The following is a 57671-nucleotide window of genomic DNA, read 5'->3' as shown; positions in this document are numbered from 1 at the left end:
GTTTAAGATTGAAGGTAGACTGAAGGATGTGAACTACGTGAAGAACGTGGTGGCTGCCTATAGCCAGAAACTTGATGAGATAGTGGCTTCCAGCAATGGCAAATACATCAGAGCATCCATGGGTGAAACGGCTTACAATTTCCAGCCAAATCTGAAGAAAACCTTCAACCGTGGATATACCAATTATTTTCTCAATGGCCGACAGCCCGACATCGCATCTTTTGATACACCTAAGGCAATGGGTGAGTTTGTGGGCAAGGTGAAGGAGATTCGTGGCACCCAGTCGTTCAATGTTGCCACTGTTGCCAGCTTTGCCAATGGCGATGGCCTCTGCTTCATCAATGACGAAGGCGAATTGGAGGGCTTCCGTGTGAATCGAGTGGAGGGCAACCGCCTCTTCCCGCTTCGCATGCCAGAGAACCTGCGTCCGGGCATGGCACTGTATCGCAACAACGACCAGGCTTTCGAGAATATTCTTGCCAGGAAGACTGCCAGCCGCAAGATTCCTGTAATCTTGGATGTGCAAGGCATCTATGAGAATCCTTCTGTGGACCAGCCTTCAGGTATCCTGGTTACAGCCAAGGCAATGATGACTACTCCATATCTCAAGTCTACAGATCTTTCTTCGGTTGCTGCCATTACCCGAGAATTGGGCGAGGTGTTCTATGAGATGCCTTTGGAGGAGGCGAAGCGCCCTCAGGGTGATAACATCAGAATGCAGCTCAGCAAGTTGGGTACTACGCGCTATGAGTGCAAGGGTGTTTCCCTGCAAGGCATTGAGGACTATTTCGTTCCCAACAGCGTGCTTTCTGCCATCCGCCGTGAATTGGTAGAGAAGATGAATGAAAAGATAGAAGAGATAGTAGATGCTCCTTTGCAGAATGGATTCATGGAAGAACTGATGAGTTCGCCTTACCTGCTTGATCTTCCTGGTGAGGTGGAGATGAAACCTGAGGAGTTTGTATGGCAGCCAGCTTATGGCAAGTGGAAGTATCTCTATAATGTGGCAAACTATGCTGCGGTGGATTTTTATCGCATTCACGGTTTAGACCCAGTGACACAGGCATTTGAGCTGGGTGTGAAACGACCTTTGGAATGGGATTCGAAAAATGAGGAAGAATATCAGGCTGCAGTGAAGACCGACCGTATGAAGTTCGAGGCGATGAAGGCTGCTGGTGTCAACAAGAAGGTGATTACCGATGCCAAGGGCGAGTCGCTCCTGATGCAGTGTCGCCATTGCATCCGCTATTCCTTGGGCTACTGTGTAAAGCGAGGCGGCAAGAAGCCTCAGTGGAAGGAACCGCTCTATCTGGAGTTGGGTGACGGCAGAAGATTCCGACTGGAATTCAACTGCACCGAATGCCAGATGAATGTATATAGCATTTAACGGACTAGGAAGATATGTTGAAGAGAAAAACGACGATATGGCAGGTTATGTTGCTGGGCATCCTACTGATGCTCAGCAGCTGCTACCATCGCCATAACTCTCATCAGCAACATGCGGCGATGGTGGAGTATAGCGACAGACAGCTCGACTCCATTTCGTTCTCTACTACCCATCATTATACCAACAAGTATAATTTCCTGGTGTTCAAGGATTCCCTTGAGTTGATGCGCCAGCAGCCTGAGGAGTATATCAGCGGCTTGAAGGTGGATACATTTGCCGTGAAGAAGAACCATCTGCTGGTGGTTACGGATATCCGGATGGTTCCGCAGGATAGCATCGACTCAGTGTGGGTGCAACTTGCCACGGAAAATAATGACTTTGGATGGGTAAGGGAATCTAAACTGCTGCGTAGGGTAGTACCAGACGACCCGATTTCTGAGTTCATCATGACCTTCAGTAATGTGCATCTGCTCATCTTCCTGGTAGTAATCGTAGTTATTACGATGGCTTACCTGGTGCGCAAGGTGTTCCACAGCAATGGCAAGATAGTTCATTTCAACGACATAGACTCTCCTTATCCGGTGACGCTGGTGCTCCTGGTGAGTATCTCGGCAGCCTTCTATGGTTGGATTCAGAGTTTTGAGCCCGAGATGTGGCGACATTTCTATTTCCATCCGTCGCTCAATCCTTTTGCCGTTCCTCATCTGCTGGGTGTATTCCTGGCTTTGGTTTGGGCGGTATTGATTGTAGCTTTGGCTTGTGTGGATGAGGTGTATCATCGCCTTACTTTTGGTGAGGGTTTGCTTTATCTGGGAGGACTGGCTGGAGTGTGTGCTCTCGATTACATCATCTTCAGTGTATTGTCCTTATATTATATAGGATATGTCTTGCTCATTGCCTATATTTATTTTGCCATCAAGGCTTATCGCCGGAAATAATGCGATGGTGTGGTTTGAAGGAAGAAGATAAAATAAATCCCAGCCGGAATGATTCGGCTGGGATTTATTCATTGTATATATCGTTTAGATAAAACTGATATCCTTGTTTTATTCTGTCTGGTCGTATCCATCAGAAATCTTCTTGCCCAATGCCAGGGCAGCAACAACTTCTGCTCCCATCTGTTGGAGTTTCTCTGCAAAACGGGTTATGCTGCCACCAGAAGCGATGATGTCGTCGAAGAGGAGAACTTTCTTGCCCCGGAAGAACGACTCGTCGATGTGGAGTGTATCCACCTCGTCGCCATCCTCATCCGCCGTAGATGAAAAACTGAAGGCAGGATAGGCATTCTCCATACCCGTTTGGGTGCAGACCTGCTCACTGAATAGCTTGAAGCGGCGCTCTGTATGCTGGCGCAGCGATGCAGGAATACATGCGAAGGTAAGAGAAGACGCTGTTTCTCCGAACGACTTCTTTATGAAGTCGGTCACCAGGTCGATGGCTTTGCCAACGGCTTGCTGATGGTCGATTTCGGTAGTTAGTTCCGAATTACCTTTGAAGTTGACAATAAGGTCACGCTTTTCCCATTCTTCTGCAGAAAGCTCGAAGGTACCAAAGGCACTGAAGGCTGCATAATCAACCAGCCACTTGTAGTGGATGCCATTGTTAAGACATGGCCATGATGCGATTTTTGTGTTAATTTCTTCCATAGACCAAGATGAATAATATATTTGAAATTCAATTAATGGGTACAAAAATAGAAATATTTTTTTTATTAAGAGAATGTTTTTGGGATTTTTTCATGTTTTCACGATATTTTGGTGGTTTTTGCTTTGTGTTTAACAAATTTTCTATTAACTTTGCAGCCGAAAAGAATAATATTTGGTGCCTTTCCAGCGTCGGTTGGATGGCAAATTACAAAAAAAAGATTTAAACACAATGACGAGAAAAACAAAAATGCACGAGTTTCGCGACTACATCATCATTGCTCTTGCCATGATAGAAGGTAGTATCGGACTCAACATCTTCCTGATTCCGAACCATATCACGATGGGTGGAGTGGGAGGTATTTCCTCTATTGTCTGTTGGGGCTTCGGTATACCGGCCTCTGTCACTTATTTGGTACTCAACGTGTTTCTGCTGCTCATCGCTTTCCGTATTCTGGGGTGGAAATTCTGTGCCAAGACCATCTATGGCGTGGCTATCTTTGCGGCGGCTACGCGATTCATTGAGACGCACACCGTGGGTATGACCCCGCTGCTGCACGACCAGCCTTTCATGGCTACAGTAATCGGTTCCTTCTTCATGGGCAGCAGTGCCGGATTGGGATTGGGATGCAATGGATCGACGGGAGGTAGCGATACGGTGGCTGCCATGATCAATAAGTATTATAACATCTCTTTGGGACATGCCATCATGGTGTGCGATTTGCTTATTATCACCAGTTCCTATCTGGTGCTCCGTTCGTGGGAGATGGTGATTTATGGCTACGTCTGCCTCTTCGTGATGTCTATCACTGTAGATCATGTGGTAAATGCCTTGCGCCGTTCGGTTCAGTTCTTTATCATTTCTGATAAATACCTGGAGTTGAGTGCTGCTATCAATACGGCTGCCGACCGTGGCTGTACGGTGATGGATGGTCATGGTTGCTATAGCGGAAAGGATGTTCACATGCTCTTCGTGCTGGCAAGACAGCGTGAGTCGCAGAAGATATTTCGTCTGATAGATGAGATTGACCCTACTGCCTTTGTGAGCCAGAGTTCAGTAATCGGTGTCTATGGTGAGGGCTTTGACAGATTTAAGGTAAGCAAGAAGAAAACTTCTCTGCCTAAGATATAGAACTTTCTTCGAAACGAATGTTCTATTCAGCTACGCCGGACTTCCATTCGCCATTGGCGGATGCAAGTCCGGCGTCGTCGTATGTATATCCGCCATTGGCGGATAGAACTTTTATCTTAGGGATTAATCCTTTTTGATCTCGATTAATCCTAATTCATATTTCGGTTAATCCTTATAATCCACCTTGATGACAATCACTCTGATGTCCTGATTGTCGGTATCGTTGGCAATCTTGGCGATATGCCAGTCGCCAGGGAAGAAGATGAAGAACTTGTCGGGGGTGCTGTCGTAGAAGCGGGCACGCGACTTGTCGTAATCGTAGTGGATAACGTCTGGGCGATACTTGCAATTAGGCTTGCTGGTAAGATGGTCGATGACGCCGAAACGCTCCACGCCCTTTACCACATACTGGAAGTCGATGTGGTGGTAATGGCTTTCGCTGCCGCGCTTCTCCAATGGGTCGTTCTTGCTGTCCTCAACGCTGATGGTGAGGTTGGAGCCTGGAATAGGGTGCTTGCCGCCAGGGATGGCGAGCAGGTCGGTCTTGGCGATGAAGTCGAAGAGTGCCTTCCATTGTTCCGGGTTCTTCTGATATTGCAGGTAGAAATCCACCAGGTTTACGCTGCTGTGGGCATCAGCCTTCTTGAAGCCGTTGCGCCACTTTCCTTTCTTGTACCATTTCTGTGCAGCCTTCACCAATTTCGGGTCGTTGCTGTAGTCTTGTGTATAGACTCCTTCTTGCTTTGCGTCCTTGCAGCATGCATCTGCATTCTTCTTGCAGCAGTTGCTTTCTGCCTTCTTGCATTGTGCACTTGCCGTGAAGGCTGGAGCCATGGCAAGTGCTGCCATGAGTGATAAGCTCATCAATCTCATTTTCTTCATTTTTCTGATAGTTTTGATTTGTCTGTATTCTGTGAAATTTCGCAAGTGGTTAGAGAAGCTAAGCCACTTGCGAAATCTGATTATCTTGTTGTTTCTATTTCTTTCTTTCCGTCTCCTTGATGAATCCATGACGGAAGGCATAAAGGAGTTCTTCGAGGTCTTCAATCTGCTTGCGAAGTTCATGCCCTATGTCGGTATCGGCTACAAGCATGCGGCGGTTTGACATCTCCACGATTTGGGTGGTACTCTTGATGTCGGTGCCACGCTTGATGGCGTCTTCGGCACTGGTGAATGGCTCGTGCTGAACCAGTTGGAAACCGCGTGAGTGATAAACCAGGGTATAGCCGGCAATGCCCGTCTCGTTGTGGTAGGCCTTGGAGAAACCGCCGTCGATGACCATCAGCTTACCATTTGCCTTGATAGGATTCTCGCCCTTCAGGGTGCGCACTGGCACGTGACCGTTGATGATGTGGCGGTTTTCGCCGCCAAGTCCGAAGGCATCCATGATGTGGTCTATCACCTCTTCGTTGTCGCGCAACTTGAAGTAGTAGCCTTTCTCCTCCTTATGGGTCTCCTTGTCGGCGATGAAATAGCGCTCGAAGGTAGCCATCTTGCTCTTGTCGAAGAGTGGACTGTCAGGGCCGCACCACAGATAGATGAAGTAGTCGATGGCGTATTCTTGCTCGTTAGGGTCGCTGTCTTGCTGGAAGGCGGTGCGAATCTGCATGCCTGTATGGTGCATCAGCTCCTTTCCGCTATATTTCTGTCCTGGATAGATTTCCACCTCTTTTAATGTGCCGTCTTCGTTGAGTGGGCAAGATGCGTGGAAGAGCAGGTTGTTGTTGAAGATGGCATACATGCAGCCATGCTGAAGCATCACGCGGATATGTTTGTGCAGTTTTTCGCAAACCTTGAAGGAGTGGTGCAGTTTCTGCATCAGCAGTTCTTCCTCCGGGCTCAGCCTGTTAGGCTGTTTCGGGTCGATAGTAGGGAAGTTGCAGGAAGTCATCTCATATTCCTTTCCGTCCACCATCACTGTTCCCTTCTCGAAGTTTACCTGTTCGAAGAGTCGGCGTCCCTCCATCTTCCATTCCGGGTGTTTCTGGAAGAGTTGACTTTCTATCTTAAACTGGATTACGGCGATGGCCTTGTGCATCAAGGAGGTGAGTCGCTGTGTCTTCTCGTCCATGGCAGCAGCACCGCCCGTCATCTTAGGCTTGAACTCCTCGCAAGGGTCGTCGCCGTAGGTGTCCATCGCAAAAGTGGCTAGCGGGATGAGGTTGATGCCGTATCCTTCTTCCAGGGTAGCCAAGTTGGCATAGCGCAGCGAGAGGCGGATAACGTTGCAGATGCAGGCATCGTTGCCGGCAGCAGCTCCCATCCAGAGCACGTCGTGGTTACCCCACTGCATGTCCCAGCTGTGATAGCGGCGCATCTTGTCGAGGATGATATGTGCGCCTGGACCACGGTCGTAGATGTCGCCCAAGATATGGAGCTGGTCGATGGCGAGTCGCTGGATGACGTTAGCGATGGCTACAATGAAGTCGTCGGCACGCCCAGTGCTGATGATGGTATCCACGATGACGTTGACGTAAGCCGCCTTGTCATGGTCTTCGGTATGCTCATGCAGGAGTTCCTGGATGATGTAGGAAAAATCACATGGCAACGACTTGCGCACCTTGGAACGGGTGTATTTGCTCGATACATCACGGCATACAGCCACCAGCTGGTGCAGGGTGATGTGATACCAGTCGTTAATGTCAGCTTCTCGCTGTTTCACCTGTTCCAGCATCTGTTCCGGATAATAGATGAGCGTGCAGAGCTCACGCTTATCCTGTTCGCGCAGTGTGTTGCCGAAGAGTTCGTTCACTTTGCGCTTGATGTTTCCTGATGCATTCTTCAATACGTGGAGGAAAGCCTCATACTCTCCGTGGATGTCGGCAAGGAAATGTTCCGTGCCCTTCGGGAGGTTGAGAATGGCTTGCAGGTTGATGATCTCCGTGCTCGCCTCAGCCACCGTAGGAAACGACTGGGCCAGGAGCTGCAAGTATCGCATGTCATGATTTATGTCATAATGTTTTGCTACCATAAAATCTTTTTTGCGTTTAGTTGATAATTATATTCGAGATATTTCAAGTGCAAAGTTACAGCTAATTCTTGAAAATAAAGAATTTGTCGAGATATTTTTTCGATTTTATTTTGTAGTTTCATATTTTTGCAGTACTTTTGCATCCGTAACTAGATTCTAGTTAATTAGAATATCAACTTTTCAATAAAGCTAACGATAATGAAACAGACAATTTTGGTAACAGGCGGTACAGGCTTCATCGGTAGCCATACCACAGTAGAGTTGCAGCAGGCTGGCTACAACGTAGTAATCGTAGATGACCTCTCTAACTCTAAGATCGAGGTACTCGACGGTATTGAGAAAATCACAGGCATTCGCCCTGCTTTCGAGCAGGTAGACTTGCGCGACAAGGCTGCAACGGAGGCCGTGTTCAAGAAGTATCCAGCTATCGAGGGTATCATCCACTTTGCTGCCAGCAAGGCTGTGGGCGAGAGCGTGCAGAAGCCTTTGCTCTACTACCGCAACAACTTGGTTTCGCTCATCAATCTGCTTGAGCTCATGCCACAGTATAATGTAAAGGGTATCATCTTCTCTTCTTCCTGCACCGTTTACGGTCAGCCAAAGCCGGAGAACCTGCCTGTTACTGAGGATGCTCCTCACCAGAAGGCTACTTCTCCATACGGTAACACCAAGGAAATTAACGAGCAGATCATTGCCGACTATATCCATAGTGGCGCTAATATCAAGAGTATTGTGTTGAGATACTTCAATCCAATCGGTGCCCATCCATCTGCAGAAATCGGTGAGTTGCCTAATGGTGTGCCAAACAACTTGATTCCTTACGTAACACAGACAGCCATGGGCATCCGCAAGGAGCTTACCATCTTCGGTAACGACTATGATACTCCTGACGGAACCTGCATCCGCGACTACATCTATGTAGTTGACCTTGCCAAGGCTCACGTTTGCGCTATGGCCCGTGTGCTCGACAAGGAGACTGAGCCAATTGAGTACTTCAACATTGGTACCGGTAAAGGTAACTCAACTCTCGAAATCGTAGAGACCTTCGAAAAGGCTACTGGCGTAAAGCTGAACTGGAAGTATGGTCCTCGTCGTGAGGGTGATATCGAGAAGATCTGGGGCGACTGCACCAAGGCTAACAAGGTGCTCGGCTGGAAGGCTGAGTCTAACCTTTCTGACGTGCTTGCATCTGCCTGGAAGTGGCAGGAGAAGCTCCGTGCTGACGGAATCATGTAAGTTATAGATTAAATATTCTTAAAAAGAAGGAACTTTCTGCCGAAAAAGGTGGTGGGTTCCTTCTTTTTTTATATCTTTGCAAAAAGTATTTTAACGAAATTTGCAACGATATGAAGAAAACTCTATTTACCATCATAACTGTTGCGGGTATGATGCTCGCAATGCCAGCAAATACCATGGCTGCCAATAGTGCCGTGGAGCTGATTGATTTGGATGTGCAGGACATCACGCTGACCTATGGTAACGGTGTGATGCACATTACCGGTGCCAACAACCAGGTGGTTACTATCTATAATCTGGCTGGCATCGCAGTGAAATCGTTTAGAGTGGATGGTGTTGACAAGCGCATCGGTCTTGCTTTGCCTGATGGCGTATATATTATTAAGGTGGGACCATCGTTTACTCGCAAGATTACTGTAAGACGATAGTTACAGCGTCTGTTGAAGGTGCTTTTCTGAGGCATCTTGGACGTACTCCCTTCAAATAGTGATATGTCAGTGAGACTCTTAAAGTTTATTCCTGCGTTGCTGTGTCTGGCTTTGCTATCATGCCAGGAGCATGAGCCGAATAGCAATGTAGGACTATCGTTAGAATACTACCAGGAAATGCGTAATCCGAACTATGCCATCAACTCGCAGGTGATTAGGGAGCTGATGGATAGCTTGATGCGCAATGATGGCGGCACAACCGTGGCTGACCAGCATACCAAGAGATATTACCGCAAAAAAGGGGGCTTCCTTTGGATTGACAGGCATGGTGTGGATCATCGTGCCGACACCTTGCTAGCTTATCTTCAGCGGGTGGGGGACATGGGGCTCAATCCGAAGCATTTCTTTGTGAAAAACATAGAGAATGACCTGCTTCGACTCCGTGAACTGCAATTGGGCGAGGGTATGGAGGATATTAACCATGTGCTTGCCAGATTGGAATACCGACTCACCAAGTCGTATCTGCGCTATGCAGGTGGACAGCGATTTGGCTATGTCAATCCTTCTTTTGTGCTCAATCGTCTCGACAGCATCGATCCCAATCCATACGATTCCATCAAGCGCCCCGTAAGGTATCGAGGACTCTATGATGTGAAGATCGATCATGCCAATGATCATTTCTATCTTCTTGCTTTACAGCAGATTGTAAAGAGTGGTAAAAGTGACGGTGCAGGGGATAATCAGAACGCTGCATCCAATTCCTTGACTGCTTTTCTGCATGATGTGCAACCCAAGTCTGCGTTTTATGAGCAGTTGGCTAAGAAGTTACAGACACCGGGATTGGACAAGGCGATGAGGATTAAGATTCTGGTGAATATGGAGCGTTGCCGCTGGCGACAGGCGGATAGTCCTGAAAAGCATCAGAAGTATGTGCTGGTCAACATCCCGTCTTACCATCTTTATGCCATCGATCATCAGGATACGCTGTCAATGCGGATAGGGTGTGGTTCCACCAAGACCAAAACCCCATTGCTTACCAGCTATTTCAAGCGGATGGACTTGAATCCGAAATGGTTTGTGCCTCGCAGTATCATACTCAAGGATATGGCGCATCATGCGGGAAACGTGGGCTATTTCAAGTCTCGAAATTACTTTATTTCCGATCGCTCTACGGGCAAGGAGGTAGATCCGGCTAGGGTTACGCGCAGTATGCTTGTTTCGGGTAAGTATGGTGTGGTGCAGCGGGGCGGAAAGGGCAATGCCTTGGGCAGAATTATCTTCCGGTTTGATAACAATTTCTCCGTCTATCTGCATGATACATCTAGCAGAAGCGTGTTTGAAAAGGAAAATCGTGGCGTGTCGCATGGCTGCGTGAGGGTGGAGAGGCCGTTTGAATTGGCTAAGTTCCTGCTGAAAGAAAAGAACCCTAAGCTCTTGCAGCGCATCGAATATTCCATGACAGCCGATTCGCTCAGCATCCGAAGCAAGGTGGTGGGCTCCGTGAAGGTGAATCCGCAGGTTCCGCTCTTCATCACCTATTATACCCTCTATCCGCTTGCTGGCGGAATGGCTAACTATCCGGATGTCTATGGATTCGACGAAGTAATATACAACTTGTTGAAGAAATATCTGTAGTAAATAACATAAAGTAAAACATCAATAAGGTCATATAAGATTATGGAACTCAGTGATAAAGAGATGATAGAAATGCTCCGGGAGCCACGCACCAGGCGAGAAGGATTCGCCGTCCTGGTGAAGCAGTATAGCGAGCCGCTATACTGGAAGGTGCGTCGTATCGTCTTGAATCATGAGGATGCCAATGATGTGCTGCAAAATGCCTTTCTCAAGGTTTGGAACAATCTGGATAGCTTCCAGGGTAAGTCGTCGCTTTCTACTTGGCTCCATCGCATAGCCATCAATGAAGCGCTCGACTTGATTCGACGGCACAAGGCTGCCCTTTCTTCCACCGTGAGTACTGAAGATGATCCTGGGGTAGCGGCACGACTGATGAGTGATGACTACTTTGATGGCGATGAGGCTCAGGCCCGGTTGCAGGAAGCTGTGGCCCGGTTGCCCGAAGTGCAGCGCACGGTGTTTACCTTGAAATATTTCGATGAGTTGAAATATTCAGAAATCAGTAAGATTCTCGATACCAGTGAGGGAGCACTCAAGGCATCTTATCATCTGGCAGTGAAGAAAATAACAGAATATTTGCATCTTTATGAATAGGTGGATTAAACCTTCGGGGAGCAATTTCGTCACAATAATATAAAGAATCTCTAAAAGATAAAGAAAGGGATATTGATATGATTCAAGAAGAGAAAAAAATAAATGATATTTTTGGCAAGGACAACCACTTTCAGGTGCCCGCTGGATATTTTGACCAGTTGACAGACCAGATTATGGCGCAGATTCCAGAAGAGAAGGTTGTTGGACTTGCTAGTCCTGCAGCATCCACTGCGATTCCTCGTAGAGCCATGAAGGTTTCTCTGTGGAAGCGAATGGGGATGGGCAAGATTGCTGCTGCCATTGCTGCTGTTGTCTTACTGGGAGGAGGAATGTTGATTGGCTTGCAGCATCAGGGAAAAAGAGATGCGCAGATGGCGCATGCCAGCCATGCCGCAGGAAACCAGTTGTACTATAACAGCGAAGATGCCAGCTTTGACCAGATGGCAGACTATGCCATGATGGATAGCCAGGATTTCTATGCCCAGCTTGTGGCTGAGAACTAGAATGTCTCATTAATGCAACTTAGAGTAGTAAATATTCAAAAAAGAAAGCAAGAAAATGATGAAACAACTCATAAAAAGCAAACTGATGGTATTTCTGTCGGTGATGATGATTGGTATGCTGAGCATGTCAAGCACAGATGGATTTGCCGGCAATCCGAAGAAGCAGCGCCCTCCGTTTGATCCGAAGCGCTTCGAGGCAGATTTGGAACAATACATCACCACCCATGCCGCACTCACCCCTAGGGAGGCAGCCAGGTTCTTCCCGGTTTATCGTCAGATGATGAGAAAGATGCGTTCGCATTTTGATGCGATGCGCCGCTTTCATTTTGTCAATCCGAAGGATGAACGGGCATGTGAAGAAGCTATCCGCCGCCAGGACGAACTTGATATTGAGATGAAACAGTTGCAGCAGGAATATCATTCCCGATTTCTGTATATCCTGCCAGCAAGCAAGGTGCTCCGCATCATCAAGGCTGAGGAGCAGTTCCATCGCCAGGCTTTCAGGAATGCCAGAAAATAAAATGAATGCCAGAAAATAAAAGGAATGTAAGTGGAAACTACTTACTTGAAAAAAATGAAATATAGCAGCTATGGGCTGGTTTCTAGCCCAGTTGCCCGTTAAAAAATCGCAAAGATGTTATTTCTGTAACATTTTTGCGATTTTATTTTGTTATTTCCTTTATTTATCGTAACTTTGCAAATTGGAAATAAATTATATAATATAATAAGGTATGTACAGAAGTAATACATGTGGAGAGTTACGCCTCTCTGATGCTGGCAAGGAAGTGACACTTGCCGGATGGGTACAGCGCTCAAGAAAAATGGGTGGTATGACATTCGTTGACTTGCGCGACCGTTATGGTATCACACAGTTGGTCTTCAATGAGGCTGACGATAAGGAATTGTGTGATGCAGCCAACAAGCTGGGCCGTGAGTATTGCATCCAGATCAAGGGTGTGGTAAGCGAACGCCAAAGCAAGAATCCTAAGATGGATACGGGCGATATCGAAATCCTGGTGAAGGAACTCAACGTGCTCTCTCAGAGCCAGACTCCTCCTTTCACCATCGAGGACAATACCGATGGTGGTGACGATATTCGCATGAAATATCGTTATCTCGACTTGCGCCGCCCTGCTGTGCGCAAGAACCTGGAGTTGCGCCACCGTATGTGTATCTTGATTCGCAACTTCCTCGATGCTCAGAACTTCATGGAGGTGGAGACTCCTATCCTCATCGGCAGTACTCCAGAGGGTGCCCGTGACTTCGTGGTTCCATCTCGTATGAACCCAGGTCAGTTCTACGCACTTCCTCAGAGTCCTCAGACTTTGAAGCAGCTGCTGATGGTAGCAGGTTTCGACCGTTACTTCCAGATTGCAAAGTGCTTCCGTGACGAGGACCTCCGTGCAGACCGTCAGCCTGAGTTTACTCAGATTGACTGCGAGATGAGTTTTGTGGATCAGGATGATGTAATCAACCTTTTCGAGGAGATGGCTCGCCACTTGTTCAAGGAGATTCGTGGCATAGAGCTTCCTAAGCTGGAGCAGATGACATGGCACGAGGCTATGCGCCGTTTCGGTAGCGATAAGCCGGACTTGCGTTTCGGTATGGAGTTCGTTGAGTTGAAGGATGCTTTCGCTGGCAAGGGTAACTTCTCTGTATTCGATGAGGCTAAGTATATCGGTGGTATCTGCGTTCCTGGTTGTGCAGACTATAGCCGTAAGCAGTTGAACGAGTTAACCGACTTCGTGAAGCGTCCACAGGTAGGTGCCAAGGGCTTGGTATATATCAAGTACAATGCTGACGGCACCGTGAAGAGTAGCATAGATAAGTTCTACTCTCCAGAGGAACTCGCAGAAATCAAGACGGTGATGGGTGCCAAGGATGGCGACCTCGTATTGATTTTGAGTGGTGACAACGCTAACAAGACACGTATTCAGCTTTGCTCTTTGCGTCTTGAGATGGGTGACCGTCTCGGCTTGCGCGACAAGAACGTGTTCAAGTGTCTTTGGATTGTTGACTTCCCTCTCTTCGAGTGGAGTGATGAGGAGCAGCGCCTGATGGCTACACACCATCCATTCACCATGCCAAATCCTGATGATATCCCATTGCTCGACGAGCATCCTGAGCAGGTTCGTGCCAAGGCATACGACTTCGTTTGCAATGGTATCGAAGTGGGTGGAGGTTCTCTCCGTATCCACGACACCCAGTTGCAGGAGAAGATGTTCGAAGTTCTCGGTTTCACTCCAGAGCGTGCTGAGGCTCAGTTCGGCTTCCTGATGAATGCCTTCAAGTATGGAGCACCACCTCACGCAGGTCTTGCTTTCGGTCTTGATCGTTTCGTAAGTATCATGGCAGGTCTCGACAGTATTCGTGACTGCATCGCATTCCCTAAGAATAACTCAGGTCGCGACGTGATGCTTGATGCCCCATCAGAGTTGGATCCAAAGCAGCTTGATGAGTTGGAAATTAAACTCGATTTGAAAGACTAAAGTGTTAACATAAGAGGAGTTGCAGTACTTAAAACTTGACTTAAGTCAAAAAAAACACTGCAACTTCTTGTTAATTAGCACTTTTCTACTAAAAAAGTCTCAAAATAGAAATATTTTATTTAATTTTGCAGAAGAAATAATTAAAGAAGTAAAGCATAAGCCAAACTTCGTTTAACCAATTATTTACTAAAGACATGGTAGAAAAGAAAGCAACAAAGACAGCTGCCAAGAAGACAGCAACAAAGAAAGCTACAACAGCTAAGACAGCGACAGCAGCTAAGAAGACTACAGCAACAGCTGCAGCACAGAAGGAAGTTATCTATTTGAACGCAGAAAACGCTGGTTTCCGCGCTGGTGATGTTTACCAGGCTTTGGCAGCAGCAGAAAATGCTCTTTCATTGGATGAGATTGCAAAGATGGCTAACATCTCTATTGAGGATACTATCCTTGGTATTGGATGGCTCTTCAAAGAGGGCAAGATTAAGTCAGAGGACAACAAGGTCGCTCTCGCTTAAATAACAGAATCTTAAAGAGTCGCAGTTTCTTAACCGGAAGGGTGGGAGGCTGCGGCTTTTTCTATCTTTTTGAATATCTGCCTTTTTATGTTGAGAGGTGGATATGATATTTTGCTTTTTTCTACTTTTATTGATTAAAATGAATCTTGAACAAGAAATACTGAGCGTTTTGGTACAGGCTGGCAGCAAAGGTCTCAAATTGGAGAAAATTGCCCGCCATGTTTATAATTCCGGTAACTCCATCTTTCATCCGCTGGATTATAAGATGGTGTATAATTTCGTGTCTCAGTATCTCATGAAAAATTCCAAGGATCCTCGTTCTCTCATAGAGAAAGGTAAGGAATATGGTGTTTATTGTATCAACTATCATAGTTCGGCAGTCAGGCAATTGATGCTTGACTTCTCTTCTGCTACTGCCTTACCGGAAGCTGGCGCTGAAGAACAGAAAGATAAAAAAGCGCAGGAAATTGATTTATTTGGAGATTTTTGATTTTTTTTCGTGTTTTTGATAGGGGGAAAATGGAGATGTATTCGTATTATGTATGATAGGTTTATGTTTGAAGCATAAAATAACACGTAACTTAATTAATAAACATAAAATACGAATAAAATGGCAAGAAGGTATTTATTAGGCTTTGATGTAGGCTCCAGTTCTGTAAAGGCTGCCCTCACTGATGTTGACAATGGTGAAATCGTAGCATCTGCATTCTATCCAGATCATGAAGCGCCTATTATGGCGGTGAAGACCGGTTGGGCAGAGCAGGATCCACAGATGTGGTGGAATAATGCCAAATTGGCTCTCAAGAAAATCATGGCAGAATGTGGCGCCAAGGGTGAGGATGTTCTCGCCATTGGTATCTCTTATCAGATGCATGGCTTGGTTTGTGTGGATAAGAACCAGCAGGTGTTGCGCCCTTCTATCATCTGGTGTGACTCTCGTGCCGTACCTTACGGCGAGAAGGCTTTCCATGATTTGGGTGAGGATCTCTGCTTGCGCAATTTGTTGAACTCTCCAGGTAACTTTACTGCATCTAAGCTGGCTTGGGTGAAAGAGAACGAGCCTGAGCTGTTTGATAAGATTGATAAGGTTATGTTGCCTGGTGACTATCTCGCCATGAAACTCTCTGGCGAGGTGAAGACAACTATCAGCGGTCTTTCTGAGGGTATGATGTGGGATTTCAAGGCAAAGAAGCCAGCCAAGTTCCTGCTCGATTATTTTGGCTTCGATGAGAGCATGATTGCAGACATCGTTCCTACCTTCTCTGTTCAGAGCGTAGTTTGCAAGGAGGCTGCCGAGGAACTCGGACTGAAGGAGGGTACTCCTATTTCTTATCGTGCTGGTGACCAGCCTAACAATGCTGTCAGCCTCAATGTATTCAATCCTGGTGAAATAGCAAGTACTGCCGGTACCTCAGGTGTGGTTTATGGTGTGCTTGGAGATGTGAACTATGATCCAAAGAGTCGTGTCAATACCTTTGCTCATGCTAACTATACCACAGACTTAGATCGTCTCGGCGTATTGCTTTGCGTGAATGGTACTGGTATCCTGAACGCTTGGGTACATCGCAACATAACTCCAGATGTAAGCTATGCTGATATGAACGATTTGGCTGCTGGTGTACCTATCGGTAGCGACGGTGTGAAGATTATTCCATTCGGCAATGGTGCCGAGCGTGTATTGGAGAATCGTGAGGTGGGTTGCTCTATTCGTGGTCTGAGCTTCAACAAGCACAACCGTGCACACATCGTCCGTGCAGCCCAGGAGGGCATCGTGTTCAGCTTCTGCTATGGCATGGAAATCATGCAGCAGATGGGTATGGATATCAAGAAGATTCATGCCGGTAAGGCAAACATGTTCCTCAGTCCATTGTTCCGTGATACCTTGGCTGGTGTAAGCGGTGCAACAATTGAGCTTTATGAGACTGACGGTAGTGCTGGTGCTGCCAAGGGTGCAGGTATCGGTGCTGGTATCTATAAGGATCACGATGAGGCTTTTGCATCTCTCAAGAAGTTGGCAGTGATTGAACCTGACGAGGCTAACCGCAAGGCATATCTTGAAGCTTATGCTGATTGGAAGGCTGAATTGGCTAAGCTATAAGAAAAAATAGCGAAAAAAGGATAATTATCATTCAAGATTAAGAAAATAAAGAAAGGATGGAAACTTTTCCATCCTTTTTTTCGTTTATCTCCTTTTTTTTTATTACTTTTGCCAAATATCTATAAAAAAATGAATATGGCTCATAAAAATAATCATTTAGTCATCATGGCTGGTGGAGTAGGCAGTAGATTCTGGCCTATGAGTACCGAGGAAAAGCCAAAGCAGTTTATCGATGTTCTAGGAACAGGTCGTTCACTTTTGCAGCTTACCTTCGACCGTTTCGAGGGCGTGTGTGCACCTGAGAATGTTTGGGTAGTTACAAATAAGAAATATGCAGCGCTGGTTCATGAGCAGTTGCCTGAAATTCCTGAAGGCAACATCTTGCAGGAACCATGCCGTAGAAATACAGCTCCTTGTATCGCTTACATCAGTTGGCGCATCAAGGAGAAGGATCCACAGGCTAATATTGTGGTTTCTCCTGCCGATCATATCGTGATGAATGGCAATGAATTCAGAAGGGTGATTGTTTCTGCCTTGAAGTTTACCAGTGAAACTGACAGTATCGTAACTTTGGGTATGAAGCCTACCCGTCCGGAGACAGGTTATGGCTACATTCAGGCAGATTTGCGTACGCCTTCTGCCCGCAATAAGGAAATCTATCGTGTTGATCAGTTCAGAGAGAAGCCTGATTTGGCTACTGCAACAGAGTATATCAAGGATAAGAGTTTCTTCTGGAATGCAGGTATCTTCGTGATGAGTGCGGCAACCATCGTCAATGCGTTCCGCGTTTATCAGCCTAGCATAGCGAAGATTTTCGAGAGCATGCGCAGCATCTATGGCACTGACAAGGAACAGGCTGAAATCGATCTTCGTTATCCTGAGTGTGAGAGTATCTCTATTGACTATGCCATCATGGAGAAGGCTGAGGAAATCTTCGTGATGCCTGCCGACTTCGGTTGGAGTGACCTCGGTACATGGGGTAGCCTCCTGGCACAGAGCCGCAAGGATTTGTATGGCAATGCTACCATCGGCGAGAACATCGTGATGATTGAGTCTAAGAATAATATTGTTCATACCTTGAACGAGAAGAAGGTGGTTATCCAGGGATTGGAAGGCTACATCGTAGCAGAGGAAGATGGCACCCTTCTTATCTGCAAGCTATCTGAAGAGCAGCGCATCAAGCAGTTCTCCGGTAGTGAAAAGTAATATAGGGAATATCAGATATAAAAAAGAATCTCTCCGTAGATGTTTGAACTTCTACGGAGAGATTCTTTTTTATTGTATATTTCTATTTGATGAAATAAAGGGTTTATTTTATTGTGTTTGAAAAGGATGCTTATTTCTTCTTGATTCCCTTGTATGCGATAAACGCAACGACTACTACGGCAAGCGCCAGAATGACATAACCAATCTCGTGGCTATACTGTACTGCCTGCTTGTAAACATCCTGAGTTGTCTTGTAATCAGTATATTCATAAATTCCCCAACCTATGGTTGCCAATACGGTGTTCCATACACCGGCACCGATAGTTGTGTAGAGCAGGAACTTGCCTACGTGCATTCCTGCCAGTCCGGCAGGGATACTGATAAGCTGGCGAACCGCTGGTACCAATCTGCCGAAAATGGTAGATGCAGCACCATGCTTGCGGAAAAACTCCTCTGCCACTTCCACCTTCTTGCGGTCGATGAGGCACATGTGGCCGATTCGGCTGTCAGCAAAACTGTAGATGATAGGGCGGCCAACCCATTTTGCCAAATAGTAGTTGATGAGGGCACCGAGGTCTGCACCGATGGTGGCAAACACGATGACGAGGATAAACGACATTCCACTGTTAGGATCCATTGCCTTCCAGGCAGCTGGTGGAACAACCACTTCTGATGGGAATGGTATGAATGAACTTTCGATAGCCATGAAAAGAGTAACCACCCAATAGTTCAAGTTATCCAGAATCCAAAGAAAAAGATCTGCTGTATTCATTATGTTTATTTATCTTATTATGTATAGTGAATGCTAGGAGCCGATAGCTTTAAATAGCTCCAAACTCCTAGCTTTTTATTTCATCACTTATTTGTTCTGCTTAGCCCAGGTATCCTTCAAGCCTACAGTCTTGTTGAATACAGGTTTCTCGTCTGTGGTATCGAGGTCTGCCATGAAGTAGCCGATACGCTGGAACTGGAGATATTCTCCTGGCTTCTTGGTTGCAGCATACTCCTCTACGTAGCACTCCTTGAAATCGTGATAGCTCTCAGGATTGAGCAGTTCGCGGAAGTCGCGATCATCTGCAGATGGGTTCTCGATGGCGAAGAGGCGATCGTACTCACGTACCTCTGCCTTTACGCAGTGGTCTGCAGATACCCAGTGCAGAGTACCCTTTACCTTGCGGTTGGCACCTTCCATTCCGCTCTTGCTGATTGGGTCGTACTCAGCCTGAATCTCTGTGATAACGCCATTCTCATCCTTGGTGCAACCTGTACACTTCACGATGTAAGCGTTCTTTAGGCGTACTTCCTTGCCTGGAGTCATACGGAAGAACTTCTTAGGAGCATCCTCCATGAAGTCGGCACGCTCAATCCAGAGATTCTTTGAGAATGTGATGGTATGTGTACCATCTGCCTCGTTCTCAGGGTTGTTGATTGCCTCCATCTCCTCGCTCTCACCCTCAGGATAGTTGGTGATGACAAGTTTCACTGGGTCGAGCACAGCGCTTACGCGGCAAGCCTTCTTGTTCAAGTCCTCACGAACAGAAGCTTCCAGAAGTGCCATGTCGTTGAGAGCATCAAACTTGGTGTAGCCAATGCTGTCGATGAACATGCGGATGCTCTCTGGTGAGTAACCACGGCGACGCATACCGCAAAGTGTAGGCATTCGTGGGTCGTCCCAACCATTTACCAAGTGCTCATCCACCAATGTGTGGAGCTTACGCTTACTCATCACAGTGTAGGTGAGGTTCAAGCGGTTGAACTCAATCTGGCGTGGGCGATTGTCGTTCAATACGTCATCGCTGCCGTCCATCTCTTTCAGGAAGTCAACAAACTTGTCGTAGAGTGGGCGGTGAGGCACAAACTCCAGTGTACAGATAGAGTGGGTTACACCCTCGAAGTAGTCGCTCTGTCCGTGTGCGAAGTCATACATCGGATATGCATGCCACTTGGTTCCTGTGCGGTGGTGTGGAGTCTGGATAATACGATACATGATAGGGTCGCGGAAGTGCATGTTAGGGTTAGCCATGTCGAGCTTGGCACGGAGTACCATGCTACCCTCAACAGCCTCAGGAGTATTCATCTTCTCAAAGAGAGCGAGGTTCTCCTCAACAGGGCGGTCGCGGTATGGGCTGGCAGTACCTGGAGTAGTAGGAGTACCCTTCTGTGCTGCGATTTCCTCAGCGGTCTGCTCGTCGATGTAAGCATTCCCCTTCTTGATCATCCAAATTGCAAAATCCCACAACTTCTCAAAATAGTCAGAAGCATAGTAAATGTTGCCCCACTTGAAGCCGAGCCACTGAATATCCTGGAGAATGTTTTCTACGTATTCGTTATTTTCCTTGCTAGGGTTGGTGTCGTCGAAACGGAGGTTGCAGACACCTTTGTATTTCTCGGCTACGCCGAAGTCCATGCAGATGGCTTTGGCATGACCGATGTGAAGGTAACCGTTAGGCTCTGGTGGAAAACGGGTCTGAATTCGACCTGCGTTCTTACCTTCCTTGAGGTCTTCCTCAACCAACTGTTCTACGAAAGAGATGCTCTTTGCTTTCTCTTCGATTTTGCTTTCTTCATTAATTGCCATATTCTATAGAATTATTTTATGATTTCAAAAACTGCTATTTTCCTCGTTTGATGGTGCAAAGATACAAATTTTCTGATAAGTACGGAAATTATCAGCCCTTAAATTTCATAGAAGGTATGGAAAAATGCAAAATATGTTTTTAAACATACAAAATGATTTGTTTGTTTCGATAAAAAGCAGTACCTTTGCAAACGTTATCCTGAATACAATCTTTTTACCTTAAAGAAACTAATACCTTATGAATAGAAGTGCCCCCACTGTGAAGTGGAGGCACTTTGTTTTTTTAGTATGAGGAGTGAATTACTTCTTTTCTGCAGCTGTCTTGCGGAATGTCTCGTTCTTTACAACCAACTTGCCCTCTGCGATGTCAAGTGTAGCCTGATCCTTTACGTCTGCATCGAGACCCTTACGGTCGAGAGTGATGTTAGCCTCAGTTCCCTGTGGCTTTACTTCCAGTTCCCACTTGTAATACTCTTTGTCGAGTTTTGTGGTCTTTGCAGTGAAGTCTGCATTGAGGGTAATCACACGCTCGCCGTCTGCACTCTTATAGTCGCCAGCTGCTGCTGCCTGGAATGCTGAGTCGGTTACTACTTCTTCTACTGGAGCTGCTGCCTCTGCTGGAGCTGCTGCCTTCTTCTCTGAGCATGCTGTAAATGCGAGCATACCCATGGCGAATGCCATCAAAGTTAATTTTTTCATTGTTTTCTTCTTTAATTATAGTTAATAATGAAGTTTAATTTCTTTCTATCTATATATATAATAATGTGTATGGAGCTATATGATGTAACACATCACTCCGCTTATCAGCAGCATGACGGCAAAACTGGCTATGCCTATTGTGATAGGTATATAGTCTTGTTTCAGTCTTTCCTCATGCTTGTAAAACTGGATGGTATAGCTCTTGAAGAAGAACTGATACACCAGGAATACGATAGTGGCCATGGTAAAGCCAATCATCATTCCCACAAGCAGGTCGCCTGGGTAATGTACTCCGAGATAGGTGCGGGAGTAACTGATTACTGTAGCCCATATCATAAGGAATATATTGAGCTTCCTGCTTCGTGCCAGATACATGGCAAAGAATGCTGCTCCCCATGAGTTGGCAGAATGGGAAGAAGGAAAACCGTATCTGCCGCCTCGGTAATCGTTTACCACATGAACCAATGGTGAGATGGGATTGTCTAAATTACTAGGACGTAGTCGTTCCACCATGGGCTTGAGTAAACCTGAAGCTGTCTGGTCACAGAGCAGAATCAGTAGTGCTACCGCCAGTATGGTGATGAGAGTCACCTTCCAGTGAAAGTTGCATATCATTACCCAAACGAACGTAGCATAAAAGGGAATCCAGATGAAGCGATGGCTCGCCATCATCATGAAATAGTCGAAAAACTCGCAGTGCATACCATTGAAGAACAGAAAGACCTGAGTGTCTATCTGCTCTAATTGATGTATGATTTCTAACATCTTATTCTATTTTATCTTTTTATTATTTGCTTGCCAGGTCATCATACAGCTTCTGTAAATATGCCTTGCCGCGTTTCAAGTTATAGCCTTTTTGCCCCTTGTCGTAAACCACCTTTTGCAACTTGTTGTCATAGATGATGGAGTTTTCTTCTGATACTACGCCAAAGAGATCTGGCTTGGTAAAGAAGGCGAACTTTGGGGTGGCATCGCTCATCATGTTCTTGCTGAACTTGAAGTCATTGTGATTTACCCCGAGTTGTGCAAGGAGAGTGGCGGCAATATCCTGCTGCGAACCGATGATGCCTACTTTCAGAGGACGGGAAATAGCGCCTCCTGCCAGGATGAGCGGTATCTGATAACGACTGCGGTCGGAATCATTGAGCCCTTCCTTGTATCCACCCACATGGTCGGGTACAAATACGATGAGTGTATTCTTCCAACGTGGCAGTTTCTTGTACTCTCTGACGATGGCACCCATCACGCTGTCTGTATAGGCGAAGGCGTTGAGACGTTTGTCTGCCAATCTGTGGTATGGAACCTCGAAAGGCTCATGGCTGCTTGAAGTCTGGAATACTCTGAGCATCGGATGTTTTGTGTTTTGCTGAGCTTTGATGTCTGCCATCAGTTTGTTGGCCACCAGATGGTCTGGTACGCCCCATTTGCTCATCCTGTCTGCCAGAGGAAAATCCTTGTCTGCTATGATGTTTTCGTATCCTTGTGAAGTAAGGAATGAACGCATGTTGCAGAAGTCTGCGTCGCCACCATAATAATAGGTGGTCTGATAGTGGCGTTGGTCTATCAGACTCTTGGCTATAGATGGCAACTGTGCTGTCTTGTGTGGATAGCGCATGATGCTTGCCGTAGGCTGAGCCGGATATCCGCTTAAGATCGAAACCAGACCTCGGTCGGTGCGATAGCTGTTGGCATAGAATCTGTTGAAGAGGATACTTTCCTGTGCAATGGAATCCAGGCAGACGGCTACATCCTTGTAAGTACCCATCGACGGCATGATATCGCTGGCGAAACTCTCCATGATGACGATAAGAATGTCGGGTGTACCTTTTTTGAAGGTTGCCTCGTTAAGGAGCGGATAAGTATTCTGATCGCTGGTGCTAATCATGCTCTCAAAGAGTTGGGTAGCTTCCTTGTCATCCATGAAGCGGTATTGGTCAGCAAAATCTTCCTGATGTGTGATTGACTCGAAGAAGCTGAACAGTGGGTTTACTGCAGCGTGGTTCAAAAATGCATTCGGGCTGAAGTATGCCTGTCCCGTATTCATGGTTGATACGGTGATGCCGCCACGGATAGGGATAAAGAGGAGTGTGGTGAGAAGCAGCAGGATAACGGAAGTGCGCACACGGTGACGGTCAAAGTCGCTGTATCCTCTTCTTCCGCCGCCGAATTCTCCGAATCCGTAGTTGCTGTATCTGCTGTGGTAGCTGCGCTTCTTTCCACGCATGCGGAGCAGGAACCAGATGGCAACGGTGAGGACTACCCAGAGCAAAAAGGTGAGTACCACTTGCCAGATGCTTACGCTAGCTATAGCGTCTGCTGGCGATGTGAGGAAATAGAAGAGGGGAGTACTATCCAGCGGGTACTTCCAATATGGATAAAGACTTGCGTTTACCAGAAAGCTGCATGTGATAATCAATGAAGTAATTACGAAGTAAACGTTCATGATAGGGCGTATCAGATCTTTCTTGAACCAGATGGCAGCAATAGACAGAATGCCTGGGATGACAGAAAGATAACCTGCCATCGAAAGGTCAAGAGGAAGTCCATGCCAGATAACAGCTGGCATGTCTGCGAAAATATTATCAATAGGTTGAGTTGCGGCTCCCTTCTCCAAAATGAGAAACAAGGGCTTCTGCAAAACAAACAAGACTACTAGCGTAGCATAAGTTTTAACAAACCATAGAATCTGCTTCATATAAATCGTTAATTTACTATTATAATAATGTATTCGTATGCAAAATTACTCATATTTTCTGAAATAAACAATTATTTCAATGTTTTTTTTTAAAAAAGTGGAAAAAAATTTGGTTGTTCGAGAATTTTGCCGTATCTTTGTTGTATTAATTTATTACGCGCTATGGCTAAGTATAATATTCAACCCAAAAAAGAGAAAACAGCAAGGTATCAGACTTTGTTGAGCGAGGAGACTAAAGACCGCCTCCGCGATGAGATTATCCGTCTGATTGTAACGGAGAGAAAATACAAGGATCCTGAGTATAACTCTAAGAAGTTGGCAGAGGATCTGAATACTAACTCTCGTTATATTTCAGCAGTGTGTGCCACTCGATTCCACAAGAATTATTCTGAGTTGGTCAATGATTATCGTGTTAATGATGCTATGTCACTTCTTACTGACAAGCGCTACGCTAAGATGAGTGTAGAGGACATCAGTGAGATGGCAGGATTCAGTACACGACAGAGCTTCTATGCTAATTTCTATAAGCGTATCGGTATTACACCACGTCAGTACCGACTTGACCACTTACAGACAAAATAGATTATCTGAAAGAAAAGAGGCTATGCTAATCAATTGTTGCATAGCCTCTTTTTGTGTTGTTTCCTTAGGAAGCTTTGTTGTTTCCTTAGGAAGTTTTGTTATTTTCTAAGGAAATGTTTCAAAACCTTGCTGGTTGTTTTTCTTGATATCTGGCGAATCGCCTTGTCTCTTATCTGACGTACACGCTCTCGCTTCAATTGCATGTCTTCTGCAATTTCTGCCAGGGTTTCGTGTGCTGTGCCGATTCCATAGAACTTGCTGATAACGGTTCTGTCTCTTTCGTCAAGTTCTTCAACACAACGCTCCAAGTCGTTAAGCATCTGCGTGAAAGCTGTATTGTCGTCTGCCATCTTCGCATCCTTGTTCACAAGGATGTCGAGCAGGGTGTATTGGTTGCCCACACTCAGCGGAGCATCAATGGATACTGCTTTGGCAGCATTGCGAGGTGCATACTTCTTCTGGTCTTTTGGCACTCTGTAAAGAGCCGATTGCTTGTCTATCGCCTGCTGCATCGCCTTGCGGATAAAAGGGGATGCATAGGCAACAAACTGGGAACCTCTGGTTTCGTCGAACTTCCGGGCGGCCATGATCATAGCCAATGTTCCCTCACTTACCAGGTCGTCGAATTCCACACCATTGCCACGATACTGGTTGGCTACCGACTTCACGTAGTTGAGATTCTCGCTTACTATTTTGTTGGTTTCTCTTTCTGTCATATTTCTTATGCGTTTTATCGATGATTGATAATCTGTCTCACACTCAAGCAGAGAGATTCCCCGGTATATAAGACCGGGGGATTCTCTACTGCAAAAATACAGAGAATTATCTAAAGAAACAAATTTTGGCTTCAAATAATGCTGTATTTTAACATTTAATCTGTATTGTTCACGTGCATTCTCTGTTATCTGCTTATTTGCAGAGTGCTGCATACGGACAGTAGATGCATCTCTTCTTGTCCTCCGTAGGCTTCAGTGGCACGGCTGGGTTGTAGATATCCGCAAGCAGCGAACGGAGATGTTCCGTGAATTCTGCTTCAAGTGGTGCCACATCAGAGAGCAATTCTTTTCCCAATTTCAGCGTTGGATCGTAATCTTCTGAACCGGCATTCTGAATGAATAGCAATCCCGGCGATACCGGTTCCTGTGCTGGATTGAATCTTCTGTCGTTCTTTATAATCAGCGAGTACAGGATAGCCTGCAGATAGTAGTCGCTATGTTTGTTCATTGCCTGTGGAGTGGTACCGAAGACTTCTTCGATATCCTTTGGGTGAGATGTTCTGGAGTGGCCTGTCTTATAGTCGATGACTCTGATGCGTTCGGCAAGATTTCCGCTGGCTGACGGATTTCCGCTGGCTGCCACGGAGTCGAGACGGTCGATGAAACCACCAATCCTAAACAGTTTCTGACCTCTTGCCGTTGCTACCCCCAAAGTGGTAGATACCACAATCTCCATACCGATGATGGTGAATGGTGCCTGGCGGCGGTCGATGGTGATGAGCTGGCGCAAATAGCTGGCTATCACCTCCTTGTTGATGAGCTGCAGACCATTGTATTTAGGGTGATAGTCTGAACTGCTCACCTTGAACAACTCTTCTCTGAAGGCCTGGTCCACCAATCTGTAAACCAGCGAAGTATCCTTTAACGCATGATCCAAGTTGTCTGCTGTGATGACGATAGGACGGATAAGTCGCTGCTTTCCCTGGTCATCCGTAGCAATGTCGTCTTTGCTGGCAAAAGTGTAGTAGAACAATTCCGCAGCTCTATGGAAGATGTTACCGAAGATTTTGTTGTCCACTTCGTCCTCATCAATCTCGTCAGGTTCCAGCAAACCTTTCACATATTTATAATAGAATTGCTTCTGGCATCTCTGATAGGTGTTGAGGAAGGTTGGCGTTATCATCTTGATGTTGTCGAGCACAGCCATCACTTCATCTGTCTTCTGGGCATCGCTATAGGCAGGACGCAGCGGTTTCTGTCCTGCTACCAGGGTCTTGCGCTTGATGGAATGCTGGCTTTCTACCATCATCTGCAGCATGAATCGGCTCATTTCTCCCGACTGTCCGTCTTCCGTGGCATTGTTGTAGGTGAGCGTAATGTCGTGAGCTCTCTGCAACATGCTGTGGAAATAGTAGGCAAAGATAGCCACCTTGTTCTCTACCGTGGTAAGTCCATACGCCTTGCGCAGCGTGTAAGGGATGAACGAAGAGTCGTTTACCCCCTTTGGCAGTTTACCCTCGTTGCAAGAGAGAACCAGGATATGGTCGAAGTCGAGGTTTCTGGTTTCGAGTACACCCATCACCTGTATTCCTTCTGCCGGTTCACCGTGGAACGGAATCGAGGTGGTTTGGATGAGTTGCTGAATCAGTCGTTCCAGCGTGATGATATCCACCTGTAAATCCCCTGCGATAATCAGGTCTTGCAGACGGTTCAGGAGTGTGTAGGTGCGATAGAGCGACTCGTGGAAGAGAGGGTCGTTCAAATCCTTGGCATGGGTTCCGATGGTGCGGAGCACGTCGAGCAGATAGGTGATGAGCTTTCTGTTATATTCATCCTGACTTGCTGTTGCTTCTTCCAGATTGCGGAATAGGAGAGTGAGTCCCTCGTCGCCATCCATGCTCAGGAAGTCTCTTGATGGATAGAAGCGCTTCTGTTCGTCCAGCTTTGCCAGCAACTTGGTATATTTCTCGCTGATATAGCGGGTGTAGGGATGGCGCAGGGCGATGAGTACATAGTGTAGGCGATAGGTGTCGCCTTGCTTGGGATGCCCGATTCCCTGCAGCTGGATGAGTTGCTGAATCAAGCTGTAGAAAGGTGTCTGCTGAAGAGGATAACCAATTGTGATATTGATACTTTCCACTTCTTGTGGAAGTGAATGTATAACGCTCTGCAGCAACGATTCGTCGCTTAATACAATGGCCACGTTGCGTCCCATTTTGTATCTGCCATTCTCTTTGAGCCATGAGTTGACATACCTGGCCTGTATATTCTCTGTTGGTGCAGAGATGTAGGTGATGTCCTTGTTCTTCGTCATGTTGTTGTAGATTTCCTGCTGCGGATAATCTGCCAGTTCGTTGGGATAGTATGGCAAGTATTGGCGGATGTAGTGACCCGCCTCGTTGTTGCCATCCATGTAGTATTGGTCGTAATCCCAATAGAAGGCAGCCTTGCCTTGCTTCTTGAGTCGGTCGAGCAGATTGAGTTCTACCACCTGCATCATGTTGAATCCCACAAAAAGATACTTCTTGTGTCTGAATTCAATGCTTTCGTTGCTCACCACGCTGCGATAGAGTGCACCTTCGTAGGCAAGTCCCTGCTCTGCCATTCGCTGGTTGAACTCGGTATAGATGTCGTAGAAATGACACCAGAGCTGCAGGAATCGTTTCTTGAGTTCTGAATTGTGGTCGTCAGTGAAGTTGCTGAAGAACTTTCTGATCATCTCCTTCTGGTAATCCGTGAGATAGGAAACATCATCCAGCTCATGGATATCGCTCAGGTTGGCGAAGAGTTGCTTGGCGTCCACCATGTTCTTGTCCACATCGTCGAAGTCGGCAAGCAGCAACTGTCCCCAACCATAGAAATGGTCCAGGGTCTCGTCGATGCCTGTACATTTCACGAAGGTCTTGTGCAAATCGCAGATAGATTTGATAGGGTCAGCAACCTTCAGGTCCGAGTGGCGTCGGAAGAGGTCGCTGATGGTGATATAGGTGGGAGTCCAGATAGGCTTATGTGCCAACTGTGCCAGGTAGCTGTTGAGGAATAGTGATGCTCGCTTGTTAGGGAACACCACTGCGATGTCGCTCATGTCGGTACCGTATTTTTCCAACATGTCTTTTGCTACTATCTTTAAGAATGCTTTCATATTGCTGATTTGCTATTTTATTTCACTTCTACTATTTTGTTGGGATATACATACCATAGGTAGCCTTTTACGTTCGGATGTCCCATGCCCGAAAGCAGGTCCATGTATCCCTTTACCTGGTCGTGATATTCCTGACGGGGTTTACCGAACTTGAAATCCACTACGATGGTCTCATTCTCGTCTTTCATCACGCGGTCTGGTCGGTGCACCTCCATCTTTCCCTTGTTCATGCTGATGATGGAACACTCGTTGAATATTTCCCAACGATCAGAGAACCAGTCGTTTACCTTGTCTGATTCCAGACGTTTTCGAATCATCTCTCTCACTTTCTCCTTAGAGATGTTTTCGTCGTAGAGCACGCCGTCCAGCTCCAACTGCTTGAGTGCGCCGTCGATGTCGTCGTGGGTTCTGATGGTAGAGAAGAGACTGTGCAGCACGGTACCCATCTTGATGTAATACTTCTGCTGCTCTTCCTCTTCATCTCCCACGATGAGGTCGCGACTCTTGTTACTCTGCTTGAATTCAGGCATCTTGGATGATACGATGATTTCTGTCTCCATCATTTCCGAAGGGAGCGTGAATACATTCGAGTTGAGCTTCATTTCCATGACCACCTTTTTCTTCGGTATATATGGCTCGCCATAGGTGAAGACGATGTCTGAGGTTTTGCTGTCGGTACCCAGTCCATGAATTTCTACCGGAACTTCCTTGTCTTCGGCTAATGGCGAAATGGACTCCTGTGCCTTTTTCAGTTTCTCTGCCACCTGGTCAAGCGACAGTTCGATGATGCTGGAGCGATAGTTCTGGGTGGCACGTTTGCCGAAGACATAGAGATTATGTCCGGCTCGGGTGAATGCCACGTAGAGCAGGTTGAGGTTGTCTACCATGTTTTGCAGATGCTCGTGATGATAGTCTGGTTCATAGATGCTCTGTTTCATCTGACCGGCACTGAAATCCACAGGTACGAGTGGCAACTCATTGTATGGTTCCTCCTGCGGCGTGCACCAGATGGTATTCGATTTCTCCAGCTGCCAGTCGCAGTAAGGCATGATTACGTGGTCGTACTCCAATCCTTTACTTTTGTGGATGGTCAGTAGTCTGATTCCGTCGGTACCGTCACAGTGGATACTCTTTCCGTGAAGATTGGCATCCCATTCCTGCAGGAAGGCTTCGATGTCGCTGCTGTTGTCTGCGAGGAAGGCATTCAGCTTGTCGTAGAATGCGCATACGTAGGCACTTTGGGCTTTCATGTCTTCTACTTCGCCCAGTCGGAACTCTGTGAAGAGTCGTTCGGTCAGGTCGAGCAGGGGAATCTCCAGATATTCCTGTCTGTTGCTGGTAAGCAGGTTCACCAGTTCTTCGCTGTCCAGATAGGTCAGGGCATACTTAAGCAGGGTGGCACGGGCGATGTCATCGTTGGGGTGCATCAGGTAATGAAGGGCGGTGACGAGTGTCTGCACTGCCTGCGAAGCATCGAGTCGGAATGCCTCATCCGAAACCATCTCGTAGTCGGAATGGTTCATGAAGTATTCTGCGATGTCCTGGATGGTCTGGTTGTTGCGCACCAGAATGGCGATTTTGTTGGTTGGCACACCGCGTGCCACCAGTTTGTCCACCGTCTCTAGACAGAGTTGCATCATTCTTTCGCCTTTTCCTTTGCCTGTGCTCTCGTCGGCAGTATCCTCGTCTTCCTGGGTCTTGAGCAGTTTGATTTCCACGTAGCCTTGTGCTCTTTTGTTTGCAGGCACTTTCTGCTCCACGTCAGCGTAGGCATTGAGCAACTGCTGTGCTTCTTCCGGCATGGCTTCCTTCAGGTTTTCGTATTCCTGCTTGGCTGCCTCAACGAAGAAGGCATTGTTGAAGTCGATGACGTTGCGGTCGGAACGGTAGTTGGTGTCGAGGGTTTCTATGTCGAGCTGTTTCTTCGGATTAATGAATTCCGACTCGATGTTGTTGAGCAATCTCCAGTCTCCTGAACGCCAGCGATAGATGCTCTGCTTCACGTCGCCTACTATCAGGTTGCCGGCATCCTCGCGGCTCATGGTTTCTTCCAGAAGCACCTTGAAGTTCTTCCATTGTATGGTACTGGTATCCTGGAATTCATCTATCATCACATGATTCAGTTGGGTACCTATCTTCTCGAAGATAAACGGTGAGTCGCTGTCCTGGATGAGTGAGTGCAGCAGCGTCTGGGTGTCGCTGAGCAGGAATCTGTTTGCCTCCTGGTTCATCGTTCTCACCTTCTTGTCGATACTGCCCAGCAGGCGCAACTGGTTGAGATGCTTCACGGTCAGGTCGGCGCTCTTATACATCTTGACCAATGTTGGTCGGTGCTGTTCTGAGAACTGGAGGATAGGATAGAGCACGGAAGATACCTGCTGATAGAGGTCGGTGTGATTCTTCACGTCCGCTTTCTTCACCCAGTTGTCCGGACTTTCCATGCACTTGGTGAAGGTCAGGTTCAACAGGTCATCATCGCTGTACTTTCCATTCTTGATTTTGTTGAAGTAGCTCCAGATGCCTCGAGTCTTTCCGCTCAGGTCATCAGCAGAATATCCGCCTTCTTCGAGTGCATCAAAGAAAGATGCGGCAATTTCGTCAAACTGCTCCTTGGCTTTCTTCTTGATGTTCTTCATCTTCTCCTTGAATCCCTCGAAGAATCCGTCTTCGGCCATACGCTCCGACAGTTTGTCGGCGTTTTCCTTATAATAGTCACGGAAGATATGCTCGCCAAACGACTTGATCTGGCCGATTACATTCCAGCCCTTGTCGTCTGCGATGTTTTCCTTGATGTATTCCATAATCCAGAAGAGCAGCTTGTCAGTGTCTTCCAGACTCTCGATGAGTTCATCCACAGCCTGTTGTTCCACCTGGTAGTCGTTGAGTCCGATGCGGAGGTTGGCAGTAAGATCCAATTCTCGTGCCAGGTTTCTCAATACACTCTGGAAGAAGGTATCGATGGTCTGCACATGAAAATAGTTGTAGTTGTGGATGAGCAGTCGGAGTGCCGCTTCTGCATTCTTTCTGATTTGTGATTCAGACAGATGTGGCAATGCCTCATGTATCTGGTTCAGATATTGGTCTGACTCCGGCAGATGATGGGCGATGCCATAGAGCTGTCCCAGGATACGCAGTTTCATCTCTTCCGTCGCCTTGTTGGTGAAGGTGACGGCTAGGATGGTGCGATAGGCATAGGGATTGTCTATTACCAGAGTCATGTATTCGCGAGCTAGAGTAAAGGTTTTACCTGAACCGGCACTCGCCTTATAAACAGTAAGTTGTGATTTCATATCTTGTTATCTTTTTATTTTTTTTATTCATAGGATGCGCTTCCTGTTTCTGATATAGCCTATGAGCGCTACCAGTTTCTGAACAGCTCGAAGCCGAATCGGCAACCTACACCGTCAAATTTCAGTTCCCTGAAGGCGGCAAAGAACCCCAGTGATACCAGGCGGGTGCTCAGTCCGTATCCCCATTCTGTATAAGGGGTAAGATGCTTCACTACCAGACCGCTGATGTAGAATCGCTCTTTCTCGAAATATCTTCCCACCAGCGGCAGCCATGCCGACAGGATGATAGGTGCCTCGTAGGTACAGTTGGCACGCAGATAGTAGTCGCTGGCGTTATACCATTGTGAGGAAAGCAGCTCAAAGTCTCCCGTCCATTCGTCGTTCCAGCCTCCAGGAATGTTGTTGTTGTGGAAGTTGGTGTAATCCACGAAGTCCCAGTGGGCTGTGCGCATGGTATAGAATCCTGTGCCGAAGCGCATGGAGTAGGAGCGGCGACGGGAAGCGTAGAGAATGGTCTGGGCATCAAACTCGGCTCTACCGTAGTCGATGTTGCCGCCCCATAGATTCTTGATTCCCTGTTCGTAGTCAAACTTCAGTATGACGCCTTTCTCGCCCTTGGGCCTCCATTCCAATCCGAAGGCTGGTGCCACAGATTTATATTTGTCGGGATAGCCTATCTTGTGATAGAACTCCGGTCTCACGGCAACACGGTTGTGTGAAACCATGCCCAGTTCGAAAGCCCATTTCGGGTTGAATCGCCAATGGTTGGTCAGGCGATAGTATTGGTCTTTAAACTCTGTATAGTCTGTTTTCCCGTCTTTGATGGCTGGAATCACGCTTGGTGAGAAGTCGCCGATGCTATCTTTCGATTCGATATATCCCAGCGCCTGTCTAGCCACTCGGTTGGTGTTGATTCTGTTTCCGTTACCCACCTGGAATTGCAGAAATCCCTCGTGCTTGGCATTGTAGTTGAATCTGGCAGGCACATTGAAGTAGAAGCGGTGCTGCTTGAAACTGTAACCGCCTTTTATACCCAGCGATATCTGCAGGTTCCTGTTGAAGGCATATTCGCCTCTCAGGTTAAACTTGTAAACCACTCCCTTTTTCTGTGAATATCCCATGTAGAGGGGATTAAAGATAGGGTCGATTCTGAAATATCCCTGGCTCTCTTTGCCGAATCCGCTGGATATGCGATTGAGCAGGTTGTCGCCCACCACATCCCACAATACATCCTTCACGAAGTCGGTCTTCTTTTCTTCTTCAGCTGCTTTTTCCTGTTTCTTTCTTCTTTCCATCTTATCGTAGTAATCACGATAAATCATCTCCTCATCCGTGTTGAGCTTGATAGGGCGGACTTTCGCCATCAGGGTAGTATCCTCTGCATTGTTGAGGCTGTCGCTTAATATTTTCGGCAGGTCGTAGATGGTGGTATATTTGCCCGTAATCTTGTTGCCCATAAACTGGAAGTTGGCTCTCAGGTCGCATTTCGCGGGTCCGAGCGTCTTGAATCCTTCCTTGCCCATTGTCAGCGAGATGTAGAATCGGGTCATGTCGTATTCGCCCTCGAAGTCGCAGAGGTATATCTGTCCGTTCTTGACGTGTACGATGGCTCGTGTTTCTACCAGTTGGGTATTCTTGATGCGCGGATAGGCATAAACCTGGGCCATGCCGTAAGGCAGGGGAGTGACGGAGTATCTGTAGTATCTCCTGTTGGTGCGGTGGAATGGCGACAGGATGTTTTCCTGGAAGAGCGTTTCTCCATATACGTTCGGGGTCATGTAGTTCAACACCGATGTCATCGTGTTTCTGCGATGAGGGATGGTGCTGAGGTTGAGCTGACGGCTGATGTGGGGAGAGCCTTTTTCATCCACCGTGATACGGTTGTAAAACTCGGTGATAAACTTTCTTCCGGCTCCATGCGAAATGGCATACATTGTAGGCACGAGCATGAGGGTGGCGTTGCGCTTGTTGGTGCGCATCTGGAACTTGGTATAGGCATAGCTTGTTCTGTTGCCTCTGCCCGTGGTATCAACTTGCTGGGCATAGCAGAATATGCGGCGCATCACCGAGTCGGTGAGAGCGTCGCTCTTATCGCATTTCTTAGCGCTTGCCGTAAGTGGCAGGCAGCATCCTGCGACAGTCAGGGCTATGATGTGAAGTAGATACCTGTTCATATAGATATAAAAAATCGGGTGAGGCTGATTGCCGCACCCGATTGCAAAGTTACTAATTTATATGTAAATGTCCAAACCTTTATCTGTTTTATTACATCTTTTTATCTTTAAATATGGGTTTTATCCCAGATATTTCATAAGAATGCCGATTTTTCCCGACTCTCTGAGCTTGGTGATGCTCTTTTCCCTGATCTGGCGTACGCGCTCACGGGTCAATCCCATCTTGTCGCCAATCTCCTCAAGTCCTTTCTCGGTCTCATCGATACCGAAGCAGGCACAAACTATCTTGCGCTCTCTTTCCTTGAGGCATTTGCTCAGAACCTGCTTCAGCTCCTGTGCCATACTCTCGTGGTCCACATGCTTGTCGGTTCGGCTGTCATCGCCGCTTGACATCACGTCGGCCATCGAGTTATCGTCGTCCTCGCCGAATGGGGCATCGATGCTCACGTGGTGTCCGCTTGCCATGATGCTCTGCGTAATCTTGTCTTCATCCACTCCGGTTCTGTCAGAAATCTCCTGAACGCTAGGGCGTCGCTGGTTTTCCTGTTCGAACTTGTTGATTTCCTGGTTCACCTTGTTGAGCGAACCCACCTGGTTCAAAGGCAGTCTCACGATTCTGCTCTGCTCGGCTATAGCCTGTAGGATACTCTGGCGAATCCACCATACTGCATACGAGATGAACTTGAAGCCTCGGGTCTCGTCAAAGCGCTCTGCTGCCTTGATGAGGCCGATGTTGCCTTCGTCTATCAGGTCGGTGAGGGTAAGCCCCTGGTGCTGATATTGCTTGGCTACAGACACAACAAATCGCAGGTTGGCTTCTACCAACTTGTTCTTGGCTCTCTCTCCGGCTCTGCCACCCTTGCGGATAATCTGCGCCAGTTCTATCTCTTCGTCGATGGAAATCATAGGAGCTCTGCCTATTTCCACCAGATATTTATCGAGTGCCTCACTATTTCGATTGGTTATACTTTTCTGTATTTTCAGCTGTCTCATAATAACTATTCCCTCTTTCTTTTAGTTACACAATAATGCAAAGATAGTAAAATATTCAATAGGTTGTTACTTCTGATAACATTATTTAACCTAAAACTCTTGGTTTTTTGAAATTTTATCTAACTGCTTCATTCTTAGCGAATTTATCGAATGCTTTTTGGTAACCATTGAAGACGTTGATGTCCACCGTTCCGTGTATGCCGGCAACCCTTCCGTCGGGGCATAATTGCCAATAAACCAGGTGAATGTCTGGCTTATATTCGCCATATCGGGCTATCCACACCAGGTAGTCGTGCTTCAGGTCGGGGGCAAGCGGAAGATACCGGTTTACGAACATCTGACTGATGTAGAGGATGGGTTTCACTCCGGTGGCTCTTTCCACCAGTCGGAGCCATGTTCTTACCCTTGCGAAGAGTACAGCCGGACCGCCCATCTGCTTAATCTGACTTGGGAATGGTTCCAAATCCAGAACGGGAGGGAAATCGCCACGGCGGATATGGCTATGGCGCAAGAAGTGGTTTGCCTGTTCCGCAGCCGAACTCCTGGTGCTGAAGAAGTGGTAAGTTCCTACGTGATAGCCGTGTTTGCGTGCATCGTTATAGTCTTTCTTATAGAAAGGATTGACGATAGACTTTCCTTCCGTACTCTTGATGTAGATATATCTGATTGGGAAGTTCACGTTTCCATTCACGGTCTTCTTGCTGATGGTTCCCAGGTGGGTGATGCGCAGTCGCTTCCAGTCGATAGGATACTTCTTCTTGCCTTTGCCATGCTGGTATTTGGAGATGTCGATGCCGTAGATGCGCTGCGATGTATAGACCAGTCGCTCACCCTTGTATTTGTCAGCCTTCCATTCGCCTACTCTCAGCGGTTTCTTGGGGGCGATGCTGAATCCCCAGCCGTTTCTTTCGCCGTCTTTCCATTCACCCTCGTAGTAGGTACCATCGTGTCCTATCCATACACCATAGCCTTCGGCTTGGTACAGACTGTCGTATGAACCCGAGAAGTAGCCCAGGGAATCGGGTCTCAGTTCATAGTTGATAGGCTTCCTGTGGGTGACTCCCTGCAGGGTTACGATGCCGGCAGCCGTGCGGGGTGCGATGCCGAAGATGCCATCTGGGGTGGTTTCTGAAGCCAGCTGGAAGAGATGGCAACCTTGGGTATTTTTGCCGTCCATGCTTCCGATGAGCTTGCAGTCTTCACTTTGGGTCTTGCCATTCTCGTCGGTGTAGAATGCCTTATATATAATAAGGTGTACCAGTTGCAGTTTTTCCTTGCCGTTGGATACTTTTCCCGATGAATCCTTGCCCTGGATATGGTGCAGGGAGTCGAGCATCTTCTTGGCTGAATCTCTCAACACCTTTTCCCGGTTCTCGAATGCGCAGATTCTGTTGTAGCCCAGGTCCATCACGCTATGCGAGTGGATGTAGTAGGCTAACTCGCTCTCTTTCCATTTGGAATCTTTGTAGAGACTGTCGAGCGAATCCACCTTCTCCACCAGCACGCTGTCGGCGTCCAGCCCCTTGTATTTGTTTTTGGTGATGCTGGCATCATAGGATGCTGCGAGTCGTCCCTGGCAGGATGGCACCAGTGCCCAGCGGTTCACGAAGACGGCGGCTAGGGTGGTGGTGTCTTCGTCGAAGTGCAGCAAGGTCTTGTCGCCTCTTCTTATCTCGTAGCTGCTGTATACTTCAATGCGTGCCTTGGCAGCCTGCACGCTTTCTCTTGTGGGGTTCTGGCAGCGATAGATCCAGTATCCCAAAGCTAAAAGTAGAATAACCAACAAGGCACCGGCTATCCCGATGCCTCTTTTTCTGATGTTTGTCATTTTTCAATTCCTTCCCTGTTTCTTCTATTCTCTCTTGTTTTTCTCATTTCTGTGGGGCATCCGGATTTTCCATCATTTCTATCTCCAGGATAGATTGGGTGGTAGGAGAGATTTTGCATCTGTCGGATGTCCTTTCTCCGATGAGCCAGATGATTTCGCCTTCCTTGTCGGTCAGTACATGCTGGCTCATCTTTTCCATGTAGTTTCGTTTGCGGTCGGTGAGGTAATCACTGATGAGTTTGGTTCCCTTCATGCCGAATGGCTGGAAGCGGTCGCCTTGTGCTGTTAGCCGGTAGGTGAGTGGGAAGCTTACCTTGTCGGCATCCAGCGTGATGCGATGGCTCTCTTTACTTGGTGCAAAGTCTTCGGTTCGTGGATAGCGGCGGAGCTTGATTTTCGTGCTGTCGTTGAGCGTGTAGTTTCCTTCTTCGGGGAGTCGGAATTCCCGCTCTTTCTGCAGGTTGTCCAGCGCCTCCAGCGGAGTGATGAGCAGTTGCTCTCGGTCGATGGCTAGCATGTAGTCATTGCTTTTCCAAACCTTTCCTATACCGCCATCCTGATTCCTCAGAGCGTTCATGATGTTATCGATGGTGTCACCATGGAATCCATAGTTGCCGATGCGTTTGTGGAGCATGAATTCCTGACTTGCCGCCATCATGATTGGGGCTTTGTCAATGAAAATCACGCTGTCGGCATTGTCGGCATCAGATGGTTTCATGTCTTTTTCCATATTGTCGAGCATCAGTTTTGCCTGTCTCAGATATTTTGCCGACTGGGCGATGTTGTCCCTGGCTGCAGGGTTCAGCGTTTCGAGCAGCGGAATCACGTGGTGACGTATCTTGTTGCGCAGGGCATCATCTTCCAGATTCGTGGAATCGGTTACGTAATCCTGTTTCTTCTCTGCCAGATAGTCGAGCACATCCTGTCGGCTGATGCAGAGCAGCGGTCGCAGGATGTTGCCGTTTTGGGGAGCGATGGCAGCGAGTCCGTCCACGCCCGAACCTCTGAGCAGGTTGAGCAGCAGGGTTTCCACGTTGTCATCACGATGGTGTGCCACGCAGATGCCATCGGCATTGATGTCTTTGGCGAGTTGGGCGAAATAGCGATAGCGCAGGTCGCGCGCCGCCATCTCGATGCTCACCTTGTGCTTTTCGGCATAGGTAAATGTATCGAAGTGGATGCGGTGCAGGGCAATGCCTTCATGTTCGCACAGATCCACGCAGAATTGTTCGTCGCGATCACTTTCTTCGCCACGCAGATGGAAGTTACAGTGGGCGGCCTCTACGGGCATGCCGATGCTTTTCAGGATGAGCAGCAAGGCTACGCTGTCGGCTCCTCCCGAAAGGGCAACGATATAAAAGCCAGCGTGCTTCCACATGTTGTGGCGCACGATGTAATTACTCACGATATTTTCTATCTGATTCTTGTTCATCTCTCCCTGTAACTCCTATCTCTTTTATCTGTAAACTGTAAGCTATAAATTGTCAACTATAAACTATAAACTCTTTAAGAACTCTTCTGCTCGTTTCAAGTCTTCTGGGGTATCAATGCCTACGGTCTCCACATCGGTGGTTCCCACCTTAATCTTATAGCCATTCTGTAACCAGCGCAACTGCTCCAGGCTCTCTGCAATCTCCAGAGAACTCTGTGGCAACTGGGTTACTTCCTTGAGCACTTCCTTGCGGTAAGCATATATGCCCAGATGCTTCAGGTAAGGGAAGTTGTTGAGCCAGTCCTTGCGCTCCTTGCCTCTTACGTATGGGATGACGCTGCGGGAGAAGTAGAGAGCAAAGCCCTGGTTGCTCACGGCAATCTTCGGACTGTTTGGATTCTCCACAGCCTCCATTGATGTAAATGCCTTGCCCAGGGTAGCAATCTGGGTGGTTGGGTCGTCGAAGCAGTGGCAGATGGTTTCCAACTGGCTTTTTGCCACGAAAGGCTCATCGCCCTGCACATTGACGATGACATCCCAATCGCCGCCAATCTTTTCGATGGCTTCCTCTATGCGGTCGGTACCGCTCTTGTGGTCGGTGCGGGTCATCACCGCCTTACCGCCAAAAGCCTCCACGGCATTGAGGATGCGCTCGTCGTCGGTAGCCACGTAGGCTTCCTCCAAGACGGCTGCTACTTTCTCATAAACGTGCTGGATTACTGGTTTGCCACCAAGCATGGCGAGTGGCTTACCTGGGAAACGCGTTGAGGCGTATCGTGCTGGAATGATTCCTATAAATCTCATAATTGTCTGTCTTTTAAATGTTTACTTTCTTTTTACTCGGTGCTTCTTTCCTGTAACCTTCTTAAATATTTTCAGAATTTTTTCAGAATCTTTCCTGAATCTTTCCGGTAACAAAAAAAGTTGCACTTTGCAGACGCAAAAGTACAACTTTATTTTGTATTAACCAAATATATTTCGAATTTTATTCATATCTTATCGCCTCAATCGGGTCGAGACGGGCTGCCTTCTTCGCAGGATACCAGCCGAAGAATACTCCGGTGAAGGTACATACGGCAAAACTCATGATGATACTCCATGGCTCAATCTGAGTGGCGATGTGCAGGAAGGCATTCAGACTGAGCGATAGACTCACGCCCAATATCACTCCAATGATACCACCTGTTACTGACAGCAGGATAGCCTCAATCAAAAATTGGTTCAGAATGTCGATGCCTCGGGCACCCACACTCATTCTAAGACCAATCTCCCGGGTTCGCTCGGTTACGGAAACATACATGATGTTCATGATTCCGATACCGCCCACCAGTAATGAGATGCCTGCCACGGATCCGAGCAGGATGGTGATGGTTGACATGGTGGAGTTCATCATGCTGGATATTTCCTCCTGCGAACGGATATTGAAGTCGTCTTCATCTGCCTCTGTGGTGGCGGTGGCATCCTTCAGTTTGTGGTTGCGGCGCAGGATGTCGCTAATCTGGTCTTGTGCTGGCTGCGAAGCCTCCTCGGTAATGGCCGAGCATACGATGCCGCCCAGGTAAGTCTGTGCCAGGAGTCGTTTCATCACGGTGGTGTAAGGCGCCAGTACCAGGTCGTCCTGGTCCATACCCATACTATTGTAGCCTTTTTTCTTGAGCACGCCTACTACACGGAAAGGGATGCTGTTGAAGCGCACCACCTTACCGATAGGGTCGCTGCCGTCTGGAAAGAGGTAATCTACCACCGTCTGACCCAGGATGCAAACCTTGGCTGCCGCCTTGATGTCGGCATCGGTAAACATTTCTCCGTCAGCTACTTTCAACTGTCGGATGCTGAGATAATCCTGGTTCACGCCATAGATGCTGCTCTGGGTATTGTTGTTGCCGTAGATCCACTGTCCGGCGCTGTTTACGGTAGGCGAGATGGCACTGATATAGTTGCACTCATCCTTGATGGTCTGATAGTCAGTCTGCTTCAGGGTCTCCATCGATGAGGCATCCTGTCTTACACCGCCTCTCATGTCGGCACCCGGCGAAATCATGATCATATTGGAACCCATCTCGGCGATGTTCGCCTTGATGCTCGCCTTGCTTCCCTGTCCGATGGCAAGCATCGTAATCACGGCTGCGATACCAATGATGATACCCAGGGCTGTGAGGAAGGAGCGCATCTTGTTGGCTGCTATCGCTCGGAGGGCTATCTTTAAAAGATTCTGATAATTCATTTACTTTGAACTTTGAATTTTGAACATTGAACTTTATGATTAGTAAAGCTGTTGAATTCTTCACTCTTCACTCTTCGTTCTTCACTTCTCCTATTCGTCCGTATTGGCTGGCAATGCGGCAAGGCCTTCGGCTGCCGAGAGGATATGGTCGTTGTAGGTATCACTGATGATATGACCATCTCGCAGCTCGATGTTGCGGCTCGAATAGTTGGCGATGTCTGGGTTGTGAGTTACGAAGATGATGGTTCTTCCCTCGGCATAGAGCTTCTGGAAGAGTACGAGAATCTCGAAACTGGTTCGGGTATCGAGGTTACCCGTAGCCTCATCGGCGAGAATCACGGCAGGGTCGTTCACCAGAGCTCTGGCGATGGCCACACGCTGCATCTGTCCACCCGACATCTGGTTACTCTTGTGATAGAGTCGCTCGCCCAAGCCCACAGCCTTCAAGGCTTCGATGGCACGCTGCTTGCGCTCCTCGGCAGTAACGGAAGGATTGTACATCAGTGGCAGCTCCACATTCTCCACACTGGTAGTCTTCGGCAGAAGGTTGTAGTTCTGGAAGATGAAACCAATCTTGCGGTTGCGGAGGATGGCACGGTCGTTGCGGCTCATCTTTCTTACGCTGACACCATCCAGATAGTATTCGCCGCTGGATGGCGTGTCGAGACATCCCAGCTGGTTCAATAGGGTAGATTTACCCGAACCCGACTTACCCATGATCGTAACGAACTCGCCTTCGTATATCTTAAAGCTCACGCCCTTCAGGGCATGCACCACCTCGTCGCCTACCATGAAGTTGCGCCTCACGTTGTCCAGCTCGATGACAACCTTCTTCTCTTTGTTATCAATATTTTCAGCCATAATTCTTAACTATAAATTGTAAATTATTAATTATAAATTATGCCTTCTGTCTTATTTCTTTTTTCCTCTAGGGCCAGGACCACTGATCAGACCTTGGCTCTGCTGGGCATCCTCTTCCTCCTCAGGCGTATTGACGATGATTTCTGTTACAATCTTCTGTCCCTTTTTGATACCCTTGATGATTTCGGTGTGCACTCCGTCGGTCTGACCGATGGTTACGGAATGGGCTGTGAGGGTCTTGTCGCTGAGGGTCCATACCTTGTTCTTGCCCTTGCAATCCACAATTTTCATATCCTTGCCCACGGTTTCCTTGGTAGGAGTAAAACGCAAAGCCTTGTTGGCTACAGCGAGTACGCCACTGCGCTCCTGGGTGTAGATGGTGACATTGGCTGTCAGACCAGGCTTCAGCTTGAGGTCTGCATTTGGAGCAGATATTACCACCTCGTAAGTAACCACATTGTTGGTAGTCGTTGCTTCCAGGCGCACCTGCTTTACGGTTCCCTCGAAGGTATCATCCGGATAAGCATCTACGGTGAAGGTAACACGGTCGCCTTCTTTCACACCGCCGATGTCTGCCTCATCCACGTTTGCCACTACCTGCATGTTGGTCAGGTCCTTGGCAATAGTGAAGAGTTCTGGGGTGTTGAAGCTTGCCGCTACGGTTTGGCCTTCCTCTACGCTCTTCGAGATAACGGTACCATCGATAGGCGACGTGATGGTAGCGTAGCCCAGGTTGGTCTGAGCCTTCTGTACATTTTCCTTGGATGAAGCCACCTGTTCCTTCGCCTGACGATAGGTGAGGAGAGCGTTCTCGTATTCATCGGCACTTACGAGTCCCTTCTTGTAAAGCGTTTGGTAGCGATTCATGTTGGCTGCCTGATAGCTGAGGTTGCTGGTGGCGCTGGCGAGATTTGCCTTAGCCGTATTGAGCTCGCTCAGCAGGTTGGTCTTGTCGAGCTCTGCGATTACCTGTCCCTTCTTTACCTGAGAGTTGTAATCCACATAGAGTTTGTTCACGATACCGCTCACCTGTGTACCCACGGTTACTGAGGTCACTGCCTCGATGGTACCGGTGGCAGTTACACTGTTCTGGAGGGTTTCAGTCTTCACCGCTTCCTCCTTGAAGTTAATCTCTTCTTCCTTCTTACCTCCCGACAGCGCCCAGGCTGCCACGGCGATGACTACTATCACGATGACAGCAATCCAGATTTTGCTTATTCTTAATTTCTTCATTTTATGATGTTAACCTATTAAATGTTTTGCAATATATATAAATTAGATGTGTCCGTCCTTGTAGAACTTCAGAATGTTGAGGTTGAGGATGGTCATGTATTTAGCCTGAAGCTCATTCTGCTTAGCCTTCAGCAGGTTGTCCTTACCTGTGCGAAGTTCCACGATGTTCTTCAGTCCCAACTTAAACTGCTCGCTCAGCAAGTCGTAGCTGGTCTGTGCGCTCTCGCTGCTCACCTTGGCAGCCTTAAACTGGCTCTGGTTGGTAGAAGCCTGCAACCAGTAGTTTTCGATGGTAGAGTAGAGCTGAGTCTGCTGGTTCTTCAGGTCGAGCTGGATACTCTCACGCTGCAGGAGGGCCTTGTTCACCTGAGTCTTGGTTGTGCGGTTGTCGAAGAGAGGCACGCTCACGCTGATACCGCCGCCCATGTTGAAGTTGGTCTTCAACTGTGTGCCCCATGCCTTGTTGTTCATCGAAGTGCTGCTGGTAGAAACCCCCGCATTGGCACTGATGGTAGGCAACTTGCCCGCCTTGGCAATCTGGATGGTGAGGTCGTTCTGCGCCAACTGGTTCTGGAAGGTCTTGAATTCCGGACGGTTTTCCAAAGCCGCAGCATATACGCCGTTCAGTGCCGGGATGGCATCCAGCGCCATCGCATCCGTGGTGTTTGGCATATTGATATCAAAAGCCTCATCGCTGGTAATCTGGAGCAACTCCTTCAGCTGTCGCTTGTAGTTCTTCACGTTGCTTTCAGCCTGTACGATGTTAAACTCATCCTGTGCACGCTGAGCGGTGAGCTGTGCCAGGTCAGCCTGACTCATCTTTCCTATTTTCACCATCTCCTTGCCACGTTCCTCGTTCTGAAGGCTTGATGCGTAGCTTTCCTGATTCACCTTGATAGCCTCTGTGGAGTAGAGAATCTGAACGTAGAGTGTGGCAATTTGCTCCTGCAGCTTCACCGCCTGGGTAGCAGAGTCAAGCTCGGCAGCCTCAGCCACCAGCTTGTTGAGTTTCACCTGGTTCTTGTTCTTATTGCCGTTCCAGATGGTGTAGTTACCAGCCACCGAGTAGGTGCCGTTGTAATATACCTTATCGATGCTGGCTCTTGAGAAACCGTCGCTGCTGATGCCGCTAGCCACCCAAGGCGTGTAGTTGACGCTTTGGCTGGTGCTTGCATTGAGCGAAGGCAGCAGAGCCGCTTTCGACTGCAAGTAGTCCTCCTGAGCGCTAGCCTTGGTGAGCTGCGTTTTCTGGAGTGAGATGTTGTTGGCAAGCGCATAGTCGATGCAGTCTTTCAGCGACCATTGCTTGGCTTGTGTGGCAAGTGGAGCTGCTGCTATGAGCAGGGCAAACATGCCGTTTCTTAAACTTCCGTTCATACTTCTTCTTTTGTTACTTTTACTGTTACTTTTCTTTTTTCTGTCCCAATGATACATATTGCAAAACTTTTAATGGGCCAACTATTTTTCTTTTTGTCGATTAGACGCAGAAAGAAGCCCGATAGTTGCAATCGTCGTAATAGTTGATTGATTTTTTTTCAGATGGTTTATTTTTGCTTTTTGTTTTTAACAATCGTTGGGAAAATGAAATGTTTCTTTTCAACTATCAATTTCTTTGATTTCCTTCTGATTTTGAACGTAAAATCGGTTGATAGTATAACAATTCGTAATGATTGTTAAAGAAGTGTGGCAATACGCAATATTTGTTTTATTTTTGCATTTTGTTTAGGTCAAGCAGTTAATAGTGCTTAGACTTTGGATAAGGAATATATTCAAGAGATAACGTTTAAAAGTAGTTTTTTTAATCATATTCACGACTTGATGAAGAAGAAGATAGCAATATACTTGGCGGCTTGTGCTCTGCCAATCCACGTCACTGCCCAGGAGTTGTGGCAGGAAGAAGACGTAGCCCCAGGCAAACTCAACCTCTGCGAGGGGGTAGAGTATGGGGTGGAGATGCAAGGCTCCTTGTCGAAGGGAAAAACTCCTCTTTGGCTCAATGCCAACAAGTATGGCTTGAGTTCGCTCGATGAGCGAAATGGCTATATGCGGGTGAACGTGATTCGCCCGCTTGCTGCTGATTCTGCCCGCCGCTGGGCAGTGGGGTATGGTGTGGATGTGGTGGCTCCCGTTAATTATACCAGTCATGCCATCGTACAGCAGGCTTTTGTTGAGGCCCGCTGGCTTCATGGCGTGTTGAGCGTGGGTGCCAAGGAATATCCGCTGGAACTCAAGAATCAGACTTTGTCAAGTGGCAGCCAGACGCTGGGCATCAATGCGCGCCCTGTTCCTCAGGTTCGCCTTGCCTTGCCCGATTATTGGACCTTGCCGATATTCAATGGTTGGGTGCATCTGAAAGGTCACATCGCCTATGGTATGATGACCGATGACAGTTGGCAGCATGACTTCACGAACAAAAAGCAAAAATATGCCGACGAAGTGCTCTATCATAGCAAGGCGGGTTATCTGAAGATAGGCAGCGAGGAGAGATTCTGTCCTTGGAGCCTGGAAATGGGGGTAGAGATGGCAGACCTGTTTGGGGGCAAGCCTTACTACCGTACTCCGAGTGGCGAGATGATATTGAAGCCATCAGAAAAAGGTCTTCTTGGCTTCTGGCATGCGTTTTTCCCAGGTGGCGCTGATCCTGGCGAGAATGAATACATCAATAAGGCTGGTGATATAGTGGGTTCATGGGTGATGCGCTTCAACTATGATTTCGACAGCTGGAAACTCGGCATCTATGCCGATCATTTCTTCGAGGACGACAGTCAGCTTTTCTTCCTCGACTATAATGGTTATGGCGAAGGACCGGATGAGTGGAATGAGAAGAAATACTCCCGTTTTTTCCTCTATTCATTCAAGGATATCATGCTGGGTACTGAGTTGAATTTCAAGTATGGCAAGTGGTTGCGAAATGTGGTGGTAGAGTATCTCTATACCAAGTATCAGAGTGGTCCTTATAACCACGACCGTACCATCAATATTCCCGACCATCTTTCGGGAACGGATGATTATTACAACCATGGTACTTTTACCGGATGGCAGCATTGGGGACAGGTGATGGGCAATCCGCTTTACCGTTCACCTATTTATAATAACAATGGAAAAATTGAGGTATTAGACAACCGTTTCATTGCTTACCATCTTGGTTTTGATGGTCAGCCTACAGATAGGTTCGGCTATCGTGCGCTGGTTACTTACCAGAAAGGGTGGGGAACCTATAACGAGCCGTTCACCAAGAAGCATCATAACGTCAGTTTCCTGGTTGAGGGTAATTATGCCTTCAGTCACGGTTGGGCGATGAAGGCAGGCTATGGCATGGATTTCGGCAGCAATCAGATGCTGGGACACAATGCCGGTTTCCAATTCACTATCAGTAAAAAGGGAAATTTAGGTAAGAAAAAATCGTCTGCAAGACAAGGAGTTATGTAATGATAATTTTGAGTAAAATGAATAAGGAAAATAGAATTGGATATATCAGAAAGACAATGAATCTGTTGAAGCTGAAGAGAATTCTTATGGCTGCTTGCATGTTATTGAGCCTGGGATTGGGTATGTCCTCTTGTACTTTGGAGACGAGTGACAATGGTTATTTTGATGGCTATTGGCATCTCGAACGGGTAGATACGCTAGCCACGGGTGGCTGGTGTGATTACTCGAAGCGTCGCATCTTCTGGGGAGTACAATTTAAGTTGCTGTCCTGCAATGATGCCGATGTAGGTCCACGTGGATGTTATTTCCGCTTCGACCAGACTGCCGATAGCATCATCGTTCATACTCCCTATAAGAACAATTGGCATCAGGACAATGGACCGGATGGCGGTGATATTCCTATCATTGTAGTCAATGATGATCTCCGCCAGTATGGCATCAACAATCTTCGTGAACCCTTCTTCAAGGAGAAGTACAAGAGCGATAAGATGATTTTGCGCTCGGAAACACTGCGCCTGTACTTCACTAAGTTCTGATTTTGTTTTCCTTAAGGAAACATCGAGTTTCCCTTAATGGAACATCGATTTTCCCTTAAGGGAACAAAAAGTGCCACCCTGTTCTGCAGATTGGCACTTTTTGTATCTAAATCTGATTTGTGACTTATTGCAAATTCTTAGAATTTCTTTCCGAAAATGATATTGATGAAAGTTTTCACCAAAATCTTGGCATCGAACCACCAGGAACGGTGCTCCAGATAGTAGAGATCGAGTTCCAATCTTCTCAACATTTTCTCCATGGTGTCAGTATAGCCATTATATAAGGTGGCATAGGAAGTGACGCCTGGACGAATCTGATACAGGAACTGGTATCTTGAATCGTGCTCAATAATCTGATCAATATAGAACTTTCGTTCCGGTCTAGGACCGATGAAAGCCATATCGCCCTTGAATACATTCCAAAGCTGAGGCAATTCATCAAGATGATGATCACGGAGGAACACACCTACACGAGTCATGCGGGTATCCTTCTTATGACCAAAGAGCTGAGGACCATTCTTCTCAGCATCCACTCTCATGCTGCGGAACTTGTAGATATAGAAAGGTCTTCCGAATCTTCCGATGCGCTCCTGCTTGAAGATGGCAGGACCACCATCCTCCTTCTTCACTGCAATATAGCATATAAGGAAGAGAGGCGAGAATGCCACAAGACTGACTCCCGACAGGATGAAGTCACCTATGCGCTTGATGGTTCGTTCAACTTCGTTCATTCCGTCAGGTATGAATCTAGGATTATCTACATCATCATTCCACTTGATATATGATGGGATATCATTGAATTTCTTCTGATTATTTTCCATACTTCTTATTTTCTTTTATTTAAAAAACGAAACATTGTTTAATATATTGTATTCAAACACGCTTATTTCGTATATTTCTTTTAAGTTCTTTAAAATTAATGATTTCGGAAAGGGTAAAAAATAAAAAAGACATAAAATGTTTGGAGAAACAAAATAAAAATGGTACATTTGCAGAAAAATGTAGATTATGAAGAAATATCCTTTGGGAATTCAGACATTCTCTGAAATTGTTGCAGGCAATTATATATATGCAGACAAGACAGAGTTTGTTTACAAATTGGCACATTATGCCAAATTTCATTTTCTGAGTCGTCCCCGGCGATTCGGAAAGTCTCTTTTTGTCTCTACACTTCAGGCTTACTTTGAGGGTAAAAGAGATTTGTTTAAGGGACTTGTCATTGAGCAGATGGAGCAAGAGTGGACTTCATACCCTGTTGTTCATATAGATTTAAGTGCCAGCAAGTATTATCGCCTGAAAAATCTTCATGCTGCTTTGAATGGAATGCTTTCTGAATATGAGAAAATCTATGGAATAGCGGTGAACCCTGATTATGCAGATGTATATAGTGAGCGTTTGAAGAATATTATCTTGACAGCTGCTCAGCAGACTGGTAAACAAGTAGTTGTACTTGTTGATGAATATGACGCCCCAATGCATGATAGCATGAAAGATGAAACATTGCAAGATGAAATTCGTGAAATTATGCGCGACTTCTTTAGTCCATTGAAGCATCAGGAAGCAAATCTACGCTTTGTTTTTATCACGGGAATTTCTAAGTTTAGTCAGTTGAGTATTTTCAGTGAACTTAACAACTTGAAAATTCTTACATTGAAAGAAGATTATGCGGCTGTTTGTGGTTTTACGGAAGAAGAATTGATTGATAATTTTTCGGAAGGAATACAAACTTTGGCAGCAAAGGAAGGTATATCAAGTGATGAGGTATTAGCTAAATTACGTTATCATTATGATGGTTATCACTTTACTGCAAAGTCGGAAGGTATTTATAACCCTTATAGCATTATCAATGCAATGGACGATAAGACTTTTAACAATTATTGGTTTGCTTCTGGTACTCCTACGTTTCTGATAGAGTTGTTGCATAAGAAAGGAATTGATATGTTGCAACTAGATGAGATATGGGCATCAGAAAGTCGTTTCAATGTACCTACAGATAAGATTACCGACCCGATGCCTGTACTCTATCAAAGTGGTTATCTTACTATAAAAGATTACAATGAGGATACTAAGCAATATCTTCTAGGTTTTCCAAATGAAGAGGTTAGACAAGGCTTTTCAGAGAGTCTTTATCATTATTATGCACCGGATGATTTTGGTAATTATGACGCTTTAGTTAACTCTTATGTGAAATATGTAGTTAAGCTTGATGATTTTGAGTCTTTTCTGCCTCATTTGAAAGTTTTTTATGACAAATTTCCATATGTTATAGTAAATGACAATGAACGTCATTATCAGGCAGTCATGTACACTATATTTTCGATGTTAGGTGCAGATGTGAGTGTGGAACATTTTACTTCTAGTGGAAGAATCGATCTTGTTTTAAAAACAAAGAAGAGTGTTTATGTCATTGAATTAAAATATGATAAAAATGCAACTGTTGCTGTAGATCAGATATTGAATAACAGGTATGCATCAGCTTTCGCAGAAGAAAAGCGAACGATACATTTGGTTGGCTTGAATTTCTCGAAAGACCAACGTACTCTAGATGATTGGATTTTGCAATAACTCGTAAAATCAAGACGAGTTTTCGCTAAAATAGTGAGTGATACAGAAAATCCGTGAGGGATAGCGTGATGGGTATTGTAAAAATACAATCAATATATCACGCTATTCTTGAACTTTAATACTTTGGTAATCAGAGATTTGAGTATTCCAAATTCGTAATCGTGATGGATGTGACAGATGTTTCGCTAAAAAACTTTTTCATGTGAGTGAAGAAGTAGCTTATGAAATAAAGGTGAACGTATTGCTTTTGGAGGTAGACAGCTTCCAACGAAGATTAAGGATATTGTTAAATTTAAAATAATTAAGGATTATGAGTGAAAGTGAGATTGAGGGCTTTATCAACAAAGTTGAATTAGGCTTAGTTGAAGCTCAGCATGATATGTTGGTAGAAAAGGCTTTATACAATCGTCCTGTGGTCATTAGTGACGGAAATGGCGGGGTAGTAGAAGTTTCTGCCAAGCAATTATTAAGTTAGAAAATGTCTTTTCATTCTCTAAATTTGAGTCGCTAATTGTTTAGTTGTACAACTATAAGGTGTTTAGTTGTACAACTGTAAAATTACGGTTGTACGACTATAGGGTGTATGGTCGTACAACTAAAGAGTGTATAGTTGTACAACTAAACAGGTTGTAGTTGTACGATTACAAGGAGTTGCCACTAGGCTCGGCAGACCTGCTGACTGCAGTGAGCAGACCTGCTGACTAGGCTCAGCAGGTCTGCTGAGCCTAGTGGCAACATACGAGAAGGTATATACTTGTACTCGAAAAGATATATCCTTTCACTCCAGATGATAGTCATTTGTACTTGAAAGCCTATTGATTCCTATACAGGAAAGCCTTTCTTCTTATATAAAAAACGATAGTCTTATTTTTGATGAGTAAAAGTGTAACTGTCGAACTTACGCTTCAATATCTTCGCACCATAGGTTGGCAGGAAAAGCGTGAAGAAATAAAGGTTTGCCTTGATAGGGTGGAAACCTAATATCTCCTTATAAACTGCAATATTATATTTCATCAGCGACATCTTATTGCTTGAGATAGAGTTCCTGCGCATGCAATAGTAGGCCAAAGGTTTTTCCGGATAAGCATAGCAAACCTTGCATTCTCTGATAATCTGCAGGAACAAAGCCCAGTCCTGACGTTTGCGGATGGTAGGCATGAAGAATTTCCTGCCCAGCATCTGAATGTCATAGATAGCAGTGAGGCAACCCACCTTGTTGTCTCTCTTCATCATCCCGTATGTTATTTTTTTCGGAGCCGTACAGAATCCTATCTCGTCCTGCGTTTCTCCATCAAAGATAATATATGAGGCACATGAGAGAGCACACTTCTTCTCGTTCATGAAAGCAATCTGCTTTTCAAGTTTATCTGTGGTCCATCTGTCATCACTGTCGCAGAAGGCGATATAGCGTCCTTTGGCGCGTTCGATGCTCTTATTTCGGGCATAGCCGGCGCCATGGTTCTCTTTCAGATATAGAATGTTGACTCTTTCGTCCTTGCTTGCATATTCCTTCAGCAATTGCAAGGTGGTTGGGTCTGTGGAAGCATCGTCGGTAATCAATAACTCTAAGTTCTTATAAGTTTGATTAAGGATACTATTCATACTGTCGGCAAGATATTTGCCGGCATTATAAGTTGGCATGATGACAGATACTAAGTCTTCTTTATTCATTATTTTAGAGTTTAACTTTCTCAAAAGATGATTATTGTTTCTTTCGTTGCAAAGGTAATAAAAAATAATGAGATAAAAGTAAAATGAAGATACTAATTGAAGATTTTGCTTAAAAAACCTTGTCTTTTACAAAAATGTGAAGGAAAAATTTGTTTCTTTCTAATAAAAACCGTATATTTGTACTTTATTAAACCTGTATGTAAAACAGGATATAGGTGTTATTCTTAAATATAACAATATGAGGATAAATTTAAAAAAATATTTAGTTTGGTGATATTTACCTTCAGTCTTCTGTCAGGAGATACATATCATGTAATGGCTAGGGATAGAGAGCAGAAATACAAGCTCGTCTTTCGGGAGGAGTTTAATCTTCCTGATGGTAGCCAGCCTAATCCTAAATTATGGAGTAGGGTTCCGCGTGCAAATAATCTTTGGGCAAAGTGGAATTCTGATACGGCAGATGTTGTTTTTATTAGAAATGGAAGATTGGTTTGTCGGGTTATTCCGAATACGAATCCTGCAGATACGGCAATGATGTTGGCAGGTGCAGTATTTACCAAGCATAAGTTTGCCTTTAAGTATGGAAAAATAGAGGTGAGGATGAGGACAAATTTGCAGAAAGGAAACTTTCCTGCTGCATGGATTATGCCGCAAGTTCCTGGCAATCCATATCGATATGGTGAAGTTGATCTGATAGAATATTTTGGCGACGAAGGCATTGCACGACAAACCTTCCATTCGCATCGCACGGCGATTTTGAAAAAAAGTGGCGATAAGACCGTCTTCCTGACAAGAAACATTGAGCGGGACAAATGGCATGTTTATGGTTTGGAATGGACACCTCATGCGCTGATTACTTATATTGATGGAGAGACTACCGGCTGCTATCTTAAGTCGGATGACCCCATTAAGCTGGAAGAAGGACAATGGACGTTTGACCGTTCCTTCTTCATCATTCTGAATCAAAGTGTGGGGTATGGCAACTGGCATGCTCCAGATCCGCATGCCACTTATGAAACCGAGTTTGACTGGGTGAGAATCTATCAAAGAGAAAAGGACATCACTTATTATTAAAAGTGGTGTCCCTTTCTGATTACAGACGTTAATATGATTCCATTAAACTTTCTTTTTGAAATCTTTTATGCTAAACAAGGCACCCGCCTTTTTCAAAAACTCAGGAGTAAAGTAAGTCATCAGTCCTCCGAGTGATGTGAACGTTAACTCTCCAAAGTAAATCTTTCCATTCTCGTCTTCCGGATTCAAATTGTATAAGTCAACTCTCAACTCAGGGAATCCCTGGGATAGCTTTTCTGCTACCTCTATCATTTTCTCCAAGTTTTTAGGCTTTGGCATAATTTTACCTTTAGGATAGCCGGAACTGAATATAGAATATTGTGGGCACGCATTCCACTCTCTGTCATAGAGCATTAAGTGAACTTTGGCTCCATTGCCAGAACGGTCGGAACATATCAGAATATAGTGAACTTTGCCATTAAAACACCATAGTTTATAATCAATTAATGTAGATTCGCCCTTCGGTGTAGGGAGCAGTTCTTCTGCAATGACCATCGGATGGATTTCCTTGTAATGAGGTTCTACATGAAGCAGTCCTATGTTCTTGCGGTGTAACCATTCATCTATGGTCTTCACAATAGCAGCCTTCTGGGCAATGGGTAGGGTACTTTTACCTCTTACGGCTTTATTGGTACCTTTTCCGTCGCCATTATTTGCCTTGAGAATAAAATTCTCTGGCAGTTGGTCAAAGTCGAAGTCGTTCACGTTGTCCCAAGCTCCGTAGAGTTTGACAAGACAGTTGCCGAGACCTTTTTGCTCAACATAATCTCTTACCTTGTATTTATCGGCAAGGATTGTCCACTGGGTCGTGTCTGAATACAATTTTGCCCACAGAATCTTTTCATTGAGATCCTGGGGATTTTTTAAATTCAGTTTTTTCTTAAAGGTGAGAAAATATCTTATCTTTAGAAGCAATTCGGGATTGTGCTTTCCCAAAAAATGACATAAACCAATAGCAGGAGCAAAGAGAATTCTTCCTCCTTTACTTGATGTTGGATGTATCATATCTACTATTTTTAATGTTGCTGTATCAGTTTATTATAAAAAGTTCCTGCTATTCTACTTAGATAGAATAAAGGGTCGTTATGAGTTAGATGACTCAAGTACATGCCTGTATATTTGAAACTTTGAGATAGGAATTCATATATCTTGGTCACAATGCTGATTTTACGTCTTCCTGCAGAATTATTTCTCTTTCTGATATAGTATATGCAAGTAGGTGCGGCTACTTTTACATGTTTGATCTTCCAGGATATTCCATACATGAATATGGAGTCTTCACCACGTTTGATATTTGTGTCGAAACGTTGTCCGTTTATACATTCTTTAGGAAGCAGTTTGCAACATGCTGACGAGAAAAAACTGCGATTGGAATAGCGACTTGATTCCTTTGCCGGTTGATAGTTTCTGTATGCACGACTCAGAAAATGCTGTTCACTTTCTTCTCCTGTTTCCTTATTCACTGCTTTCACATTGGCTTCAACAATTCCGTTGTCACATGCTTTAGAAAGCAACTCTTCCAGATAGTTGTCTGATACCCAGTCATCATCATCAATGAAACAGATATAGCAGCCTTGTGCTTTTTCCATTCCAAGATTTCGAGCTCTAGATACTCCATTTGGAGTAGAGTAAAGCAGTGTGCTGGTAAAGGAGTATTCTGGCAGTTTCTTGCGAATCAAGCTTTCATAAGGTTCTCTTTCACCATTGAGCACGAGGATTACCTCAAACTCATCCTTTGATAAAGTTTGATTCTCAAGACTTCCTAAACATTCCCAAAGATAATCCTTGGGAGTGTATGTCGGTATGATAACACTTATTTTAGTTGCCATAACTGTTACTTATTTTGCATATTCAACTTCAATACCTCCTATCTCTGCAGCAACCTGTGAATATGAAGACCCTACGCTTCCTATAATCTTATTGGTCTTGCTAAGACAGAATAAGTCTAACACTGCAAATTTCATTCCTTCCAGGGAATTGCGATCAGTATCATCCATCAGGGTAATGATGCGGTCGGGATATTTTGATTTCAGATTTTCCTTTACCTCATCATCATCGCTGGCTACATAGAATTTGGCATTGGCATTCTTCTTGATTTCCGCATCCATCATGTTGGTAAAGTTCTCTAATGGAGAAGATTGGATGGATACAACATTGTCGGTTCTGCGGATATGCACACCGATAGTACTCTCAGAAAAGCCTGATACTACTTCGTCTATTCTGCGCTGGATATCATCTTGTGGAATGAACATTCCCTGGATGGTATATTTCGTACACATAGGATAACACGAGATGAGGAGGAGCGAGCGTGAATAGCTCATTTTTAATTTGCTGTATATCTCGCCATCGCGATAGATGCTGAAGTTGAACACGGTTTGCTCGAACATCGTTTTCAGCAGGGGCCATCTCATCAGGTAGTCCTTGTTACCATTGATGTTGTATAGCCATTGCTTGTTCTCAACCAGTTTCACATCATCTTGTGGAATAGGTTTGAAAAGTTCGCAATAATCAGCTTTTAAACCTAGGCTGTTGTTCCAGTAAATGACAGAAGAACAATGATATTTCTTTGCCACCGCCACTCCTGTGGCTATGGCACGTAATCGGTTACAAAGTCCTCCTGTTGGTATGATTTTAACTTCCATGTTTCGTTATCGATGTAGTTATTCTTTTATTTCTTAATTGTATTTCTGATGGCATCGAGGAAACCATGACCATATTTGGTATCCGGTTCCACATAGTTGCCTTCACCCCATTCGTTCCATGAGCGGAGGAAGAGAATCTTTCTCTGTTCAGGCTTGTTCTTGATGAGCTGCAATGCATCTTCTATATGATGCTCGAAGTTCTCTGGGGTAGCATTTACGTAGATACCTTCGTGCTTGCCGGCTCTAGGGGTACGGTCCCACTGTGGGAAAAGAGTAGGGAACACGTTGTCCCAATTGTCTTCTGGTGAAAAGAAATGCTTCATCACCTTAGGATAATCATACTTCAGTGCCGGCATGAAAGGGAATGCCTTCTGCATGGCTTTTCTTGCTATACGCCAATACTTTCCCTGATACATCATCTCGGCTCTACCTTTTCCCATCGGGTTGATGCCATCGAAACCTAATTCCAGGAATGAGTTGTAGATGTCGGCACTGCTTTCAAGGTTTGGCATCACACGTCTGATGGTGCCGTCCTCGTTTCTCTTGACCGTTGTTGTTGAAGCACACATAGCAACGAAGAAGATGCCTTTCAATCCATTCTCCTTTGCCATCTTTCTCCAGAGTTCCATGAAGTGGCGCACATCCTTGAAGTGATATGGGTCGAAAATCAGGAACAGTGGCTTACCATCTACCGTGATGTAACGATGATCTTTGAATGCTTTGAGCACATAGTTGAAATGGGCAATGTAGTCTTCATCGCCAGGATACAATTGCTCACAGATCATCTGGTTGCCACCTTTATTCTTCCATGTATTTGTTTTCCAGTCATGGTTTGCCCATGCCAGGCAGAATGGAAAATCCGGTTTGCCGGAATTGAGAACCTCATCGAATGGACGCTGCAACAGGCGCTTGCCGTTACCCATCCAGTAATGCCAGTAGCAGAATCCTTCTACACCTGCTTCACGTGCCAACTGAGCCTGCTGCTCGCGAGTCTCAGGCAGACGAAGGTCATAGAAGCCTAAATCGGCTGGTATTCTTGGCTGGTAGTGTCCATGAAATACAGGACGGGCTTTGGCTACGTTGGTCCATTCTGTAAATCCTGGTCCCCAGACATTGTCGTTTTCAGGGATTGGGTGAAACTGTGGTAAATAATATGCTATAACTCTTGCTTCCATTTAATATGCTTTTTATTATTATTCTATTTTATTTTTATTGTTTAATTAGGCATGATCATCATTCCCAATCCATAATGCGGTATGCTCACATAGAGCATGAGGAGGGAGATGATGACTATCATGCTGATACCTATCCACTTCTGTTTGAAAGTGTACATGATATAAGTATAGAGCAGTATATTCACGATGCAATACAGCTGGCTGGTTCGCAATGCCAAAACAGGCAAAAACGCAAGTGCCGAATATAGGGATAATCCTATTGCAGACGTCTTGAGCAATATCGGGAAATCACTGCATAGTTTCGTCAGCGTATCCTTAAAGAGGAAGAGGTAATAAAACAGCATGACCGACATGAGATGCAGCGGATCAAATATATTGATGCCTACCGTTATTTTACCCTTTTCCACAGCAGCCTGGTAGATAGCCAGTTTGTTACCGATGAGTGGAAGTGACGGATTCATCAGAATGCTACCTCCTGCATAATATACGACATATCCCAGCGGAATGGCGCAAAGAAACAGAATGGTTGTCTTCTTATTGAATGGCTTGTTGTTGAGAAACAAGACAGGAAGGAGCGTCAAAGATGAATAATGTATTAAAGATCCTCCGAGCAAAAGCAGGAAGGCTATTTTCTTTTTGTTCTCTGTGATGAGATGGAGTGCGATAAGGAAGATTCCTGATACCACTCCCGCTCTTATCTGGGTAAGATCGTGCAATACATAATAGAAACTGATGTAGCACAGCAATGGAACAAAATAGAATTCGCTCAATTTTCTGAAGGCAAACATCTTTAGTGACACTCCGAACAAAGCATAGAGCAAGAACAGAACGTGTACATTGTCTGTAAAGAATCCCAAAAAGTAAGATATGAGCAGAAAGGATGGCTCTACCATCTCATCTGTTCCGTTCTTGAAATAATGCTGGAATGTATATTCGTAATTTTCCGAGTCAGGGTCCAAACCAATTTCTCGAAATCCTGCCACAAAAATCAGCACAAGACCTATCAGGAAGAATAATGGCTTCTGATACTTCCTGATGTAGTCTTCCAAGTAACAAAGTATAGCAACGATTAGAAACATTGCCGATAAGATGTAACCCATATTGCTTTATTTTTTTAATTTTCTATTTACTAACTCTTTGATGAGACTTCTCTCTTTTTTCGAAATGCCCACTGCATATAATAGGATGGATATGCTTACTGCAGAAACGGCAAACGACAAGAGGAGCAGAAGAAACCAGTTGGTATGCAATCCGTCAACGCAATACACTATCAGCGTAGTTGTCGAAATAATCAGAATGCCCGGTATTACCAGTCTCATCAGATATTTGCTGATGGTTAAATCAGAGATACTTTTCTGTAGCATCAGTAATCTGATGATATGTGCCAAAACGCAAAGTCCAATCATTGTAATGAACACATAGTAAGATGGCATGCCTAACTTGAATAAGACCCAACTGACAGGCAGACATAGTATTGTCATGCTTTCAACATACATGCTGTATTTGCGAATGTTGCCTGTTGCCTGTATGATGGTGGTAATCGGATTATGTAACGCCATGCATATTGTATATATTGCATAGAGACGGGCAAACAAGACCATGGTAGGTGTACATTCTCCTAACCAAAGTGTGAGCAACGTCTCTGCTTCGAAGATGAATGGGATGAGAACCATAGACAGCAAATAGAGTATTGCCTTGCTGCTAGCAAAAAAAAGCTGCTCTAGATATCCATTCTCGTTCGACGAATATGCTTTGATCATCGCAGGTCGGAAAGCAATGACCACACTATTGGTGAGCGTGTTGATGGCATTGTATATCTGATTGGCGATTCCAAAGGCTGCATTGATGATGGGTCCGAAGAACACATTCAGAATAATGGTGCTTCCTTGCGTCATGCCTACTCCTGCCAAAGCTCCATAGAATGACCAGCCGGAGAAAGAGAAAAGCTCCTTGTATAGAGTCTTCTTCTTTACGATGGTATATTTACATTCCGGATACTTTCTTCTAGCAATGATAACGTAAAGCAACATAACCATGAATGCTTCGAACATTAATGCTGCTCCATAATACACCAAATCGTCTCCACCTGTCATGCCGATGCAATAGGCAATGAGAAGTTTGACGATACAGTCGATGGTAGAAATCAGAGCATAATAGCCCATATTCTCATTGGCAAAGACTGCACCGATGAATGGTATCTGCAGGAGGGTGAATATGAAAGAAAACAGGGAAAACTGAAGAATCCATTGTGCCGCTTCCATACGTTCCACAGGAATGGTGAGTTGTGTAGATATC

At 45.9% G+C, this 57671-nt stretch carries 48 protein-coding genes (2 of these 48 only partly in view); 20 read left to right on the top strand and 28 right to left on the bottom strand.

Going from position 1 to position 57671, the window contains the following annotated elements; all coding sequences use genetic code 11:
- Together KUA49_RS10490 and KUA49_RS10485 are read left to right on the top strand one after the other, a co-directional pair.
- Positions 1 to 1387 carry the 3' portion of a peptidase U32 family protein gene (locus KUA49_RS10490; RefSeq protein WP_218411361.1) on the top strand. 746 nt of this gene lie to the left of the window's left edge, so the window shows 1387 of its 2133 coding nt (coding positions 747-2133); its start codon lies off the left edge, out of view; it ends in the stop codon at positions 1385 to 1387.
- A 14-nt stretch (positions 1388 to 1401) separates the two neighbouring features.
- Entirely contained in the window at positions 1402 to 2325 is a 924-nt protein-coding gene (locus KUA49_RS10485) for a zinc ribbon domain-containing protein (protein ID WP_256624714.1), read from the top strand.
- Positions 2326 to 2433: 108 nt separating this feature from the next.
- On the opposite strand, the gene KUA49_RS10480 is transcribed toward KUA49_RS10485, so the two are convergent.
- Positions 2434 to 3033: a phosphoribosyltransferase gene (locus KUA49_RS10480; RefSeq protein WP_218411362.1), complete on the bottom strand. Its 600-nt coding sequence runs from the start codon at positions 3031 to 3033 to the stop codon at positions 2434 to 2436.
- 229 nt (positions 3034 to 3262) lie between these two features.
- Between KUA49_RS10480 and KUA49_RS10475 the strand changes: the two genes are divergently transcribed.
- A complete protein-coding gene (locus tag KUA49_RS10475) occupies positions 3263 to 4162 on the top strand; it encodes a YitT family protein (protein ID WP_218411363.1) in 900 nt (299 codons plus the stop codon).
- A gap of 165 nt (positions 4163 to 4327) precedes the next feature.
- Here the strand turns inward: KUA49_RS10475 and KUA49_RS10470 are convergent, their stop codons facing one another.
- Together KUA49_RS10470 and KUA49_RS10465 are read right to left on the bottom strand one after the other, a co-directional pair.
- Positions 4328 to 5044 carry a YhcH/YjgK/YiaL family protein gene (locus tag KUA49_RS10470; protein ID WP_256624715.1) on the bottom strand — a complete coding sequence of 239 codons (717 nt, stop codon included), beginning with the start codon at positions 5042 to 5044 and terminating at the stop codon, positions 4328 to 4330.
- Between the two features lie 94 nt (positions 5045 to 5138).
- Positions 5139 to 7133: a fructose-1,6-bisphosphatase gene (locus tag KUA49_RS10465; RefSeq protein ID WP_218411364.1), complete on the bottom strand. Its 1995-nt coding sequence runs from the start codon at positions 7131 to 7133 to the stop codon at positions 5139 to 5141.
- A gap of 198 nt (positions 7134 to 7331) precedes the next feature.
- On the opposite strand from KUA49_RS10465, the gene galE reads away from it, so the two are divergent.
- The 11 genes from galE (at position 7332) to KUA49_RS10410 (ending at position 17837) form a co-directional block, all read left to right on the top strand.
- Entirely contained in the window at positions 7332 to 8369 is a 1038-nt protein-coding gene (gene galE / locus KUA49_RS10460) for a UDP-glucose 4-epimerase GalE (RefSeq protein ID WP_203038553.1), read from the top strand.
- A gap of 110 nt (positions 8370 to 8479) precedes the next feature.
- Positions 8480 to 8797: a T9SS type A sorting domain-containing protein gene (locus tag KUA49_RS10455; RefSeq protein WP_256624716.1), complete on the top strand. Its 318-nt coding sequence runs from the start codon at positions 8480 to 8482 to the stop codon at positions 8795 to 8797.
- Between the two features lie 63 nt (positions 8798 to 8860).
- Positions 8861 to 10432 carry a L,D-transpeptidase family protein gene (locus KUA49_RS10450; RefSeq protein ID WP_218411366.1) on the top strand — a complete coding sequence of 524 codons (1572 nt, stop codon included), beginning with the start codon at positions 8861 to 8863 and terminating at the stop codon, positions 10430 to 10432.
- A 42-nt stretch (positions 10433 to 10474) separates the two neighbouring features.
- A complete protein-coding gene (locus KUA49_RS10445; protein ID WP_218411367.1) occupies positions 10475 to 11026 on the top strand; it encodes an RNA polymerase sigma factor in 552 nt (183 codons plus the stop codon).
- A 77-nt stretch (positions 11027 to 11103) separates the two neighbouring features.
- The gene (locus KUA49_RS10440) at positions 11104 to 11529 is read left to right on the top strand and encodes a hypothetical protein (protein ID WP_218411368.1); all 426 of its coding nucleotides are present in this window, start codon (positions 11104 to 11106) and stop codon (positions 11527 to 11529) included.
- Between the two features lie 55 nt (positions 11530 to 11584).
- Complete coding sequence (locus KUA49_RS10435) at positions 11585 to 12049, top strand: hypothetical protein (RefSeq protein WP_318331604.1); 465 nt, start codon at positions 11585 to 11587, stop codon at positions 12047 to 12049.
- Between the two features lie 211 nt (positions 12050 to 12260).
- Positions 12261 to 14018 carry an aspartate--tRNA ligase gene (gene aspS / locus KUA49_RS10430; protein ID WP_218411369.1) on the top strand — a complete coding sequence of 586 codons (1758 nt, stop codon included), beginning with the start codon at positions 12261 to 12263 and terminating at the stop codon, positions 14016 to 14018.
- A gap of 194 nt (positions 14019 to 14212) precedes the next feature.
- Positions 14213 to 14533: a winged helix-turn-helix domain-containing protein gene (locus tag KUA49_RS10425; protein WP_218411370.1), complete on the top strand. Its 321-nt coding sequence runs from the start codon at positions 14213 to 14215 to the stop codon at positions 14531 to 14533.
- Between the two features lie 139 nt (positions 14534 to 14672).
- On the top strand, positions 14673 to 15023 hold the full coding sequence (locus KUA49_RS10420; protein ID WP_218411371.1) for a hypothetical protein: 351 nt from the start codon (positions 14673 to 14675) through the stop codon (positions 15021 to 15023).
- 120 nt (positions 15024 to 15143) lie between these two features.
- Positions 15144 to 16631, top strand: a complete 1488-nt coding sequence (locus KUA49_RS10415; protein ID WP_218411372.1) for a xylulokinase — start codon at positions 15144 to 15146, stop codon at positions 16629 to 16631.
- A 135-nt stretch (positions 16632 to 16766) separates the two neighbouring features.
- A complete protein-coding gene (locus KUA49_RS10410) occupies positions 16767 to 17837 on the top strand; it encodes a mannose-1-phosphate guanylyltransferase (protein WP_218411373.1) in 1071 nt (356 codons plus the stop codon).
- A 130-nt stretch (positions 17838 to 17967) separates the two neighbouring features.
- Here KUA49_RS10410 and KUA49_RS10405 read toward each other — a convergent pair whose 3' ends face one another.
- From KUA49_RS10405 to KUA49_RS10385, 5 genes are all read right to left on the bottom strand, one after another.
- Positions 17968 to 18609 carry a DedA family protein gene (locus KUA49_RS10405; RefSeq protein ID WP_238405766.1) on the bottom strand — a complete coding sequence of 214 codons (642 nt, stop codon included), beginning with the start codon at positions 18607 to 18609 and terminating at the stop codon, positions 17968 to 17970.
- 87 nt (positions 18610 to 18696) lie between these two features.
- A complete protein-coding gene (locus KUA49_RS10400) occupies positions 18697 to 20415 on the bottom strand; it encodes a glutamine--tRNA ligase/YqeY domain fusion protein (protein WP_218411374.1) in 1719 nt (572 codons plus the stop codon).
- A gap of 300 nt (positions 20416 to 20715) precedes the next feature.
- Positions 20716 to 21114, bottom strand: coding sequence for a hypothetical protein (locus KUA49_RS10395; protein ID WP_218411375.1), 399 nt, complete (start codon positions 21112 to 21114; stop codon positions 20716 to 20718).
- 75 nt (positions 21115 to 21189) lie between these two features.
- Positions 21190 to 21879 (bottom strand): phosphatase PAP2 family protein, encoded by a 690-nt coding sequence (locus tag KUA49_RS10390; protein WP_218411376.1) that lies wholly within the window; start codon positions 21877 to 21879, stop codon positions 21190 to 21192.
- 22 nt (positions 21880 to 21901) lie between these two features.
- Positions 21902 to 23809 (bottom strand): LTA synthase family protein, encoded by a 1908-nt coding sequence (locus KUA49_RS10385; RefSeq protein WP_218411377.1) that lies wholly within the window; start codon positions 23807 to 23809, stop codon positions 21902 to 21904.
- A gap of 162 nt (positions 23810 to 23971) precedes the next feature.
- Here KUA49_RS10385 and KUA49_RS10380 point away from each other — a divergent pair, with 162 nt between their 5' ends.
- Entirely contained in the window at positions 23972 to 24391 is a 420-nt protein-coding gene (locus tag KUA49_RS10380) for a helix-turn-helix domain-containing protein (RefSeq protein ID WP_218411378.1), read from the top strand.
- A 98-nt stretch (positions 24392 to 24489) separates the two neighbouring features.
- Here the strand turns inward: KUA49_RS10380 and KUA49_RS10375 are convergent, their stop codons facing one another.
- The 12 genes from KUA49_RS10375 to KUA49_RS10320 form a co-directional block, all read right to left on the bottom strand.
- Positions 24490 to 25107 carry a sigma-70 family RNA polymerase sigma factor gene (locus KUA49_RS10375; protein ID WP_218411379.1) on the bottom strand — a complete coding sequence of 206 codons (618 nt, stop codon included), beginning with the start codon at positions 25105 to 25107 and terminating at the stop codon, positions 24490 to 24492.
- A gap of 193 nt (positions 25108 to 25300) precedes the next feature.
- The gene (locus KUA49_RS10370) at positions 25301 to 28249 is read right to left on the bottom strand and encodes a PD-(D/E)XK nuclease family protein (protein WP_218411380.1); all 2949 of its coding nucleotides are present in this window, start codon (positions 28247 to 28249) and stop codon (positions 25301 to 25303) included.
- A 17-nt stretch (positions 28250 to 28266) separates the two neighbouring features.
- A complete protein-coding gene (locus KUA49_RS10365; protein WP_218411381.1) occupies positions 28267 to 31539 on the bottom strand; it encodes a UvrD-helicase domain-containing protein in 3273 nt (1090 codons plus the stop codon).
- 68 nt (positions 31540 to 31607) lie between these two features.
- Positions 31608 to 33713: a DUF5686 family protein gene (locus KUA49_RS10360; protein ID WP_218411382.1), complete on the bottom strand. Its 2106-nt coding sequence runs from the start codon at positions 33711 to 33713 to the stop codon at positions 31608 to 31610.
- A 120-nt stretch (positions 33714 to 33833) separates the two neighbouring features.
- Positions 33834 to 34706, bottom strand: coding sequence for an RNA polymerase sigma factor RpoD/SigA (locus KUA49_RS10355; RefSeq protein ID WP_203038514.1), 873 nt, complete (start codon positions 34704 to 34706; stop codon positions 33834 to 33836).
- A gap of 115 nt (positions 34707 to 34821) precedes the next feature.
- Positions 34822 to 36534: a GH25 family lysozyme gene (locus KUA49_RS10350; RefSeq protein WP_218411383.1), complete on the bottom strand. Its 1713-nt coding sequence runs from the start codon at positions 36532 to 36534 to the stop codon at positions 34822 to 34824.
- 43 nt (positions 36535 to 36577) lie between these two features.
- Positions 36578 to 37966, bottom strand: coding sequence for a tRNA lysidine(34) synthetase TilS (tilS, locus tag KUA49_RS10345; RefSeq protein ID WP_218411384.1), 1389 nt, complete (start codon positions 37964 to 37966; stop codon positions 36578 to 36580).
- A gap of 63 nt (positions 37967 to 38029) precedes the next feature.
- Positions 38030 to 38770, bottom strand: a complete 741-nt coding sequence (gene kdsB, locus KUA49_RS10340) for a 3-deoxy-manno-octulosonate cytidylyltransferase (RefSeq protein ID WP_218411385.1) — start codon at positions 38768 to 38770, stop codon at positions 38030 to 38032.
- Between the two features lie 181 nt (positions 38771 to 38951).
- Positions 38952 to 40190: an ABC transporter permease gene (locus KUA49_RS10335; RefSeq protein ID WP_218411386.1), complete on the bottom strand. Its 1239-nt coding sequence runs from the start codon at positions 40188 to 40190 to the stop codon at positions 38952 to 38954.
- A gap of 90 nt (positions 40191 to 40280) precedes the next feature.
- Positions 40281 to 41051, bottom strand: a complete 771-nt coding sequence (locus KUA49_RS10330; protein WP_203049961.1) for an ABC transporter ATP-binding protein — start codon at positions 41049 to 41051, stop codon at positions 40281 to 40283.
- Positions 41052 to 41102: 51 nt separating this feature from the next.
- Positions 41103 to 42284, bottom strand: coding sequence for an efflux RND transporter periplasmic adaptor subunit (locus tag KUA49_RS10325; RefSeq protein WP_218411387.1), 1182 nt, complete (start codon positions 42282 to 42284; stop codon positions 41103 to 41105).
- A 42-nt stretch (positions 42285 to 42326) separates the two neighbouring features.
- Complete coding sequence (locus tag KUA49_RS10320; RefSeq protein WP_218411388.1) at positions 42327 to 43661, bottom strand: TolC family protein; 1335 nt, start codon at positions 43659 to 43661, stop codon at positions 42327 to 42329.
- Positions 43662 to 44102: 441 nt separating this feature from the next.
- Here KUA49_RS10320 and KUA49_RS10315 point away from each other — a divergent pair, with 441 nt between their 5' ends.
- Positions 44103 to 45713, top strand: coding sequence for a capsule assembly Wzi family protein (locus KUA49_RS10315; protein WP_218411389.1), 1611 nt, complete (start codon positions 44103 to 44105; stop codon positions 45711 to 45713).
- A gap of 56 nt (positions 45714 to 45769) precedes the next feature.
- Positions 45770 to 46249 carry a lipocalin-like domain-containing protein gene (locus tag KUA49_RS10310; protein WP_256624717.1) on the top strand — a complete coding sequence of 160 codons (480 nt, stop codon included), beginning with the start codon at positions 45770 to 45772 and terminating at the stop codon, positions 46247 to 46249.
- 137 nt (positions 46250 to 46386) lie between these two features.
- Here KUA49_RS10310 and KUA49_RS10305 read toward each other — a convergent pair whose 3' ends face one another.
- Positions 46387 to 46980: a sugar transferase gene (locus KUA49_RS10305; RefSeq protein WP_256624732.1), complete on the bottom strand. Its 594-nt coding sequence runs from the start codon at positions 46978 to 46980 to the stop codon at positions 46387 to 46389.
- Between the two features lie 277 nt (positions 46981 to 47257).
- On the opposite strand from KUA49_RS10305, the gene KUA49_RS10300 reads away from it, so the two are divergent.
- Together KUA49_RS10300 and KUA49_RS10295 are read left to right on the top strand one after the other, a co-directional pair.
- Positions 47258 to 48814, top strand: coding sequence for an ATP-binding protein (locus KUA49_RS10300; protein ID WP_218411391.1), 1557 nt, complete (start codon positions 47258 to 47260; stop codon positions 48812 to 48814).
- A 310-nt stretch (positions 48815 to 49124) separates the two neighbouring features.
- Positions 49125 to 49289 (top strand): hypothetical protein, encoded by a 165-nt coding sequence (locus KUA49_RS10295; protein ID WP_218411392.1) that lies wholly within the window; start codon positions 49125 to 49127, stop codon positions 49287 to 49289.
- A 389-nt stretch (positions 49290 to 49678) separates the two neighbouring features.
- On the opposite strand, the gene KUA49_RS10290 is transcribed toward KUA49_RS10295, so the two are convergent.
- A complete protein-coding gene (locus KUA49_RS10290) occupies positions 49679 to 50485 on the bottom strand; it encodes a glycosyltransferase family 2 protein (protein ID WP_218411393.1) in 807 nt (268 codons plus the stop codon).
- 315 nt (positions 50486 to 50800) lie between these two features.
- Here KUA49_RS10290 and KUA49_RS10285 point away from each other — a divergent pair, with 315 nt between their 5' ends.
- Positions 50801 to 51559, top strand: coding sequence for a glycoside hydrolase family 16 protein (locus KUA49_RS10285; RefSeq protein WP_218411394.1), 759 nt, complete (start codon positions 50801 to 50803; stop codon positions 51557 to 51559).
- A 42-nt stretch (positions 51560 to 51601) separates the two neighbouring features.
- Here KUA49_RS10285 and KUA49_RS10280 read toward each other — a convergent pair whose 3' ends face one another.
- The 6 genes in view from KUA49_RS10280 to KUA49_RS10255 are tightly spaced (at most 41 nt apart) and all read right to left on the bottom strand, a layout consistent with a single transcriptional unit that may run on beyond the window.
- A complete protein-coding gene (locus KUA49_RS10280; RefSeq protein ID WP_218411395.1) occupies positions 51602 to 52564 on the bottom strand; it encodes an ATP-grasp fold amidoligase family protein in 963 nt (320 codons plus the stop codon).
- Between the two features lie 11 nt (positions 52565 to 52575).
- Entirely contained in the window at positions 52576 to 53388 is an 813-nt protein-coding gene (locus KUA49_RS10275) for a glycosyltransferase family 2 protein (protein ID WP_218411396.1), read from the bottom strand.
- A 9-nt stretch (positions 53389 to 53397) separates the two neighbouring features.
- On the bottom strand, positions 53398 to 54201 hold the full coding sequence (locus KUA49_RS10270) for a hypothetical protein (protein ID WP_218411397.1): 804 nt from the start codon (positions 54199 to 54201) through the stop codon (positions 53398 to 53400).
- Positions 54202 to 54227: 26 nt separating this feature from the next.
- On the bottom strand, positions 54228 to 55376 hold the full coding sequence (locus KUA49_RS10265; RefSeq protein WP_218411398.1) for a glycoside hydrolase family 99-like domain-containing protein: 1149 nt from the start codon (positions 55374 to 55376) through the stop codon (positions 54228 to 54230).
- A gap of 41 nt (positions 55377 to 55417) precedes the next feature.
- The gene (locus KUA49_RS10260; RefSeq protein ID WP_218411399.1) at positions 55418 to 56455 is read right to left on the bottom strand and encodes an EpsG family protein; all 1038 of its coding nucleotides are present in this window, start codon (positions 56453 to 56455) and stop codon (positions 55418 to 55420) included.
- Positions 56456 to 56482: 27 nt separating this feature from the next.
- A protein-coding gene (locus KUA49_RS10255) for an oligosaccharide flippase family protein (protein ID WP_203050989.1) crosses the window boundary here: on the bottom strand, positions 56483 to 57671 show its 3' portion. It continues 353 nt past the right edge of the window; the window shows 1189 of its 1542 coding nt (coding positions 354-1542); the start codon falls outside the window, past its right edge; it ends in the stop codon at positions 56483 to 56485.

Source organism: Segatella copri, assembly GCF_019249655.2.
Taxonomy (GTDB): Bacteria; Bacteroidota; Bacteroidia; order Bacteroidales; family Bacteroidaceae; genus Prevotella.
This window is presented reverse-complemented; position numbering and strand designations above follow the sequence as displayed.

Bases quoted from the DNA above. Each gene is read 5' to 3' on its own strand.
- KUA49_RS10330 (WP_203049961.1), bottom strand. From the start codon at position 41,051: ATGGCTGAAAATATTGATAACAAAGAGAAGAAGGTTGTCATCGAGCTG.
- KUA49_RS10260 (WP_218411399.1), bottom strand. From the start codon at position 56,455: ATGTTTCTAATCGTTGCTATACTTTGTTACTTGGAAGACTACATCAGG.
- KUA49_RS10335 (WP_218411386.1), bottom strand. From the start codon at position 40,190: ATGAATTATCAGAATCTTTTAAAGATAGCCCTCCGAGCGATAGCAGCC.
- KUA49_RS10420 (WP_218411371.1), top strand. From the start codon at position 14,673: ATGAATCTTGAACAAGAAATACTGAGCGTTTTGGTACAGGCTGGCAGC.
- KUA49_RS10435 (WP_318331604.1), top strand. From the start codon at position 11,585: ATGATGAAACAACTCATAAAAAGCAAACTGATGGTATTTCTGTCGGTG.
- KUA49_RS10325 (WP_218411387.1), bottom strand. From the start codon at position 42,284: ATGAAGAAATTAAGAATAAGCAAAATCTGGATTGCTGTCATCGTGATA.
- KUA49_RS10375 (WP_218411379.1), bottom strand. From the start codon at position 25,107: ATGACAGAAAGAGAAACCAACAAAATAGTAAGCGAGAATCTCAACTAC.
- KUA49_RS10485 (WP_256624714.1), top strand. From the start codon at position 1,402: ATGTTGAAGAGAAAAACGACGATATGGCAGGTTATGTTGCTGGGCATC.
- KUA49_RS10405 (WP_238405766.1), bottom strand. From the start codon at position 18,609: ATGAATACAGCAGATCTTTTTCTTTGGATTCTGGATAACTTGAACTAT.
- tilS (WP_218411384.1), bottom strand. From the start codon at position 37,966: ATGAACAAGAATCAGATAGAAAATATCGTGAGTAATTACATCGTGCGC.
- kdsB (WP_218411385.1), bottom strand. From the start codon at position 38,770: ATGAGATTTATAGGAATCATTCCAGCACGATACGCCTCAACGCGTTTC.
- KUA49_RS10270 (WP_218411397.1), bottom strand. From the start codon at position 54,201: ATGGAAGTTAAAATCATACCAACAGGAGGACTTTGTAACCGATTACGT.
- KUA49_RS10290 (WP_218411393.1), bottom strand. From the start codon at position 50,485: ATGAATAAAGAAGACTTAGTATCTGTCATCATGCCAACTTATAATGCC.
- KUA49_RS10315 (WP_218411389.1), top strand. From the start codon at position 44,103: ATGAAGAAGAAGATAGCAATATACTTGGCGGCTTGTGCTCTGCCAATC.
- KUA49_RS10380 (WP_218411378.1), top strand. From the start codon at position 23,972: ATGGCTAAGTATAATATTCAACCCAAAAAAGAGAAAACAGCAAGGTAT.
- KUA49_RS10480 (WP_218411362.1), bottom strand. From the start codon at position 3,033: ATGGAAGAAATTAACACAAAAATCGCATCATGGCCATGTCTTAACAAT.
- KUA49_RS10370 (WP_218411380.1), bottom strand. From the start codon at position 28,249: ATGAAAGCATTCTTAAAGATAGTAGCAAAAGACATGTTGGAAAAATAC.
- KUA49_RS10365 (WP_218411381.1), bottom strand. From the start codon at position 31,539: ATGAAATCACAACTTACTGTTTATAAGGCGAGTGCCGGTTCAGGTAAA.
- KUA49_RS10390 (WP_218411376.1), bottom strand. From the start codon at position 21,879: ATGTTAGAAATCATACATCAATTAGAGCAGATAGACACTCAGGTCTTT.
- KUA49_RS10285 (WP_218411394.1), top strand. From the start codon at position 50,801: ATGGCTAGGGATAGAGAGCAGAAATACAAGCTCGTCTTTCGGGAGGAG.
- KUA49_RS10305 (WP_256624732.1), bottom strand. From the start codon at position 46,980: ATGAACGAAGTTGAACGAACCATCAAGCGCATAGGTGACTTCATCCTG.
- KUA49_RS10450 (WP_218411366.1), top strand. From the start codon at position 8,861: ATGTCAGTGAGACTCTTAAAGTTTATTCCTGCGTTGCTGTGTCTGGCT.
- galE (WP_203038553.1), top strand. From the start codon at position 7,332: ATGAAACAGACAATTTTGGTAACAGGCGGTACAGGCTTCATCGGTAGC.
- KUA49_RS10395 (WP_218411375.1), bottom strand. From the start codon at position 21,114: ATGAAAAAATTAACTTTGATGGCATTCGCCATGGGTATGCTCGCATTT.
- KUA49_RS10360 (WP_218411382.1), bottom strand. From the start codon at position 33,713: ATGAACAGGTATCTACTTCACATCATAGCCCTGACTGTCGCAGGATGC.
- KUA49_RS10425 (WP_218411370.1), top strand. From the start codon at position 14,213: ATGGTAGAAAAGAAAGCAACAAAGACAGCTGCCAAGAAGACAGCAACA.
- KUA49_RS10280 (WP_218411395.1), bottom strand. From the start codon at position 52,564: ATGATACATCCAACATCAAGTAAAGGAGGAAGAATTCTCTTTGCTCCT.
- KUA49_RS10300 (WP_218411391.1), top strand. From the start codon at position 47,258: ATGAAGAAATATCCTTTGGGAATTCAGACATTCTCTGAAATTGTTGCA.
- aspS (WP_218411369.1), top strand. From the start codon at position 12,261: ATGTACAGAAGTAATACATGTGGAGAGTTACGCCTCTCTGATGCTGGC.
- KUA49_RS10350 (WP_218411383.1), bottom strand. From the start codon at position 36,534: ATGACAAACATCAGAAAAAGAGGCATCGGGATAGCCGGTGCCTTGTTG.
- KUA49_RS10400 (WP_218411374.1), bottom strand. From the start codon at position 20,415: ATGGCAATTAATGAAGAAAGCAAAATCGAAGAGAAAGCAAAGAGCATC.
- KUA49_RS10455 (WP_256624716.1), top strand. From the start codon at position 8,480: ATGAAGAAAACTCTATTTACCATCATAACTGTTGCGGGTATGATGCTC.
- KUA49_RS10355 (WP_203038514.1), bottom strand. From the start codon at position 34,706: ATGAGACAGCTGAAAATACAGAAAAGTATAACCAATCGAAATAGTGAG.
- KUA49_RS10275 (WP_218411396.1), bottom strand. From the start codon at position 53,388: ATGGCAACTAAAATAAGTGTTATCATACCGACATACACTCCCAAGGAT.
- KUA49_RS10265 (WP_218411398.1), bottom strand. From the start codon at position 55,376: ATGGAAGCAAGAGTTATAGCATATTATTTACCACAGTTTCACCCAATC.
- KUA49_RS10475 (WP_218411363.1), top strand. From the start codon at position 3,263: ATGACGAGAAAAACAAAAATGCACGAGTTTCGCGACTACATCATCATT.
- KUA49_RS10410 (WP_218411373.1), top strand. From the start codon at position 16,767: ATGGCTCATAAAAATAATCATTTAGTCATCATGGCTGGTGGAGTAGGC.
- KUA49_RS10385 (WP_218411377.1), bottom strand. From the start codon at position 23,809: ATGAAGCAGATTCTATGGTTTGTTAAAACTTATGCTACGCTAGTAGTC.
- KUA49_RS10295 (WP_218411392.1), top strand. From the start codon at position 49,125: ATGAGTGAAAGTGAGATTGAGGGCTTTATCAACAAAGTTGAATTAGGC.
- KUA49_RS10440 (WP_218411368.1), top strand. From the start codon at position 11,104: ATGATTCAAGAAGAGAAAAAAATAAATGATATTTTTGGCAAGGACAAC.
- KUA49_RS10445 (WP_218411367.1), top strand. From the start codon at position 10,475: ATGGAACTCAGTGATAAAGAGATGATAGAAATGCTCCGGGAGCCACGC.
- KUA49_RS10310 (WP_256624717.1), top strand. From the start codon at position 45,770: ATGAATCTGTTGAAGCTGAAGAGAATTCTTATGGCTGCTTGCATGTTA.
- KUA49_RS10320 (WP_218411388.1), bottom strand. From the start codon at position 43,661: ATGAACGGAAGTTTAAGAAACGGCATGTTTGCCCTGCTCATAGCAGCA.
- KUA49_RS10470 (WP_256624715.1), bottom strand. From the start codon at position 5,044: ATGAAGAAAATGAGATTGATGAGCTTATCACTCATGGCAGCACTTGCC.
- KUA49_RS10415 (WP_218411372.1), top strand. From the start codon at position 15,144: ATGGCAAGAAGGTATTTATTAGGCTTTGATGTAGGCTCCAGTTCTGTA.
- KUA49_RS10465 (WP_218411364.1), bottom strand. From the start codon at position 7,133: ATGGTAGCAAAACATTATGACATAAATCATGACATGCGATACTTGCAG.